Origin of the sequence: Paenibacillus sp. FSL H8-0317 (assembly GCF_045040685.1) — a bacterium.
Taxonomy (GTDB): domain Bacteria; phylum Bacillota; class Bacilli; order Paenibacillales; family Paenibacillaceae; genus Paenibacillus.
In genome coordinates this window covers 1,557,132-1,614,802 of record NZ_CP150294.1, presented here as the reverse complement: position 1 = coordinate 1,614,802, position 57,671 = coordinate 1,557,132, and the positions used below count along the sequence as shown (strand labels likewise).

Sequence of the window (57,671 nt, the reverse complement as noted above, 5' to 3'; positions counted from 1 at the left end):
GCACGAAGCTACTCCGTTATGTTCAGCTGCTGGATTCAGCCCTGCCCATCGGTGGTTTCTCCCATTCCTTCGGTCTGGAAGCTTACACGCATGATGGCACCGTGCAAAATACCGCGCAGCTTGAACAGTTTATTCGTAGCCAGCTTCACTCCAGTCTTGTACGACTAGATGGTCTTGCCATCAAAGGCGTCTATCAGGCGATAAAACAGCAAGATGCCGCTCTACTTGCCCTGTATGACAAACGTGTCCACGCCCAGCGCTCCCCTCGGGAACTCAGGGAAAGCGGCCACAAAATGGGAAAACGACTGCTCAAGCTGGCCCGTTCACTCTATCCATGGATGGACTTTTCCCTGATCGATGAGGCTATACGGGAACACGGCGCGTATTGTGGCATCACGACCATTCACGGTTATATCAACTATCAATTGGAGATTGAATTGGATGAAGCCGTTACCGGGCATCTGTATACCTCAGTGAACGCTTATGTGAACAGCGCACTTCGCCTGCTGCCCATCGGACAAACCGAAGCGCAGATGTTGATTCAGAAACTGCTTGATGATATCGAAGCGGAATGGGCGCTCATTCGGGAAAATGACCCGGAAGATATGCACAGCTTCGGAATCGCCCAGGAAATCTACGCCATGCGGCACGAGACCTTACCCGCGCGGTTGTTTATGTCTTAACTACAACTTTTATCTAACTTAGGAGGAATTGTTATGTGTGGAGGAGCTAATCATACGCATCATCCGGAGTGGGAACGTAAAGCATTTGATCGGAGTCGTCCGATGCGAATTGGAATTGGCGGACCGGTAGGTTCAGGTAAAACAGCCCTTGTGGAGAAGCTGTCCAAGGCACTGCGTACACGTTATAGCCTTGCTGTCATCACCAATGACATATATACCAAGGAAGATGCCGAAATCTTGCTGCGTCAGAATGCACTGGCACCAGAGCGCATTATCGGCGTAGAGACAGGCGGATGCCCTCACACGGCTATTCGTGAAGATGCCTCCATGAATTTCGAAGCAGTTGATGAGTTAATTGAACGTTTCCCGGATCTGCAACTGATCTTCATCGAGAGTGGCGGCGACAATCTCTCCGCTGCATTCAGTCCGGAACTCGCTGATGTGTTCATCTACATTATCGACGTTGCTCAAGGAGAGAAACTCCCTCGCAAAGGCGGTCCCGGCATCACGCGCTCAGACCTGCTGTTAATCAACAAAACCGACCTCGCCCCTTATGTTGGAGCAAGCCTGGAAGTTATGAAAAATGATACCGAACGGGTACGCGAAGGCCGCCCTTATGTCATGTCTAATCTAATGAGCGGTGAAGGTGTATCCGAGATTGTCCACTGGCTTGAACATCAATATATGGATGACGATGCTTCCGCTGCACATCTGCATTCACACAGCCATGAACATGGCACTCACTCGCATTAATTCATCTTCTGTCCCCACGGGAACAGAGCTAATTGGGAAAGAAAGTGCAGGTGCGCCCGTCACACGCCGCAGCGAGCTTCGGGCCACCTTTGCCTTTCAAGGCGACCGAACTGTCATGACCGATCGTTATTACAGCGCACCGCTCCGGTTTAGCCGATCCTTTCGACCTCCCGGAGGCGGAACCGAATTATGTGTGTACACGTCTGACGTCTCTCCAGGAGTCCTTAACGGGGATCACTATCATTCCGAGTGGGAATTAGGGGAAGGCACCCATGTCATGCTGAGCAGCACATCTGCTACCAGACTCCATCCCACACCTTCCATTCCTTCATCCGTTAATCATCACTTTCGGTTGGGAAAAGGGGCTACGCTGGAATACTTCCCTGAATGCGTCATTCCCTTCAAGGGAAGTTCTTCTTCGCTCGCTGTAACCTTTGAGCTGGAAGAACAGACAATCCTGGCCTATGCAGATATCTGGTCTGCCGGACGGATTCATCGGGGAGAAGCGTTCCAATTCGAGCGTTACCGCAGCTTGACGGAGATATGGCAAGGTGAGCAACTGGCTGTCTGGGATCGATTCGGACTCGAACCGGATACCGATGATCCCAGACACTCAGCGTCCCTCCTTCACTACACACATACCGCTGCGTTGTGGATGATTGCCCCGGGGCTTGGTACTGCGGAGTTGGAGCAAGTCAGATCTGCTCTGCCACCAGATGGACGAATGCTCGCAGGTGCAAGTTTGCTGGCAACCGGAGGCATCGGCGTTCGACTCCTTGGCATGGCAGCTTGGGAACTTCAGGAGCAGTGTCTTCAAATCTGGAATACACTCCGCCCCCATCTGCTGGGCAAAGAAACCCTCGTCTTTCGTAAATAAGGGCGTGAAGTAAGGATGGTTAACACAAAAACCTCTGAACTGTCTCCGAGTGTGTTCGGATTAGTCCAGAGGTTTTTGTACATTCAGTCTATGGGTGCTGCTCATATCACTTACGCTTCGTTTTCCTCAGAATCGTTCTCTGATTTATTCTCAGTTTTATAGCGATAGTCGCCTGCATCCTTGCTTTCCTTCGATTTGCGGTAACGGGTGAACTCAATATATTCGCTGATAAAAGACTGTTCCACAGTCGACAATTCACTTTCTTGGCAATTCAATTGCCGCAAAACGTCAAAAAAATAATCCTCCCGTTTTTCCCGAACCATCGCTTCCTTCGATGGACGTCCAATCATGAGCCAGTCGAGGCTCACATCAAAAAACGAAGCAATCTCAATTAATTTATTCGTACTCGGAATAGACTTGCCACGTTTCCAATCACCCAGATTGCCTGTGCTAATCTTCAGCTGTTGGCAGAAAGCCTTCTTGGTCATTCCTCGTTCGGCAATCAGGTGTTCAATTCGCTCATAGATCGACTGCATACAAGAACCGCCTTCCAACCGTAATAATCAACTCATCTGCTTGAATTATACCACATTATTCCTGAATGCTCAGCCTTTATATGCCTGGAACAGGATGAGGTATATCGTATAACACAAAGATAGACTCCCATGAATGATCATAGAAGTCTATCTTATATTGTTGCTGTGATGCGGTCGAGAGGACTCGAACCTCCACGGGTATACACCCACTACCCCCTCAAGATAGCGTGTCTGCCATTCCACCACGACCGCATATTCAATTGTGAAAATGGTGAGCCATGAAGGGCTCGAACCTTCGACACCCTGATTAAAAGTCAGGTGCTCTACCAACTGAGCTAATGGCTCTTGCTGTAAACTTCACCGGATGTGCCATGCTTCATTCTTGTCTATAAGAGCAATGACTTTGAGGATTACTCATCGAAAATGTAGATCTCATGAGGTGGTGAAGATATGACCCGTAGGGGATTCGAACCCCTGTTACCTCCGTGAAAGGGAGGTGTCTTAACCCCTTGACCAACGGGCCTTAATAACAAGTTGTCTTTCTTGGCGACAAGAATGAGTATACCACAGGACAATTTGAACTTGCAATACTTTTTTAAAATTTATTTTTCAAGCCTTTTTGTCCATTGCATACTGTTCTTCAGAGGCCCGTTAATCACCACCTCTCCTATTCATGCCAGTGTCATCACTGTGCAGGAAAAATGTAAATCATTCATTAAAACACTTACAAAAACTTACGTTCACTTATAATATTGCAAATCACATTAAAAATACTTATAATTAAAGTATCAGTATAAGTACGGTCATCCATACACTCGGAGGTGACATGTTTGTTTCAAGAAGAACGAATGCAGCTCATTGTTGAACATCTACGCAAACACAATCGCATCTCAGCCGATGATATTGTCGCCTTGTTTGATGTATCACGGGATACTGCACGCAGGGATCTGATTAAGCTTGAGGAACAGGATGCCATTATCCGAACCCGTGGCGGAGCGATTCTCCCCCCTCCTCCGCAAGAATTCAGATCCTACAAAGACCGTTTACTCGATGTATCTGAGGAAAAGAGGGCCATCGGCAAACTCGCTGCGGCCATTGTAAGGGAAGGCGAGATCATTATTCTGGACTCTTCCACGACTGTGCAGGCCTGTGCCGAGAACTTAAACGGCAAATCCTGTACCGTCATTACCAATTCGATTCATTCCGCTGATCTTCTCTCCAATCACACTGCTGTCCAGATTCGTTTGCTCGGAGGCAAAGTAGATAAAGAACAACGTTATGTCTACGGTACCTCTGTTATCGAGACCCTCTCCCACTATTATGTAGATAAAGCCTTTATCGGAATTGGTGGTATCACCATGGATGGCTTCAGTGCTTCCGAAGAGGAAGGGAAAATTAAACACCAAATGATGAAAGCTGCCAAGAAAGTTGTTGTTCTTGCAGATCAATCCAAGTTTGATAGACGTTATGGTTATCGTTTTGCCGACTGGTCATTGGTGGATGTATTGATTACGGATCAATGGCCAACCAAAGAATGGCTTGTTTTTCTAGCCGAACAACAGGTTGAGATTCTCATTCCTGAACCTACAGATGATAAGGAGTTGTAAATATATGAAATTATTTGCCACAGATTTAGATGGAACTTTGTTGAACATAGATAGCCAGATTAGCCCGGAGAATGCCGCAGCCATCCAAAAGGCCCAGCAATCCGGTATGAAAGTTACCATTGCAACAGGACGTGTCTATTCCGATGTTGTGACCATCAGCCGCGAAGGCGGAATCAAAACCCCGATTATCGGCTCCAATGGAGCGACAATTCATGATGCAGACGGTGAACGTTTATTCCATCTTCCGCTCGAGCGTGACACAGCAGCTTCCGTCATGCAGTGGCTGGAAGATCATGATGTCTATTATGAGGCTTCAACGCAACAAGGCATCTATGCCCCGCGTAGCAGTCATGAGACCTTGCTTGCCGAGATGGAACGTGTTCTTGGTTCGAACCCTGGTGAGGACATCGCACGCATGATTCGCTCCATCAAGAAACACTATGACAAAAAAGACTACCACCGCGTAGACAGCCACCTCGAAATTCCGGCAGAAGCCTACATCTATAATATTATGGCCTTCTCCATGAATCCGGACAAAGTAAAGACTGGTCGAGAATACTTCGCTTCCCGATCCGATGTCGCCATGGTTGTATCCTTTGAGCATAACTTCGAAATGCAGCACCCGGACGTATCCAAAGGTAATGCCCTCACCAAACTGGCGGCTCACCTGAACATCTCCATGGAGGATACCGTAGCGATTGGCGATAACTTCAACGATGTCTCCATGTTAAAAATGGCAGGACTCGGCATCGCCATGGGTAATGGCGAACCCGAGATCCAGGCATTAGCCAAAGCCATAACGTTGACCAATGTGGAGCACGGTGTAGCCCATGCTATCGAGTGCCTGCTTGAAGGTAAACCGGTGTCCCGTCCAGAAACGATTGTCGGAGAAGGTCAGTAATTGAACCCATACTGAATTAAGTACTGAACCTGCATGGTCGCCTGTTGATCCATGCAGGTTCTCTTCATTTTAACTCCGCAGATCGAACGTGAGGCACATCCTGTAACAAAATAATCAGTTGCTCGCCCCGGTATGAACCCGGTAGTTGCAACGTGAACTCAAGCACGGTCTCTTCCACGGAGTCTGTGCTTGTTTGCTGTTCTGTCTTAAATCCGATGACTGATATCTTCTCCTGCCCCAGCAGTGCCAAAACAGTCTTCAGGGCCTCCCCCTCATTTTGCAGATGGATGGTTAACGTCTCTGTTCGGGCGGATACCAACCAGCGTGTGGGTCTATGCAGTAACATCTGTGCCACGACAATAAGCAGTGTCACGCCTGCACCCGTCCAATACAGACCTGAACCCACAGCAAGTCCCATGCCTGCCGTAGCCCATATGCCAGCCGCTGTGGTCAATCCCCTGACCGTGTGACGCTGTGTGAAGATCATCCCAGCTCCAATGAACCCCACACCGCTAACGACTTGTGCAGCAATCCTTGACGGATCAAGAGACAGATTGGCCCAGCCAGCCTGATCCTGGAATCCGTATTTCGATACAATCATCATCAGGGCAGCACCGACGGCGACCACAAAATGAGTACGGATTCCCGCCTCTTTCATTCGATTCTTGCGCTCATATCCGATTAGCACACCACATATTCCAGCTATGAGTACACGCATCAAATATTCCACTTCCATGCACATCACCTCTTTCATTATGTATATGCTTACATGAGTCTATCTTTACTATTACCCAATCTTTCCCTGACTATATAAGTTGAACTAAAGATTATTCACACTGGCACTACGATGACAGAACAACCTTCCAATCGCTGTTATCCCCAGATTTTTTCGATTCCCTTTTCTCAAGGGAAAATCCGGTGATAAAGGCGAGCGCTTCGCTTTTTCAGTTTGTTTCTGTCCTCTCCGTTATCGTGTAAATGATTAATTCATCTTATATAATAAAAAGCCTCTACTCAGGTCAATTCTCTGCCCGGAAATTTCCCCCTTGTCTCTTGCCCAATCCGAAATAATGTCTGAAATTATATATCAGCGGATGCCATTCCTCTGGATTAATCTTGTTCGGTCCAGATATTAGTCTTGTGTGCGCGTGCACCTTCAACGCTTTCACTTCAACAATCGCCATGAACGGTGTATGTTCGGGAATACGTATGTGTTGTACAGCCGCTTCAATCTGGAGCGGACATTCAACTATTTTATCTGGAGCCACCTGAACCGAGCATTCAGATGTCAGCCCAGCTACGGTGAATTTATCTTGGCAATATTCATAGCCCATCTGCCTTTTCTCCTCAGGAACCGGTGTGACTCCCGTATAACGACCCAGTGCCTCAACCTGTTTCCACATGGTCGCATCCGGCAGATTAATTACACACTCCGGGTGTCGACTCAGATTTTCATAGGCTTTGCCCTGTATACCCAGACCAAGAACCAAACAATCCCCCAGCGCCCAAGACGAGGATAATGGTGACAGGTTAGTCGACCCATCCTCATTTAATGTGCTTAGCAGCAATACGGGCGTACCATAATATAAAATACTGGGATTAATCGTTTCATGTTGAATCACTGCTGGACTCGCGGACAACTGCTCTGTAGCAAAGTCCTGTTTCGTTATCTTTTTCATCCTGTACCTCTCCTGTTCCGATTCCAATGATTTATAAGCTCAATCTGACCCATATGGGACGATACAACTGGATTGTAATACAGTAATAGTTCAGATATGATCGAAGTATGAATGTATATCCAAATATTACTGTTATTGCGTCGTTAATCGCTGATCCAAGCCGCGCTATTTTTCTGTCATCCTTACTGGATGGCCGTGCGTTGCCCGCAGGAGAGCTTGCTCATATGGCAAGTGTCACTCCCCAGACGGCAAGCAGCCATCTAGCTAAACTTGTAGAGGGAGGATTACTCGAAGTTGAACAACAAGGACGCCATCGATACTACCGTCTTGCAAACAAAGAAATTGCTAATCTGATTGAAACGATGGCCAGTATTGCTCCGCCTGTACAGATCCGCTCTCTCAAACAATCCGATCAGCTTCAACAACTGAGTCATGCACGGACCTGTTATGGTCATCTGGCCGGGAAATTGGGAATCTCGCTCTGTGAAGCCTTAATACAGAAGGGGTATCTTTCAGAGCCCGAAGAGGCACACAGCAAGGATTATCAAGTTACAGAGAAAGGAATACAGTGGTTCACTACGTTTGGAATTAAACTTCAGATGAAGCCAGGATCACGCCGGGCCATCGCTCGCAAATGTCTGGATTGGAGCGAACGCCGTCATCATCTCTCAGGTATGCTTGGGGAACAACTCAGACATCGATTATCGGAACTGGACTGGATTCGTCAAAAAACAGGAAGTCGCTCTGTCGAAGTAACGGAAGCAGGCAAGAAAGGTTTATACGAGGTGTTGAGCATTTCACTTTAAGCAGAAGCGTATACAAGGGATAATCAAAGATCAGTAACGCAAAAAATCCCCTTCACACTGACCGTTAACCGGTCTAATGTGAAGAGGATTTTTTGTCAATCAGAACGGAGAGAGAGGGGTACTCTCACTTCGTTCGAGACTGCGAAGTATTGCTAACGAAGCTTATGCTCCGACGAACCTTTAGGGTTCTCATCCCTTTGCAGAGAAGTTTAATTCAGAACGGAGAGAGAGGGATTCGAACCCTCGCACCGCTTACGCAGTCTAACCCCTTAGCAGAGGGTCCCCTTATAGCCACTTGGGTATCTCTCCAAGAAATGGCTCCCCGAACAGGGCTCGAACCTGTGACAACTCGATTAACAGTCGAGTGCTCTACCAACTGAGCTATCAGGGAAAATTAACTTGAATAAGATTAATTTATCATGATTAATAATCCAAGTCAACATGCCTTTCATCACTTTACTTACGCGTAGTGAACAATGCACACATCAGATATTCTGAAGGCCCAGCTTTCCCGCGCAACGGCCACAACGGTAACGCTTCGGATCTATTTTCCGCTTGCGCAAATATTCCGTACCACAGCTCTTGCACACCAGCTTATAACGATAGGGCAGCGGCTTTCTGCCTTTACCGTCAGGAAGGGATTGGCAGTAACGCGAGCCGCCTACCTTCTGCAATAAAGCCTTGAATTCCGGGTCACGATGCTGATAGCCGCGCCCACGAATATGCAGATGATAGTGACACAGCTCATGTTTGATGATTTTCTCAACCTCATCTCGCCCATAGGCTTCGAGTTGATGCGGATTGATCTCAATCCGGTGACTTTTGAGCATATAACGCCCACCTGTTGTGGTCAGGCGACTGTTAAACAACGCTTCATGGGTGAACGGAACTCCGAAATGATCCAGTGATACCTGTTCAATCCATTGTTGCAATTCCTCATTTTCCATCGGTATCCTCTCCTTGCACCCCCTCGGAGCATTTGTTTTTCCGGTATAATACTTGAATTTTAACCGTTTCGTAGGCTACACTGTCAAGTAGAATGTATGAGGGGAGATTATTACTCGTTATGCCTACAATGCGCTATGTCATCCTGCAGCAGGAACAACAATTGCAGTTCGTGGAAATGCCGGCAGATTACGCCTATCAACTCAGTGCGCTCAACCTGCGCCTGCACAAGGAAATTGATAAACTCACTGCAGCAGATGTCCCTGTCCTGCCTTGGGCGATCGCCGAATGTGACAGCCTCGATCTCCTAAACGAAAATCTTACTATCATTGGCGGCCTTGATTATATCAATGCGCTTGAAGAATCTTTTGCAGCACTACGTGAAAGCCATTATCCTTTGATTTCTCTGCTTACCGAAATCCGGGCTCTCCAGGCCCAATTGGAACAGTGGTATGAAGAAGAGATGGAAGCTCTCTAATTCACCGCAGGTATCATTTTATAATGATGAGAACGAAAAGCACATCTCCCTGAATTGGGATTTGTGCTTTTGTGCTTTTTTTGAGTGAACAAGATTGATTTGCCGGTGGCCTCCACTTATCCCGCACAGTCCAGGCTATTGCCACATATGCTAACGTACAGATGAATTATGCAAGAGGAGGAGATACCCTTGCCTCAATGGCTTTGCAATCAACTGATGCGTGCATTTCACAAAAAGGACAGCCGGCAAATCAAGTTGCTGAACGAATGCTGGTTCTTTTATCGCAATAAACCAGCAAATGGCACACCACGCAGCGCGGAGAACGAACTTTAAGAGGTTGTTCATAAAAGTCTGCATTGGATTACGAAGGATGGCCCTTTGAACACGCACTTTAAGAAAATGCACATATTGCCCACCGTACTTACTAGAGGAATTAGAACGGATAACGGGACTATTACTGTCGACAACAAACAGCCTTCCTGGTTAGGGAAGGCTGTTCTCCAATCCTACTATTTAAGAAGACTGTTGCGCAGAAGCAGGCTTCTTCATCGTCAGGCCGACACGGCCTTTTTTGGTATCCACACTCATCACCCAGACCGTTACATTATCCCCGACAGATACAACATCCATCGGATGTTTAACATATCCGTTGCTGAGCTGTGAGATATGGACAAGCCCATCACTCTTGATCCCAATATCAACAAAGGCACCAAAATCAATAACGTTCCGAACCGTACCTTGCAACTCCATGCCTTCCACCAGATCCTCAATTTTCAATACATCTGTACGGAAGATTGGCAACGGCATTTCTTCACGCGGGTCACGCCCCGGACGCTGCAAGCTGTCCAGAATGTCACGCAATGTAGGCACACCTACGTCCAGTTTCACAGCCAATTGTTCTGGCTGTTGCTCTGACAGTAATACCGACAATTCCTTGCTTCCCAGCTTGTCCAGTGCAACCTGAAGCTCCTTGAACAGCTGATCCACCACCTTGTAGGACTCAGGGTGAATCGGTGTACGATCCAATGGATTCTCGCCCTCACCAATACGCATAAATCCTACGCACTGCTCATAGGTTTTGGCACCCAGACGTGGCACCTTCTGAAGCTGACGGCGGTTCGTGAACCGGCCATTCTCTTCACGGTACTTCACAATGTTTTTGGCAATCGTAGCGTTAACTCCAGCAACATATGACAGTAACGAAGGTGAAGCTGTATTCACGTCCACACCCACATGGTTAACTGCGGATTCGACGACAGCCTTCAGGCTTTCTTCCAGAACCTTCTGGGAGACGTCATGCTGATATTGACCCACGCCAATGGCTTTTGGATCAATCTTAACCAACTCCGCCAGCGGGTCTTGTACCCGGCGTGCAATGGAAGCTGCACTGCGCTCGGCAACATCCAGATCTGGGAACTCTTCCTGGGCCAGTTTGGATGCAGAATATACACTCGCGCCTGCTTCGTTAACAATCAGATACACAAGACTTTCATCACCGTTCTCCTGAATGATCTCGGCAACAAATTGCTCCGTTTCACGTGATCCGGTACCATTACCAATGACGATCAGTCCGATATCATATTGCTTGATCATGCGATGGAACACTTCCGCAGCTTCACGTTTCTTGTTGTGTGGTGGCGTTGGATAGGTCACAGCCACTTCCAGCAGCTTGCCCGTATCATCTACTACAGCCAGTTTACAACCGGTACGATAGGCCGGATCGACACCCAGCACACGTTTGCCATGAATCGGCGGTTGAAGCAACAGGTTACGCAGATTAGCCGAGAATACGGATATGGCCTGATTTTCACCTTTTTCCGTAAGTTCTCCACGAACTTCTCGCTCAATGGAAGGCGCAATCAGCCGCTTGTATGCATCTTCAATCACATCACGCAGGATATCCTGCACGGCAGAAGCACCACGAATGATCTGTCCCTGCATATGACGATGGGCAGGTTCTGCCTGTACGTCCAGGCCAACTTTCAGAATACTCTCACGTTCACCGCGATTAATTGCGAGAATACGGTGTGGAGGCATCTTTTTGGCTAATTCACGGTAATCATAATAATTCTCGTACACGGACTCCTCTTGAGCATCCTTCGCTTCTGAAGTCAGCATCCCATGATCCAAGGTGTACCGACGGATCCAGGCACGAATGGCAGCATCGTCTGCAATATTCTCCGCCAGAATGTCTTTGGCTCCCTGAAGCGCCGATTCTGCATCTTCTACACCCAGTTCAGCATTGATATATTTCGCAGCTTCCTGGAGTGCATCTCCTTGTTTCGGTTGACCCCAGATCCATACAGCAAGGGGTTCAAGACCTTTTTCCTTGGCCACACTGGCACGTGTTTTACGCTTCTGACGGTAAGGTCGATACAGATCTTCCACTTCCTGCAGCTTCACAGCCTGCGTAATGGATTGCTTCAGTTCTCCGGTCAGCTTGCCCTGTTCCTCTATAATACGGATGACTTCCAATTTGCGATCCTCAAGATTGCGCAGATAAACAATGCGTTCTTCAATCGATCGCAGCTGGTTCTCATCCAGCTCTCCAGTCATTTCTTTACGGTAGCGGGCGATAAATGGAATCGTATTGCCTTCGTCCAGAAGCTCCGACGTGGTACGGACCTGCTTCAAGGACAGTGACAGTTCCTTGGCTACCTGTTTGATGATTCGTTCATGGCGTTCTGCCTTTATTGTTTCTTCATTGGGTTCCAGAACCGTTTCCTGTTCAGACAAAATAAATCCCTCTTTCCTTCCTGAATCGTTCGTTACAATCATTTCAGGGCAGCTTTGCTGCTGTAATTACAGTATAGTTGAACCATTTGTTTCTTCCACTCTACCCTATATTATCACAGAATCACGTCCAGATTTCCATCAATCCGCAAGCATACAAGTTCTGACAGAATGATGTCATCCTCAAGCCTTCCCCAATACGTCAAAAAAAGACCGAAAAACGTCAACACGACGCTCCTCGGTCCTTCCTTAATTTAAAACTTTAAATACAATAGCAATCTAATAAGTGAAACTGCTCATTTACACGATAACGGAGAGGACAGAAAAAACCTGAAAAAGCGAAGCGTTCGCCTTTATCTCCGGATTTTCCCTTGAGAAAAGGGAATCGAAAAATCTGGGGATAACAGCGATTGGAAGGTTGTTCTGTCATCGTAGTATCCGTGTAAATAAAATGTAGTTCACTTATCTAGACGCGCTCGAACCGGAACAGTTCGCTCAGATAGTCTCCTGATGTGCTGCCTACCGAAATACCGCCATACATGAGGGCATCGCCGGTAAAGGTCTCCGATCCGCCTTTCAGACGGTAATCCGCATTAGGATCTAATCCCTTCAGCTTCAAGCGCTGAAGTGGCGCATTAGGCTCAGAGAGCACGCGGAAGTAGAATACCACGGCTTCGCTTCCGTCTGGTGCAATAAACATCCACGCTGTCTCATTGCCTTCAAACGGACTGCGTAAACGACGGAATGTTCCATATTGAACTGTTCCACGAATCTCTTTGTACAGCTCAACCTGGGCTTTCACGATATCATTCTCTTCCTCCGTGAATTTAGTCAGGTCCAGCTCGTACCCGAAGTTGCCCGACATCGCAACATGTCCCCGAATCTCAAGAGAAGTGATCCGGTTGACCTGATGATTCGGTACCGCTGAGATATGCGATCCCATCGAACTTACCGGGTACACAAGACTGGTACCGTATTGAATCCGCAATCGGGATATAGCATCGGTGTTATCACTTGTCCACGTCTGTGGCATGTAATACAGCATACCTGGATCGAAGCGGCCACCACCACCTGAACAACTCTCGAACAGAATGTTCGGGAACGCTGAAGTGATTCGTTCCATGACGTCATACAACCCGAGCATGTAACGATGCGCGGTCTCACGCTGTCTGTCTGCCGGAAGCAATGCGGAACCCACTTCCGTCATATTCCGGTTCATGTCCCATTTCACATAAGTGATTGGTGCAGAACCAAGTACGTCTGTTAACATGCGCACAATCTCATCACGTACATCCTGACGAGAGAAGTCGAGTACCAATTGTTGACGCCCTTCTGTCCGGCGACGATCAGGCACATGCAGACACCAGTCCGGGTGCGCACGATACAGCTCACTGTCTGGTGAGATCATCTCAGGCTCAAACCACAATCCAAACTGCATATCCAGACCTGTTACGCGGTTAGCCAGATCATCCAGTCCCTGTGGCAATTTGTTTTTATCTACAATCCAGTCGCCCAGCGAGGAGTTGTCACTGTCCCGATGTCCAAACCAGCCATCATCCAAGACAAACAGCTCAATACCCAGCTTCTGTCCGGCGCGAGCGATCTGCTCAATCTTGTCTGCATTGAATCCAAAGTAGGTTGCTTCCCAGTTATTGACCAGAACCGGACGTTCCGCATTACGGAACTTACCACGCGCAAGACGCTCCCGATACAATTCGTGGTAGGACTGTGACATGCCGTCCAAACCTGCAGCCGAGTACACCATAACCGTCTCAGGTGTCTGGAACGTTTCTTGCGGCTCCAGCTTCCAGCTGAACTCGAACGGATTGATTCCGAGTGACACACGGGTGGTGTGGAACTGATCCACTTCAGCCTGTGCGGTGAAGCTACCACTATAGACGAGACTGAATCCATAAACTTCACCTTGGTCTTCATCCGTGCCTGGTGTCATCAGTGCAATAAAAGGATTCTGCTGGTGACTGCTTGAACCGCGACGGCTCTCAATCCCTTGCAGGCCTGACGCAAGCGGTCTGCGAACAATATCACGTTCCCGTGTCCATGCACCTGACAACTGCAACAATTCATAATCAGCATGCGGGAAATCAACAGATGAACTGAGCGCACGCGCCACATTCACTGAGGTAGCGCTCTCATTAACGATACGCATGGAGCGTGTAATCGCATTAAATGCCGTAAAGGCTGTATAGGAAAGCTCGATTTTGATACCCGCAACGCGGTCTTCCAACTCAATAACCAGCGTCTCTGCTTCTTCATCGGATTCAACATACGTTGCTGGCAGTCCGGTAAGCGCTGCCTTTCCTTTGATCAATCGATGACCTGTATAGGTAAACTCCGAAACGGTTGAGCCATTCTCAAGTTCCAGTTGGATAGCCGGATTACGGAAATCACTCGTGCCATACACTGGCAATTCCACTGGCAACGTATCGAATGAGATCGTACGATCCTCTGGCACCGGGTTGGGGCTAAAGGACGCTCGTTCTGTCCGCACATGCAACCAGCTCAGATCGGTGTCGCGTAATTTTTTGCCATAATACAAATGCACCAAATATCCTGAGGGCAGTACCTGGAATACGTAACTGGCCTCGCGGGTCTGTAAATGAAACTGAAGTTTCTCTTGATTGATGTAAATGCTCATATGTCTCCTCCACCTCTATATATAGGTCTTTCGGGTAAACGGTTTCTCAGGTTTCATTATAGCGAAAAGATCGCCAATGTTCTACGCTTTCATCAAGCTTTAATCAAAAGAGCGCATAACAGCCCGAAGGATGTCATACGCTCTTTTGGTTACAGTCTGAATTCAGTGTGTTCCCTTACAGGAACATCCATTGCCAACGGACGGCAGGGCAGCGTGCAAGACGCTGGTTGCTGCCTTAAAAATCGATTAAACCAAGGCTGATCTGCAAGGCTTCGTTGACCAGTTTCATGGTCTCCTCGTCCAGATGGGTAATCTTGTCAGTCAACCTCTGTTTATCAATCGTCCGTATTTGTTCGAGCAAAATAACCGAGTCCCGGTCAAAGCCGTGTGCCGCCGCATCAATTTCCACATGCGTTGGCAGCTTTGCCTTCTGGATTTGGGCTGTGATAGCCGCCACAATACAAGTTGGACTGAACCGGTTGCCGATATCATTCTGGATCACCAGAACCGGCCTGACTCCACCTTGCTCGGAACCGACAACGGGAGAAAGATCCGCAAAAAAAACGTCACCACGTTTTACGATCAATGTCTACACCCCGCTAACTAAGCGGTCCAGAGTGCTGTCCGCATCTTCCTCCGCATGAAAGGCTTCGGATGCCATGGTCAGATTAATTTTTGCCATCTCCATGTACCCTCGCTGCATCGTTTCACGGATGTAACGTTTCTTACGCTCCGTTAAATACAGCTTCATAGCCTGCCTAATCAATTCGCTGCGGTTGGAATTCTCCAGCGCTACGATGCCATCCACTTCCTGCAAAAGATAATCAGGTAAACTGATCATGATCCGCTTGGTGTTCTGCAAGTTGGCCACCTTTCTTCCACCCCCACAAACCTTTCGCCATTGTGAACCAGTATTACGTTTTTCCAGAACTTTTATACAAAGGAATATATATGCCCCGAGTATATCAAGTATGCTGTACTCCATTATAAACACGGGGAACAATATTCGTACAGACCAAACATCTCAATTCAGGAATTAAATCCTTACTGTCATACATAATTCGAGATGCTCCGACAGTTTTCCTTCTGTTCTGAAAAAAAGTTTATTGGTAATAACGTCCAGTTTACCTATCAGGATGTCAAAAGTGGATTGATTCTGGCGACTACTGCTTCCCCGCGGGTATATACCCGTGGAATGCGGTGCGCCATCATGCAGATCACTTCATATGCAATCGTACCGAGTTGGGATGCCACCTCGTCTGCGGTTATTACGCCACCAGACTGATGACCGATAAGGACAACCTCTTCGCCGACTTGAATTTCTTCCGCCTCTTCCGCGAAAGATTGTAACGACACCATACACTGATCCATGCAGATCGTACCGACGACAGGGACGCGGCGGCCGCGTACAAGCACTTGTGCTTTACCTGTCAGCATTCTGGAGAATCCGTCTGCATATCCGATCGGCAGGGTCGCTATTCGTTCATACCCTTGCGTAAAATAACGGGTTCCGTAACTGATCCCCCAATGGGGTGGCAGTGTTTTGACCAGAACCGCTTTTGTCTTCAGCGTCAATACCGGGGACAACTTCACCACCTGATGATTCACCTCAGCCGAAGGATACAGTCCGTACAGGCTTATTCCCACACGTACCATATCATAGGACAATTCCGGTGTATCAATGGCAGCGGCGCTGTTCGCCGTATGTATAATCGGGATGGAACATCCCTGATCCCTGAGCGCATGAACCACGCTTTGGAACCGTCTATACTGCTCCAGTGTATAGGTTTTGTCTTCTTCATCTGCTCTGGCAAAATGGGTAAACATGCCTTCCAGCATCACCTGATTGAGCGAAGCTACTTCCTCAATGAAAGCCAATGCCTCATCGCCAGGCAACAGACCTAATCGGCCCATGCCGCTGTCGATTTTAATATGAACCTTCAGTTTGTTAGCGAATGTGCTCGCATCCAGATGTCGAATGGCGTCAAGCACTTCCTTGCTGTACAGTGTGACGGTCACATCATGTTGCCATGCAACAGCGATCCCTTCAGGCGGCGTATAACCCAATACCAGGATTGGAATCGTAATCCCATGTTGTCGCAGTTCCAGAGCTTCGTCAAGAAAAGCCACACTTAAGTAATCCACACCCACTCGTTCCAGTTCTCTAGCCGTCTCCACCGCTCCATGTCCATAGGCATTGGCCTTCACACAGGCGAGGAATTTCATGCCCTGAGGCAATGCCTCGCGGAAAGCTTCTACGTTAGTACACAAATGATCCAAATTGATCTCCGCTTGGGTCGGCCGATATTGTCCTTGCACGTTAAGTCACCTTCTCTAATCATCTTAATCCGGCTCACGTCAGACTCCATCGTAATGCTCCAGCATGTGACTGTCAAATGAACCGAAGTTTCGCATTCAAAAACAGATGTAAGGTGCGCCGTTTGAGGAACAAATGCGAACACAGAAGAAGACCGATAAGCGAGATTGGCAGGGCAAAATTCCATTTTCCACCCCGGCAAATTCTGCTTATATCGATTATTTACCCGGTTCCCTCTGCGTAGAAGCGCATTTTGCATTATTGGGTGTATCGAGTAAGAAAAACGGCGCCAGATGAATACCTGTCTTACATCAAAGCAAAGCACCGGAGAACAGGTCTCCGATGCTTCTTAGCATTCCTTATGTTTATGCTACTATTCGTTCACTTGTTCAAAAATCATTTGCCTGACTCTTCTTGCATCGATGTTGCAATACGTACCATTTCATTATCAGGCAGGTCGGCACTGGTGATTCGATATTCTATGCCATCTGTCGTCCATGTCAGTGTCTGCAGTGCATCTCCGCTGACCATGCCCAGTGTGAATCCCAGATCCAGTACACGGGATGGGGCAAGCGACACAGCTCGATCCTGTGGTCTGGCTTCGAATATCGTGTAATTATATGTTCCTTCATAACGAAGCATAACCGAATAGTCTCCCGCTTCTTCCAGAATCTGATCGTCCTTGAGCTGGACTCCTTCCGGCGCATACGTCGGCTGAATTACGCCAAAGCTGTCTGCACCTTCCGGCTCTGCAAGCGTTGGTTCTTCGCCTTCCTGACCAGTTGCAGCACCTTCTGTACCTTGCTGCTCTGTGTCACCACCTACACCGGTCTGTCCATCAGTGACAGCTCCGTCAGGTTCAGGCGCAGTCTGAGGATTGGCAGGTTCTTTGGTGCTGTCCTCACCTGTTTGCTCCGCAGGAGCCACACCAGAATCTGTTCCTGTTTGGCCGCCTTTTTCTGTAGCAGCAGTCATGTTACGTTGCATATCAAAGGCATCTTTTTCAAATTCAGTCCCGAATTTGAAGGAGTCGAATTTCACATCAACCACAACATTGGCATTGGAGTCGGATACTTCCACCTGTTTAGGTGCATAATCACTTTTGTTCAGCCAGATTTTCTGTCTGACAAGTGCGTGTGTATTATAATTGGCAGCTACATCAAAAACATAGCTTTCCTTCTCGTCCGCAAACTGACGGGTTGTATCCCCCGTAATGCTCCGAATCAATGTTTCATAGAGATATACCTGTCCCTGATTATCTGGCCAATTGCTCTGAAAACGGAAGCTTTTGTTCTGGCTGGGCGTCAGAACAAACACACCTTCATCGTTACGCAGTACAATCTGTGTTACATCCTTTTTGGCATTCGTTAACGCAATACGATAATAGGAAGGCTTCTGATGCCATACCTCGACCTTGTACTGCTGCGGCGTATCTCCGGTATGCAGCGTCATCACGCCTGCCCCCTGGTAACTTTCCATCTCTCCTACGACTTCGTTCAGATCTTTGACCACAGCTGCCGCATCCTTCTTCCCGCAGGCGGCAAGCAAGACCGATAAGACCAATACCATGGCAAGCATCCATGATATTCGGCGCATGACATCATCCCCTTTAGCACATGTTTTCACTTCAGGATTGTGCTTGCAGCAGAACCCCTACTTGATTAGTACATGTTATGAGGGACTTGTTCGATATATGCGGACTAGTTTGACAAGCAATCGGTGAAGTCCGTTAATACGGCATTGCTACGCAAAATCAGTCTCGGGGAGGATGTTAACTTTATCCAGAAAAGGCATGATAAATTGTAGAAAAACTATTCATTTCATTGACAGACCTTTGTCTTATTCTTGTTTGCGAAATCACATAATATTCTGAATATTGGGAGGCCAAAGGTATGGTGAAAACAAAACTTCGCACATCACTGGAAGGACTGGATGAATTCATCGACGAGCAGCTTCAACTATGGAATGGTGTCGGCACGGCGGTGGCTGTGATTCATAAGGATGAAGTCGTCTGGCAAAAAGGCTACGGTTATCGTGACCTGGAGTCCAAACTTGAAGTTACCTCGAATACACTTTTTGCTATAGGTTCAAGTACCAAAGCCTTTACCGCAGCAACCGCTGCTCTGCTTGTAGATCAGGGGATACTGGATTGGGATACCCCTGTGAAGTCGTATATGAAAGATTTCCGGATGTTCGATCCGGTAGCAACAGAACATATAACTATTCGCGACATGCTGTGTCATCGTTCGGGTCTTCCAAGGCATGAGTTGGTATGGTACAACTCTCCGCGTACAAGAGAAGAACTAGTTCGTACATTACAGTACCTGGAGCCAAATCAGGATTTCCGAAACAAATGGCAGTATCAGAACCTAATGTACATGACGGCAGGTTATCTGGTTGGACAGCTCAATGAAACTTCGTGGGAGCAGATGGTTCAGAAGTCCCTATTTAATCCGCTGGGTATGAACTCAAGTCTGTTCTCTGTTGAAAAAATGCAACTTCAACCTGACTATGCTTACCCTTATATGGAGAAGGATGGTAAGAATACGAGAATACCTTTCCGAGCCATTGATGCCATAGGACCTGCTGGTTCCATTAACAGTAATCTAGTCGATATGATTGCATGGCTTCAATTCCAGCTGCATCAAGGTCAATGGGAAGGATCATCACTCATATCTAAAGAACAGATGAAGATTATGCATAGTCCTCAGATGCCTAGTGATTCGCCATTCATAAGCCATGAACTGCCTGTGAGTACATATGGTCTGGGTTGGATGATTGAGCCTTATCGTGGTCATGCCATGATTCATCATGGTGGGGCTATTGATGGCTTTGCATCACAAGTCGCCTTTTTGCCAGAGGAGCAGATTGGAATCGTGGTTCTGAGCAATACCAACGGAAGTATAATTCCGTATACGGTTGCTTTTCATATCATGGACCGACTACTTGGATTGGAGCCCGTCAATTGGAGTTCCAAATTGAGCAAATTAATGGGGGAAGAACCGTCAGAACCAGAGACTAATCCGGAAAATTCTTCGGATTTAACTATTCATCCAGAAACTGATGTTAAGGAAAAAATTGAAGAACCTCACATTACACCTTGTGATCGTCCTTACACCGCTTATGCGGGTATTTACACGCATCCTGGTTATGGCGAGATGTCTATTAAGGAAACATCGGACGGGTTACAAGCAACCTTTAACGCCATCGAAATGCCCATGGAATACACCGGGAAAGATACGTTCTCCGTCGAATTTGTGTTATTCGGTCTGAAGATCACGTATACGTTTACCCTCAATGAATCTTCAGAAGTTGCTCAATCCATCTCCATTCCTTTGTTGCTTGAACCGGGTACAAAGCCTATTGAATTCACCAGGGTTTCGTAAATAATCTGAACTGGTGAACGCCCGATTCATTTCCGTTGTGGTAGTCGTCCCTACCTACCACAACGGAATATACACCGGATAACTCGTGTCCTCTTCCTCAGCACCAGGGCTTCTCTTCACCCACAATCTGCGCAGATCAGGCAGACCATACCCCGCAAGACGATAATCTCGCAACGAATCATGATGGGCGTGTTCTTCCTTGAAGCTGTATGTGGGCAGAAGCAACGCCTCCTGAATCAGTCGATCTTCTAGCCCAATCAATCTACTCAACCGCTCCGCAGGTTCCTGGATCATGACCACTCGTCCACATTCCTGTTCCAGTTCATGTCTCCAGTGATCATTCATCGCAATCAGGAATAACGTGTTCTGGAAGGTGTACATCGTCACGAGACTCAGCACGACATGATCATTGAAGACTTCTCCTGTATAGATCAGATCACAATCCCCGAACCCATCTTGATAGACTGCATGGACCGGATCTCCCGGCATAATGTTGATATGTAGGCCAATCTGTTTACTTCTCTCTGCAAACCAGACCATATCTGCCTCCATCTTCTCTCCTTCTTCCACCCACAGGCTTAAACTCTCCCCTTGGTAAGAGCTGCAACGCAATAATGCTGAGGCCCGCGCCAGTGAGGTCTCCACGGAAAGTTCAGGTACAGGTGTGACCGAACATTCTATTTGTTCCAATTGCTGTTTCCATGGCTCCCCTTGATCTGGATCCACCTTTAAAGGTTGCTGTACTCGTCCTCGAATCAGACTATAAGCAGCCTGCGTGTTCGTGCTTCCGAGCGCTTGCGACAGCTCATACGCATTCAATAGCTGTTGAACAGCCCGGCGAAAATTCACATCATGCTGCGGCCCTTCCTTTTGCATATTAAACGTCATGTACACTCCGCCCTGCATCTCATGCTGTACAGCACGAGGTTGTACATCCGGAAATAAATCATGTTTGATGATGGACTCCGCTCGTCCCGAGTGGGGGAGCTGCCACACTTCAACGCGATCCACATAAGCCCGTCCTCTGAAATAGGCAAGAAAAACCTCTAGCACGAGCAGCTTCGAATCATGACGAGTCAATCGATAAGGTCCTGTTCCAATTGGATGAAGCGGGTTCATCTCCACATCTCTAGGCAGGATAGATGCAGCCATACTGCTCATTAGATCCGGGAACATGAAGTTGGGCTTATTCAACACAAAACGTACAGTCAACTGGTCATACACTTCTATGCTCTCAATGGAACCAAACAGAGGCCTGCATGGGTTACTCTTGTCAGAGATGATGCGATCAAAGGTAAACTTGACGTCCTCTGCATCCAGTATCCTTCCATGATGAAAAGGTATGCCTTTGTGCAGATAAAAGGTCCATTCCCTTCCATCTACATGACTCTCCCATGCTATAGCCAGACTTGGCTCGCATACTTGGCGTTCAGCATGATAACAGACCAAACGATCAAAGACTTCTGCAATGATGAAAACTTCTCCCCACATCCCTGTCTGCGTTGGATCGAGAGTCTTAAAAGGTGTATTCTGCGGAATCCGCAATGTATCCACTCGTCCTCTGTCCCCTTTATTCGAACGCAGACCGAATTGATGCTGCATTTGCTGCATCAGATGTTCTCTCATCGTAATTGGCAAGGCGGCAGCCAGTTCATAGGCGTCCTCCATCCTGTTCCCATCCAGGAGATGGCCAAATCGTTCACGCGCCACTTCAAGCAACGGGACACAAAATACCAGCATCGATTTTTTGCCTCTTCCGCGTTGCGGGTTCCACCTGACCCATCCGTTCTCCTTGAATTTGTTCATAATGAGGTTCATGTTGCGCATGGTACAACATGATAGATCAGCGAGTTCACCTACCGTTGTATGTACTTCTTGTTCATCATGTACATGTGGAAAGTTTAATCGCAGTTGAATGTAATGTTCTGATATGTCCATATATGCCCTACCTTCTGCTAAAATACGAAATCCATCCGGATGCTTCTACAGTTTTTCTTCAGGTTTTCCTCCATTATACTCAGTAACATCAACATGACCAGTGGGAAGGAAGAAAAACGACTTATGAAATACGCCGATCTGCACCTGAACATCAGGATACGTATCATTACTGATTTTTTCACCGATCTGACCCAGAAGTCCATCATTCCATTCATGGCGATCTATCTGAGTGTTCAGATTGGCGCAGGTTTGGCGGGGTTATTGCTGACGGTCAATATTGTAGCTTCCATGATTGTGGGATTGTGGGCAGGATATTGGTCTGACCGGATTGGACGGAAGAAGTTAATGGTGATCGCACAAAGTCTCCAGGTCATGGCTCTACTCGGCTTGGCCATCGCCAATTCGCCGTGGATGGATTTAATCATTGTCACTTGTCTCATGTTTCTGCTCAGCAGTCTCAGTTCAGGGATTACCGTGCCGATTGCTAATGCCATGATTGTTGATGTAAGCAGTGAACATGAACGTCATTATGTATATGGATTGCAATATTGGACAACAAACGTTGCTGTAACTTTTGGTGCACTGATGGGCGGGCTATTTTTCGAATCATTTCGTTTCCTATTGTTCAGTCTGGTATGCCTTGAAAGCCTGGTTACCCTGTTTATTTTGATCTTTATGATTCGTGAAACAATGGATAAACGTGTACTTGGTTATGGCGATGCTCCCATCCAGAGGAACATACTGAAAACGTATTGGGCGGTCTTTCAGGACAAACGTTTCATGATATTTTTCACGGCTACTGTACTTGCAGTCTCCCTGGAATTTCAGTTGGATAAATACATTGCTGTTCGTCTAAAAAATGAATTCACCGCCCAACTGTTCGGCTCAGATATCTCAGGTCTGCATATGTTCAGCCTGATCATGGTCATTAACACCGTACTGGTCGCCTTGGTTGCCATTCCATTCTCCAGATGGATAGGTCGCTTCCAGTCCCGATCTATTATGACTGTCGGTATGCTCCTCTATACCGCAGGTTTCACCGTACTGGCTTTCAGCAACTGGGCCTGGTTACTCATCTCATCCGCTATATTGCTAACCATTGGAGAGTTGATGTACGCCCCTGTTCGTCAGGTCATGCTTGCGGGTATGATTCCAGATTCGGACCGTGCTGCCTATATGGCTGCTGACGGGATGAGTTACAACGCCGCTGCCCTCCTCGGCAGTCTCGGGTTAACCATTGGAGCCTTTCTGCCCTCCTATGCGATGGCTGGTCTGTATATCCTGATGGGGCTTGGAGCGCTCGTCTTTTTCCGAATGATACTTCGGAAGGCTGAGAAACAGAATCAACCTCTGCCGTGTGCAGATGCATCTTGATTTCACTTTTCTGGCAACTTTTCCGACAACAAAATAATCATCCAAGGGAGCCCAGAAGGCTCTCTTTTTCATGTCCATTATCAACGTTCAGAAGTAAATGATCTTTAACATTTTGTATATTATAGTTTACATTTAAGCAATTATCATGTACATTAGGTTCATGGAGGTGAGCAAGTGGAAGAATTACACAATCACGTTCGGGAGTTACGAGCCAGAGACCGGCTATCCCAAGCAGAACTGGCCAAACTCATTGGTGCATCCCGTCAAACCATTGCCCTGATTGAGCGTGGAGATTACTCTCCGTCGGTCGTTCTGGCACTAAAAATAGCACATGTATTTCGTGAACCTGTCGAAAAAATCTTTGAACTGAAAGGTGGAGATTAAAATGAAAAATTCATCATCCTCGTCCATCAAAAAGCGGTTGCGTCTTCCCTTGTATGCAGCAGGTGGCGCTGTAGTTGGTTTTCTTGGAGCTAGCGGAGTCAGTAAACTCCCTTCTGACTTGAACTGGACGCTGTCCGTGTACTATGACTATGATCTTTTATTCGCAATACTGGCGGCTCTTGTAGTAGTTATGACGGTGTGGAACATTTTCAGTCTCTCCCGCACGCCATCTGTCCCTCCCATGGAAGATGATGCTTATGGAGATTCCGATTCACTCATCTCTCCAGCAGAACGTTCCCTCGGAAAAGCGATGATTCTCAGCGGATTCAGCGTTATTCTTACGTTTACCTGGGCAGCACTTGCCTTATCCTTGTATGCATCCAACCGAACCATGCCGAATTCTCCAGAACTGTTCAACCTCTTGAATCTCGTTGCTTCATGTATCTCTATTATCATCGTCGTGGTCGTGCAAACTCTGACTGTGAAGCGATACAACCATTATTATCCTGAGCGTACTCTGGATCTGAACTCGCGCAACATGAAGAAGGATCATTTTGAGAAGCTGGATGAAGGCGAGAAATGGATTGTCTATCGCGCAGCCTATCGTTCTTTTCAGATGATGAATGTACTTCTTGGTGTTGGAATGGTCTCTATGGTTCTATATTCGATGCTCTTTACCTTTGCTCCATTCCCGATTGTAGTGATCTCTGTGATCTGGATTGCCAACATTGGAATCTATTATCGTGAAACCTATCGGGCGAGTAATCAGTAATACATGGGTAGGTAACTATTTTGTAAATATTTTCATAAAGGAGTGTTTGCATGCATTTATCCAAACGAAAGACCCGTTTCAGGTTCACCTCCCTAACAGGAGCTTTTATGGCTGTGGTCCTGTCTCTCAGTCTGTCGGTACCCGCAGTACAGGCGGAGACCGCGACTCCAGTAGCTGCTGAACAAGGAAAGACGAAAGCGCTGACAACCGAATCGGCTACAGCATTTCTGGATTCATTCTTCGATTCACCTGAGGCAAAGCCCCATTATGTTGGAGCCTCCGTTGTTGTTGTGAAGGATGGCAAAGTTCTGGCAGAAAAGGGATATGGCTTCTCTGATGTGGAGAGCAAAACAGCGATCGATCCGAAAAAAACTGCTTTCCGTGTAGCCTCTGTCTCCAAAACGTTTACATCAGCAGCTGTAATGCAGCTGGTGGAGCAAGGCAAGGTTGATCTGCAAGCTGATTTTCAGACCTATGTGAAAGGGCTCGAATTCGATAATCCTTTTGACAAACCTGTAACTGTGGAGAACCTGCTCACCCACACGACCGGATTCGAGATTCGTGATCCGCAGCAGGAAGACATCCATACTGATTTCGACAAGTACATAGCGATGGAGGATTACGCAAAGCAACATATGCCTCCTGTCGTTCGAGAGCCTGGTAGCGCCTACATGTACGATAATTTCTCGTTCTTGTTGCTTGGCATGATTGTTGAAAATGTAAGCGGTGAGCCCTTTGAATCCTACATGCAACAACATATCTTCAAACCGTTGGGAATGGATAACAGCAGTTTCATGCTGGACAAAAAGTTCCAAAAGCAGCTGGCTACTGGCTATGATGCGGCACACAACCCGCTTGATCTGTACACCATCGCTCCAACACCTATGCCTCAAGGCGGCATGTTGTCTACCGCAGAAGACATTGGGAAGTTCATGATCGCTTTCCTGAATGATGGCGTGAAGGACAACGAGCGGATTCTCAAGGAATCCACGGTGAAAAGCATGGAACAGTACCGTTCTTCCATTCACCCATTGTTGCCAAACACCACGTATGGATTCGAAGCTGCATTTCAGCTTCCCGGTGCAGGAAGTAGTCCAAAAGTTATTACAAAAGCAGGCGACCTGAACGGATTCAGCTCTTATCTCTTCTTTATTCCCGAGCAAAATACAGGCGTTTTCCTGACGTATAATCAAAATGGAGCACTTCGTAATCTGTTCTACCCGGCATTCATTCAAAGTTTCTTCCCGCAATATGCAGAGCCTGTACAGTTCAAGGAATACACGCCGCAATCCGCAGCTGAGCTGCAACGCTTCACCGGATTGTACGCGGATCTGCGAATTAGCACGATCGTCAGTTCCCTGAAAAATGCTGGCACAGAGCCAGGACAATTGAGCATTTCGGACGTTTTTCTGGGTCAACGCAACCTGATTCAAGTGGAAGATAATCTCTTCAAAGATGAATTGACCGGTCAATTCACAGCATTCAAGAAAAATGCTGATGGAACCATCTATATGAAAGAACCTTACCTCAACCCAATGGGTTATGAGAAAAAAGGACAAAAGCCTATGGGCTTCCGGGATGTTCGTGAGAACAGTCCTTATGCTGAAGCAATCTATGCCATACAATCTCTTGGATATTATGAGAATGATGCTAACAAGTCTTTCCAACCGAAATCAGCTGTGACACGAGCTGAATTTATTGAGAACACGCTTAAACTGAGTGGATTGAAGCCCAGCAAAACAACACCTCCTGCAGGCACTGATTGGGCCGACCATGCAGCAGCCGGATATATTCAACTTGGATATGAAATGGGTATGATTACTGGCAAGGACGAACAGCAGTTTAAGCCGGATCAAGTGATTATCCGACAGGAAGCCATGGTCATGATGTGGAGAATTCTGCAACTGCAATATCCTAGTGAACTGTTCACGGATGTCAAACTTGCGGGACACACGGACCCATGGGCTGTACCAGCCGTTCAGATGATGGCGAAGCTTGGTATCCATGGACCTGAGGTAAAAGTGCTGGAAGATGGATCCGTTGATTTCCTTTCCCGCAAACCTCTGATTCGTCAGGAAGAGGCTGCGATCATGTATGCGCTGCTTACCCAACCAACAGATCAAATCGTCGCTGAACTGATGGCTGCTCAGCAGCCGCAAGCGGAACCTGCTGAAGAAGCCGAAGCTGCAGAGGAGACATCTGAAACTGCACCGGTTCCAGTACCAGCGCCGGTCCCTTCTGCGACTTCAGCACAATAAAAATAAAACATCTTCATACCGATTAGATTGATTATGCTTATGATGCAAGAAAAAACAGGCTTGTTCAGAAGGGTACGATCCTTCTCGAACAAGCCTGTTTCGTTACTTTTCATAACTTATTATAGCGATCTGTTACTCAGTTATATCCGTCTCTATTCGATCAACGAAGATACATGGTGGTTCCCGTTGCGCTGATCAAACTTGGCTGCAGCGGTCTGAGCATACTCCGCAAAGTAATCGGCCAGCTTGAGCAGGTCGCCTGGGTCACCTTCATACGGGAAGGACGCTGGCAGACGCAATCGGTATTCTGGAGATTCTTCCACCCAGCGGCGAAGCAACGATGCTGCTCTGGCATAGAAAAACATTTTGGCGTAAGGATCTTCATGATCGGCAGCGAACACCAGTGTTTCCTCCAGCACATCAATGCCTTTTTCCGGATTCATACGTGTGAGATAATCCATCTGCTCCGCAAAACTCTGCACAAAATCGTTCTGGCCTTTAATCATGCGATATCCCTTGGTCTGATGTTTATCTGCTTCCGCAGTCCGTCCCAACCGATATAACGGCATCAAAATTTCAGACAAAGTCAGATGCGGAATCTCTGCACAGCTCATACGCCCTTTCAGGATAGGCTGTGCCACCTCCAACACCTTCTCATCGTCTCCTTTTAACAAGAAATAACGCATAATCTCATCCTGCTCACAGGCTTCGCAGTCACTCATGAAGTCACGATCCATCGTTCTGAATCGATCATAACTGCGTCCCGCTTCCTCCAGCTCCCCAAAATCCATAAAGATCCGGAACCGATAATACCAGTAGGAGCGTTCGCTGTAACCGTAGGACTTGAAACGCCGTCCGAAATCCTCCAACAGCTCCAGGATCTTCTCGCGTGATATTTCCGGGAAGTCGGGCATCTTGCCCAATATCCATTTGTACGACCACATTAACGTTTCTTCATCATATTCTTCGGGCTGTTGGTCGAACTTGCCCAGCTGCCAGGAAAAAGCAATCAGTGCTTTCATCGGATAACCGCAAAATGTTGCTGTCTCCACAATCTCCGATCTTGCTTCGTATGCCTCTTCCTCCATGCCGTTCACATCAGCAACTCTTGCTGCTTCCTCCAGCATACCGAGCTTCGCCGGACCATTGGGCAAGCCATAGGCCTCGTCCATCAGTTCTTCAAAATCCATCTCTGTCTTCATCAAGCATCCCCCTTACGGTCCGTATTTGCACGTAAACCCCAATCAATAAAACGAACAATGCCCTGATTTAACACTTCAAGCTCCTGCTTGCTCATGGCATAATGCCCCATCATCAGCGCATTGACGTATAACATTTCGATGGCAATCGGTGTCATCTGATCATCCGGTGATGTCAGTACCCGCTGAATGATTGGATTACTCACGTTCAAATACAAGGTTGAGTACCCTGCTGAACTCATGCCAGAAGACAATGAACCCAGAACAGACGAGAACAATTCCGTGCTCTCCTCGCTTGCTTTTTCAAGCGCACGAAGTGTTGAGGATTCCTGAGACAACGTGAACAACACCGGCAGATCCGATGGCTTAAACCCTTTCACCTCAGCTCGACAACGGAAGCGCTGTAAGGCAGAATCGGCCAGTCGCAACGCATCATAATACTGATTACGCTCAGCGGGTGGCACATCGGTGAAACTCATCGAGACCTGATCCGGCTGTAACCGCTCCGTGTGCACGTTTTGCACGGTCATCGGCAGTGTCGCCATCAAATCGCTGTCATAGATATAACCACCGTTAATTACCAGCATCGATTGTGCGGAAGCTACATGATGAATCTGACGGTACTCATCAACAGAGGACGTGAAATACAACGTCTCTCCTTCATCGATCAGCTCACCAAGTTCACGGTGACCCCTCGTACTCTCAAAAGGCAGCCAGCGATGAATCATCGCGTAGAATGCTTGATCCTGCACAGCCAGTGCCTTCATGGACAGAGCATGCAGGCGAATCAGCTTCTGCAGCCGTTCCGTCTGGCTCTCAGCCATGTCGGCCAGTCCCTTGCGAAGTGCGTCTCCGAGTTCGGAGCGAACTTCCTCCAGCTTCTCATTTTCATAAAAATGTTCCCGTGATGCCGTCGGTTGAAGCTCATCTGTCCAGATCAGGCATTTCACGAAGAAAGCCCACTCTGGCAAAATGTTCTCAGCCTTCTCCGAAATCAGCATTCGCTTCAGGTAAACCCGGTGAGAACGCTTGGCATTCAGATTAACCGCGTGTGGCAGTACAAAAGCAATACCTCCGGTACGGCCTGAAGCTGTCGTCAACGGAATGAAGTCTTGGAACTGCTCACCAAGCAGACGTTCACCAAATGCCAATACCTCTGATCTGCGTGAACGTGCGAGTGCAGGGTCCATCAGCCAGATCGGTGTCTCGCTATTCACCACATGTTGCACGCCGTCATGATACAGCGTGACCGGATACGGCAATAATGCTCCGTAATAGAACAGAGCTTCTTTCACATAATCCGGTTCAAAGTAGTGCGCCGCGTCCGGTGTGCAACGCAGATATACTTTGGTCCCCGGGGACAGCTGTGTGTCCAACTGTCGAATCGTATAGGTGCCATCCGGCTTGCCCCGCCACTCCATCGAAGGGCCGCCCTTCGCGGATTGCGTCAGCATGACAATTTCGTGACTCACCATGAAACAGGATAACAACCCAATCCCGAAACGTCCGATAAACGAAGTCTCTCCATCCAGCAGCGCTTGCTGCCCCCTCTTCGAGGATTGTCCAATCATCGCCAGGAATTCATGGATGTCCGCTTCAGTCAAGCCGATGCCGTTGTCCTCCACCATCATGGTCAATTGCTCACCTGTTCCCGTCAGTTCAACACGCACTTCACCCTGATACCCTGACTCCGCCTCCGTTCGTGCGGTAATCGCATCCGTCGCATTCTGCATCAGTTCTCGCAAGAACACTTTAGGACTGCTATATAGATGGTTGGATAAAATCTGGATCATCCCGCTCAGGTTCACTTGAAAACGATATTCATTGGATGCTGTCATGACTCACTCACCTTCCTCTACGTCCAAACACAATATGTACCCATACGATGTATTCATATGGATGTGTTAGACGAATTCATTATGTAATCGTTAGAAACAGACGTTCCCCGTGACAGGCACGCCAAAACATCACGTCAAGCCGGCCCTGGATAACCAAGACCGGCGTTATAAGCATATTTCACGCATTCATGAGACGTAAGGCCTTATCTTCCATTACCACGTTATGAATAGCAATGAAACGGATGTTCTACCCTAAAATAAGGATACATGTTACAAGGCAGAGTGAAAACAAACCTGAGACCCGATTTCAGGCAGACTTCAGGGTAAATGTGCATTCTACATTCGGGACTATTGAAGGAGGAAAATATCTTTTTTGTCGTCCATTTGAACGATATCAGCCTACCGCACGTATAATCTCCAAACTCAGATCGGACGGTGAATATGCATGATCGAAGTACGTAACATATCCAAGCAATTCAAGGTGCATCAAGCACTGCATGATGTCAGTTTCACAGTTAAACAAGGCAGTGTCACCGGGTTGATTGGACCCAACGGTTCGGGCAAAACCACACTGATCCGTATCATGAATGGGGTCTTGGGCGCTTCCGGTGGACAGGTAACCATTAACGGATTGGACGCCGCTTGTGAGGCGGAGAAAGTACTGGCCATGTGTGGCACTCTTACCGAACAAAGTGGATTATATGAAAATATGAGCGGGCGTGACAATCTGACTTTCTTCGCAGATGTTTTTGGCCTGAAGCATGCCAAGAAACAAATCGACGAGCTTGTAACTCTGTTTGAGTTGCAGGATTATCAGCATCGAAACGTCGGCACCTATAGCACAGGCATGAAGAAACGCTTGGGCCTTGCACGAGTACTCTTGCACCGTCCTTCCATCCTGTTTCTGGATGAGCCTACCAATGGCCTGGATCCGGATGGAATTCAGATGGTGCTGCGCATTATCCGTCAGTTAAATAAGGAAGAAAAGATGACAATCTTGGTCTCATCCCATGTGCTGTCCCAACTGTCAGCCGTCTGTGATCATTATATTTTCATGGAAAAGGGGCGCATCGTGGAGGAAGGCACGGAACAGGAGATTGTTAGCCGGTACCTGTCCACTCCGAAGCTCGAAGTAGAAGCCGAAATGCCCGATGGATGGCACACGGCAACCAACTTTACGCCTGAAATAATCTCCGCACATCAAGCAGTATTTCAGCTAACATCGCGTGAAGATATTCCATTACTGCTAAGGCAATTAACGGAGCACGGTCAAGTCTATCAGGCCCGCATCACGGGCAGTGATCTGGAAAGTATCTATTTTGCCATAAGGGAGGCACACCACCATGAATAACCGCCAAGCCATACGTGCACTGGTACGTAAAGATATCCGGTCCGTCACAGCCAGCGTTCAGCTCTGGTTGCCCATGTTGATCGTCCCACTGATTATCGGAATTATTATGCCCTCTGCCCTCCTGTGGGCGGCCTCCAGAATGGAACTTCGTTCACTGGGCAACATCAGCTTTCTGCTTGAATCATTGGATGCGTTAACCCAAAGTGGACAGATTCCTCAGCTTGCTTCCATGCCTACAGATAATCATCGTATTGTCTATTACTTGGCCATGTATATGTTCGCTCCCTTGTTTCTCATCATTCCGGTGATGGCCTCCAGCATTCTGACGGCCAATAGTTTCGCTGGTGAAAAGGAACGCAAGACGCTGGAAGGGTTGTTATTCACACCGATCAGTATGAGCACTCTTTTTAAAGGCAAAGTGCTAGCTGCCCTGATCCCTTCCATTCTATTATCCTGGGTTACTTTCCTGATCTACGGAATCATTGCCAATATTCTGATGTACCCCATGTTTGGAACGTTGATGTTTCCCAATCTGAACTGGATCATACTTGTGGTGTGGGTTGTTCCCGCTTGTAGTCTTATGGTCATTTTATTGAACGTCTTGATCTCGGCCAAGGTCCGTGGGTTCCAGGAAGCGTATCAGCTCGGCGGATTAATTGTCCTTCCCCTCATTGCCTTAGTCGCTGGTCAAGCCAGTGGCATGCTGCTGATTGGTCCTTGGATGTTACTCATGATTGGAGCAGTGCTTATGCTCACTAGTGTGGTTCTCCTTCGTTTCGTCACGCTATGGAATAGTCGTCAACAACTGGCGGAAAGTCAGATCTAAATGATGTGGAGTGTAGCGAAGAAATTCAACAGATTTACACTGTCGCTCCGCTATACAGATTGAGAAATAAATATACGCGGGTTATGATGTGGAGATATATGTTATGGGATGATTCTAGAGAGGAATGGAACAACTGTATGGAATCCAAACTACTTCAAAAATTAAAATATGCTTCACAATTGACGGCACAGGAGAAACATATTGTGAACCATATCCTGAACAATCCCGAAGTTGTATTTGATTCTACAGCCCATGAATTGGCTCAGCAGACCTATACAAGCTCATCCACCATTGTTCGCTTATGCAAAAAGCTGGGTACCAAGGGGTACCCAGACTTTCAGCTCAAGCTTGCCCTTGAATATCAACAGATGCCCTCCGCGTTGCAAACGCAGGATCATGCAATTGCAGAACAAGGGAACGTGCTGGCTGCCATCGACTCGGTTCCTTACCTGTACCAGCAGGCGCTGGAAGATACACGCCGGATGTTAAACGCTCCTGTTTTGTTACGAATCGCGAACTGGGTCAAAGAATCCGTACGCATTGATGTCTATGGCAGTGATATGAATTATTATCTGGCTCAACAGGCTTGTGCCAAATGGAATGAACTCGGCATATCTGCGATTGCTCACAATAGTCCCAACATGCATTATTTGAACACGATGAACCCCAATAACCTGACGCTGTCTTTTGTTATATCACACACAGGTGAGAACCAATCCATGATTGAAGCTGCCAAAGTGCTGAGCAACAAACAGATGAAAGTCATCGCAGTCACGGGCAACAACCATTCAACCCTGTCCAGACATTGTGATGAAACGTTACTGGCTTACGGATACAATGAACAATTAAGGTTATCCAAAATGTCTTCGATGGTCTCGGTACTCTATCTTTTCGACATGTTATACATGGGCAGCATTAGCGATACGTATTAACGATTAACGTTGGTCCGCTGCAAATACGATCCCGGCATCCTTACGCGCACTCATAAGTACACTCATCACAGACTGGCTGTGTTCGAGCAATTCGTAACACCTTTTGTAATCCCCATTTGCATGGATGTCCCTGAACGCTTCCCACTCATAGTACAGCCAATTGGATTGGCTCTGGGCATTATACGCCGCAGCAGGCTCGTTCCCGATCTGAAGCTTGATCTCCCGGCAACCGTTTGCTCCTCCCACAACCTGAAGATAACCTTTCTCACCCTGAATGAGCACAAAGTTCATACTGTTTGTGTCTTTGGCACCTACACATTCCGCAATAAACTCCGCATATTGGAGAACCACAACACCTGATGTATCAATGCCGTTTGCATGCTGGTTCGCGGTATACGATACGGCATTCGGACTGCCAAACAGATTCATGACCAGATGCAGATTATAAATATTGATATCCATCAGCGCTCCACCAGAGAATTGTGGATTGAATACGTTCGGCGTCTCCCCTGCAAGCAGATCATTGTATTTGCGCGAGTATTGACTGTAGTTACACTGGATGAGTCTGATCGGACCAAGCTTTGGTAGTTGCCCCTGTATGACTTTAATATTGGGCAGATGAATGTTGGAGATGGCTTCAAACAGCAACAGATTCTTTTCTTTTGCAAGTGCAATCAGCGTTTCTGCTTCCTGAAGCGTGGACGTGAACGGTTTTTCGCAGACGACATGTTTGCCATGTTGAAGTGCCTGATAGGCCTGTTCGTAATGCATGCTGTTTGGTGAAGCAATATATACGAGATCTACATTTGTATCTGAAAATAGGGATTCCAGGTCCGTATAGATGGTACTGACCCCATACTTACCCGCAAGCTCCTGTGCTGTCTCTCTCTTCCGGGAGTACATCGCTGTACACGTAACATCATCCAGTTCATTAATCGCAGATAAAATGGCATCCACAATGGACCCTGTACCAATCGTTGCTATATTCATCATATCTTTTCGCTCCTGTCGTTGGATTGTCAGTTGGCCTCTGCTCTGGTTGAGTGTAATGTTATCACGATCATGTCAGGCGGAGAACGCTTTGGGAGGGGAATGGCAGCATCATGCGCAATTCGATTTCAGGTTTGGACAGGTGTGAAATTCAATTTCATCCTCTTCTTTTTTTCATGTTTGAGATCTAACATATCTTCCATAGTTTACCGATATAACATAAGGAATTAACGACATACATATAGAAGAACGAAGGGGACGATGAACGAATGAAAACAAGGCATACATACTTACAACGCACCATCTGTACATTGCTGTTATTTACACTCATTGCAGCAGTGACATTGGGAGGTGGAACCTCAGCCCAGGCAGCTTCACTTAGCCAATCCACAGTGTATTATGAATCCGACGGCGTTTTGTACAAAGTATCCGCGGATGGCAGCAATACAACAGAAGTATTAATTGATTTTCAAGGTGTGGACTTGCACGCGGCAGGCTCTTATCTCTACTACACGCAGACTGCTTCTTCCACAACACTGCTTCGGGTTCCGAATGACGGGTCCAGCGATGCGGCAGAGACATTTGCTACGGATGTACTCAGCTATTATACGGATAACGGATTCATCTATTATCTGGATGCTACAGGTACCATTTATCGCGCGAATGGCAATAGTGACGCTTCAGCTGTCACCAAGATTGCTGACAAGGCTGATACCGACTTCCCATTCCTCCTGGTAACCAAAGGGCGTGCCTACTATAATGCGTTGGTTAATGGAAATACGTGGATTGTGTCCAAAACGTCCAACGGTTCTGGCGCTGTGCAGCGGATTGCCGCAGGTGCAGTAGAAGGACGTTATTTTACAAATCAATCCAAAAACGAACTGCAACTGATGGTAAATACAGACCCCTACGAGGATTTCTATTCTACCAATGCTGTTGTCATGTATAAGGTGAACTACAACACTGGCAAAGCAACTTCGGTTAATCCCAAAGCCAAACTGGATGTGAATGCTGTATATTCCGGTGGTTGGGGAAACAATCTTTACGTGTATAACAAAGGAATCGTTCTCGACAGCAATAAGGATTACAATTATGCCAAAGGCAAAGCGTTTGCGTTAACAACTTCAGCCAAAACACTTCAGCTTCATAACAAAAGCGTTCGTGAAGTAAGTGCCTTAGGTACAGACAAAGTTGTCCTTATCGATGCAGACAAAAAGGCTTATGCCAAAACGGTCTCGGGCAACAAAGTGACCAAGTCTGCCAACCTGAACCTGACAAATGTAACTTATGTGGCGAATCAGTTGACCAATGGTACATCTACGGCTGCATACATCTCTGGCAACAACGGACTCTATTCGGTTAATACAGCTCTCAAGGTAACGAAACTTACCGGGGACGAATGGGATGCATTCCATATCAGAGATGATGTTGCGGGCCTCTTCTACATCAATGCCAAAGATCAATATCGCTTGTATCACGTGCAAACGGGTGGAACAGGGAAAAAAGTAATGAGTGACGTTTTCCTCGACAATATTCTATTGGTGACACCGTACTAACATATATGTTGATTCAGGCGTATAGCCCATACAACGGACATGTCCGTAACAAAAAGGATTACCTTGCAGCCATCATGGCTCCTGGTAGTCCTTTTTTGGTTGTCGAAAACTATTTTTCAAAAACATCTTCCATATGAGAATGATAATTGTTATCATTAAGAAAATAAGACAAAAGGATGGTCCGTATGACTGAACAGTTTCCCTTCATTGCTGAAACCTCATCTCTACCGCTCCTCTCCTCCATGTGCCGTGTGCGTCGTGGGGAGAATTTCCGTGTGCAAGGCAAGACGGTGTCACGGCCCATGCTCTGTCTTATTTTGCAAGGAGACGGTGTTCTGGTCCTGAATGATACAGTCTATACGGCGCAAGCCGGTAGCTTATTCGTACTGAAGCCAGGAACAGCCATTGAGGCCGCTGCACGCTCGAATATGACCGAATGTATATTACTAAGCATGGATACGGTTTGTTTGCAGCAAGTGCGCGGTGAATGGAAAATGACCTCTTCACCCGCCTTCCCGCTGGATTGGCAGACAGGCAGGTTGCTGGTTCGTCATGAGCAGCAGGCTGTATTACGTTTGGAACAACTGTATGAAACCTATCGCGGTCTGCAACCGGATCACTTTATCAGCATACATAGCCAGCTGCATGAACTGTTGCAATTTCTCTCAGAGAACCGGCTGGAAGCCAATCATGAGAAAGTGGACCCTGCCTTGGAACGCAGTATTATGTATATGCGACGTTACATGAGTGAAGGAATCAGCATGGATCAGCTTGCCAAGATTGCTGGACTCACCCCCAGCTCTTATTCACGCAGTTTCAAGAAGGCCAAAGGCATGTCACCGACCGATTACCTGAATCGTTTACGTATAAACGAAGCAAAAAAACAGCTGACAGAGGAATCCTGTGTCCTCAAAGACGTCGCGGTATCTGTCGGGTATGGCAATGAATATTATTTTAGCCGCAAATTCAAACAAACCTTGGGGATCGCTCCCAGCGTATATATGAAAAGAGATCAACTTCGCGTAGCTACGGCATCCATTATGGGATTCCATGAGAACTTGGCCTCGCTTGGACTGCGCCCGGTAGCTGTGCTGGAAGATCAAAGTGTGTTTGACCGAGAATCGGATGAATATGAACAAGAACGCCGATTAACCAGACAATTAGACCAACTTCGGCAGGCGAAGCCAGACTTGATCATCGGTGACTTTTACCACAAGCCTTATTACGATCGCCTGAAAAGTATTGCACCTACCATCATCTTGGAGTCCACTGATGACTGGAAAGAGAACCATATTCGCATCGCCGAACTGGTCGGACGTGAGAAACAAGCGTTACTGAATTTCAAAGAATTTGCGTTTCGCAAGCTTGAAGCAAGCCTGAACCTGCAACCCTATTTCGGACAAAACAGGTTGGCTCTGATCGAGGTTACGAATCAGTTCATTCGCTTACAAGGGACTGGCGAGCATCCATTAAATCACTTGTTGTATGCTGAATTGGGACTTCAGCCCGCTGAGCTTGTATCTCCCGAAAGCTCCAGAAATGAGTATGTTGCGGATAGTATCCCGGTGCTGGACACGGATTACCTGTTGATCCATCGTGCTTCGCTTCAGCCTGCCAATGAAAAGCTGTTCCGACGCATGAAACAAACGGCTTCATGGAATCGATCCCCTGCTGTATTGTATGGTAACGTTCACGATATTTCGAACTGGCAACGGTTATGCTGGACCCCGGCTGGCCGGTTGCAGATTCTGAACGAACTGAAACAGATTGCTCAGCAATCTGTAGTCTTTCCTCAGGCAGGTCTGATCGGACATTAGATGTGAACATAGGTTGGTACGATGGGCAAGATTATCTTTTACATCGTGTTCCTTCATTATAAATCAGTAAGATATTGCACAGACCAAAGGGCCCTCTCCTAAACGGAAAGGGCCCTTTGCATGTAATTATGAATGTTCCTTAATCTCTTCCTTCGGAACCAGCTTGTATATCTCTTCATCTTCCATGGTATCAATCAACCGATCCAACCATTTGTAATATGCTTCCGCTTGCAAAACCTTGTGTTTGTCTTCCATCAGGATGTGGATAAGTTCAGCATCCGCCTCTTCATCCAGATCTTCGACTAATCGATTCAGTTCATCAATTGATTTGCGTAGAACCTGAAGGTTACTCTCCACGGCTTTTCTCCACTTAATTGCAAAATAATCCGTAAACGTCTGATGCCAGTCATATTCGACTTCATATAGGTCTTTTCTGGAGCCCTTGCTCCACACTTTATTTACCATTTTCAAATCCAGCAGTGTTCGTACACCTGTACTCATACTCGTTTTGCTCATTTCCATTTCCCGTCCCATATCGTCAAGGGTCATTGGTTTGTCTGCAAAAAATAGCAATCCATATAAGTGTCCCGTTGACAGCGTAACGCCGTAAAGATCCATATTACGTCCAATAGCTTCAATGACGCGTTTACGAATCTTCAGCACGGTTGCCTGCTGTTCCTCTTGTAAATGGTCCAAGCCCATGCTTGCAACCTCCATTCTGAACATTCCACAGTCTTTGGCGAAATCATTGCAACACTTTAAAAGTCCTGCTTACATGGGAAAGCTCTCGGCCGGACATCATATATGCCAGAGGGCTTTCATTCACCCAATGTATGAAAATGGGAACTTTACCAGGCTACAATTGCCTATGACTATCTTTTAACCAAAAAATTCAGCTTCAATTCAGCTCATTTTCTATTGTAGGAAAAGCAATGTCAAATGTAAAGCTGCCTTATTAGCCAGAATAAGGAGAATGACGGAGTATTTGGACGAAAAACTTTGTACAGTTTTTACTGTACAAACATTATGTACTGTTTATTCGGTTGATATACTGGTTAAGTATTGTTAGTATTAAACTCGTTACCCAGAAAGACGGGAAGCGAAGCAACAACTACCGGATTTCGTGGCTGGGCGCATAAGTGTATGGGCTTATGGATGCTGAAAGCCGTTCGAAGTGCACAACACATCAGAAGGGGTGAAAACATGACCATACTTGAAGTGAAAAACGTAAGTAAATTGTTTGGACCCCAAACCGAGCAAGGTCTGCAATTACTGGAGCAAGGTTGGGGTAAAGAAAAGTTGGCCAAAGAAAAACAGATAACGGTTGGTGTCAACCGGGTCAACATGGAAATTAAGGAAGGCGAGATTTTCGTTATTATGGGACTGTCCGGGAGTGGTAAATCCACACTGGTTCGGATGTTCAATCGTCTGATTGAACCAACATCCGGAGAAATTCTGGTCCATGGTAAGGATCTACGCAAGATGAACAAAGAACAATTGCGCGAAGTGCGCCGGAAAACGATTAGCATGGTCTTCCAGAAGTTTGCGTTATTCCCGCACCGTACCGTTCTTGATAATGTGGAGTATGGATTGGAAATACAAAAAGTAGATAAGGAAGTACGCCGGGAGAAGGCAAAAACCTCACTTGAGCTGGTTGGCCTTAAGGGCTGGGAAGACAAAATGCCAGATGAACTCAGTGGCGGGATGCAGCAACGTGTCGGCTTGGCGCGTGCACTTGCCAATGACCCGGAAGTACTACTGATGGATGAAGCCTTCAGTGCACTTGATCCATTGATTCGCCGTGATATGCAGGATGAGTTGATCGAGCTTCAGGATAAAATGAAAAAGACGATTATTTTCATTACCCATGACTTGGACGAAGCGCTGCGCATCGGCGATCGTATTGCCCTCATGAAAGACGGCGCAGTTGTGCAGATCGGTACACCGGAAGAAATCATGATTCAACCGGCCAACTCATATGTGGCCCGCTTCGTCGAAGACGTGGATCTGTCCAAGGTCCTTACAGCATCTCACGTAATGCGTCGCCCTGAAACAATCACACTTGACCGCGGACCTCGTGTTGCCCTCGAATTAATGCGCGAAAGTGGCGTTTCCAACCTGTTTGTCATTGACCGTTCGAAGAAGCTGCTTGGTGTCATTACAGCAGAAGACGCTTCTCGTGCGATGCGTGAAAACAAAGTATTAAAAGACATTCTGATCACGGACGGGCCTACTGTGTCGCCTGAGACCCTGATTCATGAATTGTTCGAAATTGTAAGTTCAGCCCATGTGCCTCTCGCTGTTGTTGGTGAGAATGGCCGTCTGCAAGGTGTTATCGTCCGCGGTGCCCTGCTGGGTGCACTTAGCGGTGAAGTTGCAGTAAAGGAGGAACTTGTGAATGATTCCCAAAATACCACTAGCGTCGTGGATTGAATCCATAGTTGACTGGATGAGCTCCTCGCTCTCCGGATTGTTTAATGTAATTTCCACCGTTATTCAAGCGGTTGTCGGATATTTCTCCGGGCTGTTCTTGCTGCCCCATCCACTCCTGTTCATTGCCATATTGGGTGTTCTTGCGTTCCTCGTAGGACGACTCCCACTGACACTATTTACGGTTATCGGGTTCTTGCTCGTAGATAACTTGGGATACTGGTCCCAATCGATGGACACACTCGGTCTGGTTATCACTTCAGGATTGGTTTCGATCCTGCTTGGTGTACCTGTCGGAATCTGGCTCGCATACAGTAAAACTGCGGCGCGTATCATTACACCGCTGCTTGACTTCATGCAGACGATGCCTGCATTTGTTTACTTGCTGCCTGCGGTTACATTCTTTAGTCTAGGTGTCGTTCCAGGTGTTATCGCGTCTGTTATATTTGCGATTCCGCCAACGATTCGTCTGACTCACCTGGGTATCAGACAGGTATCTGGCGAATTGGTTGAAGCAGCTGATGCATTCGGCTCAACTTCCATGCAAAAGTTGTTCAAAGTACAACTTCCACTCGCTTTGCCTACCGTGATGTCCGGTATTAATCAGACCATCATGCTGTCACTGTCCATGGTTGTTATTGCATCCATGATTGGTGCACAAGGTATTGGTGCGGAAGTCTATCGTGCCGTAACACAACTGCAAATCGGTAAAGGTTTCGAAGCCGGTCTGGCCGTTGTTGTACTCGCGATTGTTCTGGACCGTTTTACACAAAATGTGTTTATGCCAGGTCGCAAAAAGAACTCAAGCATTACATCAAAGCAAAAAGCATGGATCACTGCTGCGGCAACATTCCTTGTGCTTGTAGCTGGTTTCTCACAATACTTCGTTGGTGGCACAACTTCCGCTGGTGGCAACAATTCAGCAGCCAACGCTGTAGGTCAAGAAGTGAACTATCAGATTATCGGTATCGATCCAGGGGCTGGTATTATGAAGTCCGCTGCAAAAGCGATCGAAGACTATAAATTGACTGACTGGACTCTGATTGAAGGCTCTGGTGCAGCCATGACGGCCACACTGGACAAAGCGATCAAAAATGAAGATCCAATCATTATTACAGGTTGGACTCCGCACTGGATGTTCAACAAGTATGATCTGAAATATCTGGAAGACCCTGAGAAATCTTTCGGTGATGCTGAAGAAATTCATACCATCGCCCGTAAAGGTCTAAAAGAAGATCACCCTGTTGCGTTTGAATTCCTGTCCCGTTTCCAATGGACCTCGGATGAAATGGGTGAAATGATGACTGCTATCCAGGGTGGCACATCCGCAGAAGAAGCAGCTAAAGCTTATGCTGAGAAACATGCCGATCAGATTGCTGAGTGGACCAAAGGTCTGACTCCAGTGAACGGTGATGCATTCAAACTGAGCTATGTGGCCTGGGATTCTGAAATCGCAAGTACCAACTTGCTGAAATATGTGATGGAAAACGAATTGGGTTATAAAGTTAACGCTCTACAGGTCGAAGCCGGACCGATGTGGACGGGTGTTGCCTCGGGCGACGTAGATGCCTCTCCAGCAGCTTGGCTGCCATTGACACACGCTGACTACTGGGAACGTTACAAAGATCAGGTGGACGATCTGGGGGCCAATATGACAGGTGTACGTACAGGCCTCGTGGTTCCTAGTTACATGACCGAAGTCAATTCGATTGCAGATCTGGAGACAGGTGCCGCTTCTTCCACTCCATCGGCAAGTGCTAATGTGGGTGAAGAGGTTAATCACCAAATCGTTGGTATTGATCCAGGTGCAGGTCTGATGAAGGCCACTGCAAACGCCATTAAACATTATGATTTGTCTAACTGGAATCTGATTGAAGGCTCTGGAGCCGCGATGACTGCATCGCTGGACAAAGCTTATAAAAATGAAGAACCAATCATCGTTACGGGTTGGACTCCACACTGGATGTTCAATCAGTATGATCTGAAGTATCTGGACGACCCCGACTTGATTTTCGGCGATGCAGAGGAAGTTCACACGGTTGGACGTAAGGGAATCAAAGAAGATCATCCCGTTGCCTATGAGTTCTTCTCTCGCTTTAATTGGACTGCGGACCAAATGAGTGAAATCATGGTAGACATTCAAAAGGGCGTTTCGCCTGAAGAAGCTGCCAAGACTTATGCAGAAAAACATCCGGACCAAATTGAAGAGTGGACCAAGGGGTTAACCCCTGTTAAAGGTGACAATTTGCGTCTCGGTTATGTTGCATGGGACTCTGAAATTGCGAGTACCAACCTGATGAAGTATGTGCTGGAGACAGATCTCGGTTATACCGTCAAAGCACTACAAGTTGAAGCTGGACCCATGTGGGCAGGCTTGGCAGCAGGTGATATCGATGCTTCTCCAGCCGTATGGCTCCCGCTTACACATGGAGACTACTGGAAAACATATGGAGACAAGATCGAAGATATCGCTGTCAGTATGACTGGAGTCAAGCAAGGTCTGGTTGTTCCAACGTATATGGATATCAACTCTGTAGAAGACTTAAAAGATAATTAAACCAGATTGAGATGGATAAACCTGAATTTGGTAATAAGACCACCGAAATTTTTCGGTGGTCTTTTTGTTTTGACTATGATTTTTTCAGGCATGCTATTTGATTTGATATTCTATCCTGGTCATACCGCATACTGCTAATTTACGCTTTCACACGCTTTTTCCATTTGACTCTTCTCACATATCCTCTTACTTCGCCTTCGCTCATGAACATCGTATGTAGATGATACTTGGTGAGTTCGTTTATTTCCAATATCTATCCGATCAGTAACAGTAGTACACCAATGACAATCATGACAACACCGAGAATACCATATACCACTCTTGCGCCCTGTCTTCCAATAGTCTTCACAAAAATCCCTGCTCTGAAACTCTTCATAAACCAATCCCAATTGTTGATACCACCGAGCAAACTAAAAATTCCTGCCGCTATGGCAAATAGCGCGATTAAAACGGGTTGTTCTTGCATGTCGTCAACACTCCTTCAATATAATCCTGTCTACTATACCTTCACTTGGTGAAAATTAACAGGCATTAATTAGTAAAAAAAACAGCATGCAGATGGCAGTCTGCATGCTGTTTCTAGGGCGTTAAACATATTATATTCATTTGCCTATAGAGAATTAATTTTTACAATACCCGCTGATTTTCGCGAAATCTTTCTAAGCTATATCACGTCTGGAGAATGAATACACCCTGCAATTATTCGTAGATTTTTGCCGATTGTTAGCGCGTAAGAGGGTTTTTTACATTAATCGTCATCTCGACTTTAGGCCTATCCATGGTATATAAAATCGAACTTCTGACACATATTAATTAAATATCTTTTACTTCGACATACAATCCCTCAAACTTTTAAGCCATACTTTTGTTACTTGGCCTGTGATCTGACATAACCTGATAACGTTCATCATGTTATCGACGCGTTTGTTCAAGCAGGCTGTACATTAAGAAAAATCCGTCTTAGGTCTCAGAGGATACCATAAAATTACAACAGATGCGACGATCATTAATAAGCGCCGCATCTGTTTTTAATCCAAAGCGTCTACAGTTATTTCTTCACTGTACTATTATATTGCGCAATCTTGTCTGTAATTTGTTTAGCTGCTGCATCCAATGCTTCCTGTGGTGTACCTTGTCCATTCAGGACCGTTTCAATCGCTCCTTCGACAAGTTGTCTCGCTTCCGGGAATACACCCATTAATGCCCCGGATGTTGCTGTCGAATCCGCAGAAGCGTGCAATTGATCGACTGCTGTCTGGAATTGCGGGTACTTCGCCATATTATCCTTTAATACTTGCTCATTGTAGGCTGCTGTCGTAATAGGGAAGTATCCTGTCGCAACACTCCAGTTCGCTTGTACCTCTGGTGTAGCCAAGTACTTGATGAACTCCCAAGCCGCTTGCTGTTGTGCTTCCGATTTGTTGTTCATGATGTACAAGCTTGCTCCACCCACCACAACGCCGCCTTCTTTGGCATCCGCTGGACGAGGCAGGAAGCCTGTTCCCAGTTCAAATTTCCCACCTGAACCTTCTACGATTTTACGCAGACCAGCCGTGGAATCCAGGGTCATACCGATTTGCTGAGCGGTAAATGCTGCTGTTGTATCGTCTGTGCTACGTCCCAGATTGGAGAGGGTTTTCTCATCAATCATCCTTTTCCACCACGTTAATGTCTTCACTCCAGCTTCGGAGTTCAGCAGAGAATCTGTAGCTGCTTCGGTTCTTCCGTTTCCATTGTTTACATAATCTGCATTCTGGTTCGCAAAGAATTGTTCCATGAACCAGCCGTAGATCGCCATGGATGCACCTGGCTTACCGTCTTTCGCCAATGTTTTTGCCGCTTGCTCAAACTCTTCATACGTCTTTGGCGGGTTCTCCGGGTCCAGACCTGCAGCTTTGAACATATCCTTGTTGTAGTACAGGATCGGGTTCGATGTGTTAAACGGCATCGCGTTCAATTTGCCATCGATGGTGTAATATCTTATGATGTTTGGCTCCAGTTGGGACAGGTCAAACTGATCCTTGTCGATGAACTGTTGTACTGGCGTAATCATGCCCGAATCAATCATGAACTTGCTACCGATCTCGTAGACCTGGATAATGTCTGGACCGCTGTCTGAGCCCATCGATGCTTTGAGTTTGTTCAAGCTCTCATCGTACTTCCCTTGATAGATGGGTTTTACCTGAATGTCGGGGTGGCTAGCGTTAAAGTCGGAAGCGAGTTGGTTAATGGCTTTCTCCCCAGCGCCAGACATGGAATGCCACCACGTCAATTGTGTTGTTTCAGCTGCGGCCGCTTCTGCTGGTGCTCCACTTGCCGGACTGCTTGTTTCAGCTTTTGTTCCGCAAGCTGAAATGACCAACATGAGTGCAGCCAGCATTAATGCAAATGTACCTCTTTTTTTCAACCGAAATCTGTTCATAATCGCTCTCCTTTTATATGGCTCGCTTCAGAATAAATCTGGAGATTGACACGGCGTGGCCGTTACGGTTACGAATCGTTCTTCTGATTGCTGTTATCCCCGGATTTTTTTATATCCCCTTTTAGAGGGGAAAATCCGTGTATAAAGGCAAACGCTTTGCTTCTTCAGAATCGATTTCGTCCCCTCCACTACTACCGTGGTTTCTCTCTTAAGATCTTATTTCAAGACACGAGCCTTGTTTATTCGCTCCTGATAACCAAACCGTGGACCTTGTACGAAGATACAAGGTTTAATTCAAAACCTCTAAATCACAATCTTTAGATCAAAACCTTCAGAGCTTCCACTTCAATTTCAATTTAATAGTTGGAAACCTTACCCCTCTCACCCCTTCAGCGCGCCTGCGGCCATTCCGCGGACAAGCTGTTTCAACCCGAAGATCAATAACAGTAAGGATGGTAGAATGACCATGGCTGTTCCGGCAAATACCAGATTCCACGCTGTGGATTCCTGGAACTCCAGCATCGAGATTCCGATCTGTGCGGTTCTCATTTCCGGTGTGTTTGTCACCAGCAGCGGCCAGAGATACGAATTGTACATGCTTAAGAATGAATAGATTGCCAGTGTTCCAAGTGCCGGACGGGACAAAGGCAAGACGTGCGATATGAAATAGCGAATATGACCACAACCGTCGATCCTCGCTGCCTCGAACAATTCCTTGGGCAGTTGCATGAAGAACTGTCTTAGCAGGAATGTACCAAACGCCGTTGCCAGAAACGGCACGGTAAGCCCCTGGTAACTATCCAGCCAGCCCCAGCTGCGAACTGTCAGGTAGTTGGGGATCATCGTCACTTCCCACGGAATCATCATCGTTGCGACAAACATGCTGAAGATGACGTTTTTGCCTTTGAACTGCATTTTCGCAAAAGCATAGGCTGCCATACTCGCTGTAATCAATTGACCAAGCGTTGTCAGTCCTGCGACAAGAAAGGTATTGCCGATAAATCGGCCGATCGGAACAATATCAAATACTTCGCTAAAGTTGGACAGATCGATGGAATTTGGAATGATATGCGGCGGATAAGCACTCGCATCTTCCGGCGTCATGACGGCCATGAAAAAGGTGTACATCACCGGATACAGTACAAGTGCTGCACAGATCGTCAGTAATACATACAACAGCGTTTTGGTCCATGTCGCACTCATTGGTAATGCACTTTCCTTTCTACCCATTTGAACTGGATCAGGGTCAGCAGCATAATCACCACGAACAGGATCAGTGCCTGTGCACTACCTGTACCAAAGCGGAAATTAACAAAGGCTTCCTGATAGATGGAATAGACAAAAACATTTGTACTGTCCATCGGGCCACCCCGGGTTAGAATGTTGATCTGACCAAACGATTGAAAAGCACCAATGATCGATACGACCGTAACAAAGAATAACGTAGGTGACAGGAGCGGCATCGAGATTTTGCGAAAAGTAAGTACTGGACCTGCGCCGTCAATCTTGGCACTTTCATAGATCTCATCCGGGATGCCTGCCAGACCACTGGATAGAATAATGTAGTTGAACCCTAGATTCATCCAGATTGTCATGATGGAGATCGAGATTAACGCCCAATCCGGGCTGGTAAGCCAAGGAATTGGATCAATACCTACTTTGCCAAGCAGATAATTCAGCATGCCCAGGGTCGGATGGAATAGAAACTTCCAGATCACCGCTGACGAACCGACGGATAACACCACGGGCAGAGAAAATACAAATTGGAACACACGCATTCCCTTGAACCGGTTGTGAGTCAGTGCAGCCAGAATCAGAGCAGCCAACATGCCTGTGGGGACTGTAAACAGGACAAATAGTAATGTCACTTTCATCCCTTGCATAAACAGTCCTGATTGGAACACGTCCTTGAAATTATCCAGTCCTACATAAGCCGCAATCTGCCCCGTCGGATCTGTGGAATGCAGACTGAGATACACAGATTTAAACATCGGGTAAAACAGAAACACTGCAAACAAAAGCAGCGATGGTGCCAGGAAACCATAGGCCAGCATATTCTCCCGCATTCGCTGCACACGCAGCGAGGCTGTCCGGCGCTCACTCGTACCGGATACGCGCCGTTTGGCGGCGGGCAAGCTGATCCGGTTATCAAGCTCACTCATCGGATTTTCTTCCCCCTTGTTTCACGCATTCAGTGTGTGTGAGATGTTACATTAACTTCAGCACCACGTTATCTAGTGTAAGAGTCGAATGTCACAGCAAAATTCATTCTGAATCAACGTAACGTTAATCATGGACAAGGGACTTTACGCAAATGTGTATCCATTCGAAAGCGGTATCCAGACCGGATTTCATGACAAAAAACCGCAAGAACTCCCCTGTTTGGAGATGTCCCTGCAGTTTGATGTGTAAATAGAATATGAACGTTTGCCTATTAATGAACGTGACTCATTTTACAATAATCTGTAAATCTTCCAAACGAGGTGAAGCGATTAACCGTTCGAGTTAACGATTAAGATGATATGGCACCGTGGTGACAATCACGTCTTTGTAATTGATCAGATAGGCCCGGATCATGAAGCTGGTCTGGTTGTGCAGTACATTTTGCCACCAGTGCTTGGTGATGAATTGTGGAATTAGAATGGTGATATGATCGGTCTCGGCCGTTTTCCACTCTACGGTATCAATGAATTTCTTGAGCGGCCCCATAATGCTACGGTATCTGGATTTGATCACGACCAGACGAACGCCTGGATTCCACTCTTCCCACTTCTGCTCCATCTTGCGTATCGCCTCATCATCAAATCCAATGTACAGCGCGACCACGTGATCCGACATCGTCTGGGCGTAACTGATCGTATTCATGACGACCCGGGTAATGCCCGCAACAGGAATGACTATCGTATTGCCTTTCTTGGCTGGCTTATCTACCTGAATATCAATCCGCAGCTCATCGGCAATGTTGCAATAATGACGGTGAATACGCATGAACACATAAACAACGAGTGGCAAAAAGATAAAGATGACCCATGTCTGCGTGAATTTGGTGAAAATAAAGATCAGGGTAATCGATAATGTAGTCAGCATACCGATGGTATTGACCAGCAACTTCATCTGCCAGCCAGACGGCTTCACTTTGATCCAGCGAATCATCATACCGAGCTGTGACAGAGTAAATGGAATGAACACCCCTACCGCATAGAGCGGAATCAGGCTTTCCGTATTTCCTTTGAACCCGACCACCAGCAGCGCAGACATCACACTGAGGAAAATGATCCCGTTTGAGAAACCAAGGCGGTCTCCTCTGACCATAAATGCATGCGGCATGTATTTATCCTTTGCCATCATGAAGGATAACAGCGGAAAAGCCGAATAAGCTGTGTTGGCTGCCAGGAACAGGATCAGTGCCGTTACACCCTGGATGATAAAATACATCGTGCCCCTGCCAAACGTCGCTTCAGCAATCTGGGAAATGACCGTTGCTTTGGGATCAGGCTTCACTCCGTACCCATAAGCCAGTAAGGTGATGCCGATGAACATGGCTCCCAATATACAACCCATAAGTAGTAATGTACCCGCGGCATTTTTCTCGGCAGGCTGCTTGAAGTTCGGGATCGCGTTACTTACCGCTTCCACACCAGTCAAGGCCGAACAACCGGAGCTGAATGCTTTCAATAATAGAAACATACTCACATGGGATAGACTTGTTCCGAATTCAGGTGCAGCTGCTTCCATCCCCCCGGCAAGAAATTTGATTCCGCCCGAAATAATCAGAACCGCAATTGAAAAAATAAACAGATAGATCGGGATCGCCAGCACAGACGCTGACTCCGTTACTCCCCGCAAATTCATAATCGTTAGAAAAACTATCATAATGAGTGCAATCACAACACTGTAGTCATGCAGCATAGGAAAAGCCGACGTAATCGCATCCGTCCCTGCCGACGAACTTACCGCAACGGTCAGAATATAATCGACCAGCAGAGATCCTCCGGCAATCAGACTGGATGTTGTACCCAGGTTATCCTTGGCTACGATATAAGCGCCGCCCCCTGTTGGATAAGCAAATATCGTCTGGCGATATGAAAAAATTAAAATGACGAGTAATCCCAGCACGGCGATGGAAATCGGAACGGAGTACCACAGGGCGGCGAATCCGGCCGCAACGAGCACCAGCAAAATCTGTTCCGTACCGTAGGCAACGGACGATAGGGCATCCGAGGACAGGATGGCGAGTGCCTTCCATTTCCCCAATTTTTCTCCATCCAGTTCAGCCGATTTCATGGGCTTGCCTATTAAGATTCTCTTCATTTTGCCAAGCATGATCATAACTTCCTTCCGTCTCTCATCTGTGAAGCATTGTTATTATGCAAAATCGCAGAGCCATTGACAATACGTCATTTCACCCGAAATTCGCCAGCGCGTGATAATGCATTCTACGATTCAATAATCGATAACAAAGCCATTCTTGTTCAGCAATTTGAACTTTTTTGAACCAAAATGACGATTGTTCGCCAAAAAAAAGGAAATGGCCTTTGGTTCAATGAACCAAAGACCACTTCCTTGATTTATGCGTTGACTATATTGCAATAAAACATCCTTTAACTACCCAGAATGCCGGGACGAGGAGTAACACCAAACGCTTGTGCCAGTGTGGTCAGCTGCTCATCTGTAATTCTCTGCCGGATCTCGTGACCAGCAACCAGCATATACACTTGGGCTGCCTTCTCGATGGTTTCAATCAGACCAAAAGCCTCGTCAATCGTTGTGCCCGTTCCGAAGATGCCATGTTGCGGCCAGATCACCGCGTGGTATTCTTTCATTTTCTTAGCCGTTTCGCGCCCAATCTCATTCGATCCAGGGATCATCCAAGGAATAATGCCGATCCCATCCGGGAATACAACCACACACTCCGTGCACATCTGCCAGAGGGTCTTCGTGAATTTTGCCTCATCCAATTCGTGGATAAACGTCATCGCCAGCACATGAGTCGCATGATTGTGCATAACAACACGGTGGTTCGGGTCCAATTTCAGACGTTCAATATGGCTCATGAAATGCGTAGGTAATTCACTTGTTGGATTCGCCCCCGACTCCAATCCCCAGAGCACTTCCAGCTCCTGACCATCTTGCGATACACGCAGCAACCCCAGGTTGCTTTCGGGATCAGCGAGTACATTTTTGAAATATTTACCCGATGCTGTCACGATAAAATACTTGCCTGCCAGCTCTTGCACCGAAAATGCCGGTTTGATCTTGCGAATCACATGCTGGATATCGATATATTTGGCTACTTCCTCTTCCTCCAGCAGATAGCTGACATTACCACCATTGCGCTCATCCCAGCCATTTTTCCACATATGTTGAGTAATTTCAGCCATCTCACGGACAAATGGAATATGGAAACCTGCAGCCTGCGTTGTTTCATTGGTAAGGGTCACGTTCATGATCAATCTCTCCTTATATTGAAAATCAAATGGCTTGCCACGTACATAGTAAGTTCCTTATTTCACATTCATTATACCTTTGTTTATCTTTGATAGTCAATAATAAACACAGAAATATACTTTTATTTGTTTTTGTTTAGTTTTGTTTATTTGAAAATAAAACAAAAAAATACCCCACCGGCGCCCGGCGGGGTCAGTCACACATCTATTTAACACGAGAAGGGGTTTACAAGAGTTATCATACCTCTGCTACCTTAATAGAAGCTGAAAGCGAAATAAAAAAAGCATGAAACATATATCCTCTTTGGACAATAAAAAGGAGATAGACCTATGGCAGTCCTTTCTACAGGCCCGATTGAGAACAACATGGTATTCGGATCAAGACTCACCCAATCGCCTAACACGCAATCCCTGTCCTTCATTGGCCGGGGGTTTCTTATTTTCGCAGCATATACGATGGATGCATCTTCCCTGTCGGTTCATAGCGTTCATCACCTGTATACTCAAATCCCAGCTTGATCAAGATGTGACGTGACACTTCATTATCCGGATGATGCCCCGCAAACAGTGCCTTCACGTTCATTTTGTCAAAGGCATACGCAATCACCGCACGCGCTGCTTCCTGGGCATACCCTTTCCCCCAGTGATCCCGGGTTAGATGAAACCCCAATTCATAGATCTCCTCTTCAGGAGAATACGGACGCAGGCCACAGCAACCGACAAACACCTCCGACTCTTTCTCAAAAAGGGGCCAATATTGCACACCCGCTTCCTTCTGCCTTTGAATCTCCTGTGTCAATCGCGCTTCTACCTCATCCTCGCTCAGAAATCCCTTGCTGCTAATCCACTTGGCAACCTCATGATCGCCCCACAATGCAAACGCCAGCGCACGATCTCCTTCGTTCCAAGTCCCACATACCAACCGTTTGGTTTCAAATAAGATGGTCCTGTTCATCATCGACTAACCTCCTGTATGCCAACACCAGTCTGCGTGCCGCCTATACCTTAAATTAATCGAATGACCGCCAAAGTAAACAAGCCTGTATAAAGGCACTGTTAAAGTTTAAAGGTAATACGCATTTATTATTTACTCAACTTTCGCACTTAAAATAATGAGTCAACCCCCTTGTGGGCCTAAGAAGATTTAAACAGTACTGTTTCTAGTGACAAAAAAACACTTCTCTTGTTTGGTATCATGGAAGTGTGGATCAACCATAAAAAGAAAGGTGTGTAAATGGGCTGTTTTTTGTATACTACAAGAATGGATTTTTGGTTTACCCAGCTATATCAAGGTGATTTAAGCTGGGGAAGTTGAGTAACAATTTTATCAATATTCATTTCTTACTTTCAATTTACATCTTTTCTTAACTTCACCCCTTCTATCTTTTAATAAGGGGGTTCTAGGTTGGAACTAACGTCAATCTACAATTACTAACAGATCACAATTCATTTACTGTACCACAACCATAAGGTTGGCAAGTCTGAATTTTCGAAACAGTATTAATAAATCCAGTATAATCATGATATCTCCTGCTAATGCCTGTGGAGCGTAACTGAGATCTTCATAAATGGGTCTAACTTTTTTGATTGCATAATTCACTTCGCCGGTTTGCAGATTTTCATACTTTACTTGCTATCATCGACTTTTGTAATTTTCAACTCATCTTCTCCATTTGAATCGGTCGCAATATAGTAATTGTCATATTGAACTAATGTAGAACCATCTGTAAAAGTTACAGAATTACTGGTTGTGCTTTCAACTAATCTAAGAGGCTTTTATCCACTTGTGACACTGGCAAAGAAGATGGTAAATCTACCTGATCCTGAGCAAAAGCTGGTAGTGAGATAGATGTAGAGAGCAGAACTCCCGCAAAAAATGTTTTAGAAATTTTTTCTTTACTTCTATTTCTTCTTTTTCCTGAAGAAATCGAACTTGATCACATAATCAAAAAGAGACGTAATTACAATAGCTCCAATTGGAATCAATAAATAAATCCAAAACGGATTATTTGGAGCTTCACCAGGGGGGGGCATCAGTTAAAAAAACATAAAGAACAACACAATAAATTATGGCCACTACAATACCTGTTATGTTTCTATTTTTCATAGTTGTTTTCCACCTCTTGTTCATAGAAATTCAAAATATTATATTTCCCACCCAAATATACTATAACACACATTTGGAATAATTTACCTATTCTATCTATTACTTTATAATATCGATTGTAAAATACTAGATTCTGTGAAGCCAGATCTCCACTACATACGGCAACCTATGGCGGGTTATTTCTTTTATAATTTTAATTAGGAAGCGGCAAGTAATTTATTAACTTTTATTATCTCAAAATCCCCTTTTAAACCTATGTATATCCATTTTAAAAAAGAAGACCCCTGCCGACAAGATGTCCGACAGAGGCCATTCCATTCAAGTTCACACCAATTACAAATCTCCTACGGCGAATTGAATTGTTCCGGAAGCTGCGCCTCCAAGGTTAGCTAATAAGGCAAAAACCAGAACTCCACCTGCCGAAATGGTAAGACTGCTGTTTACAGGAACAACGTAAGTGACTACTGGTGCATTAACACGTGTGATCACGAGAGATACTGGAAAAGGTCCAAAGTTGTTCACTGTAGCGCTGGCATTGGTACCTCCAGCCAAGTTTTCATAGTAGGACTTGCCTACGCCGGCTGGAAGATTGTAAAACTGTTGTGGTAAAAGGATGGCCATTGAAATCACCTCCTTTTTGCTTTGATACGGTATTCTATGCTTGAAATCTATTAAAGCAACGGTGAATTACCAGCGTCATAATGTCCAATTTTGATAGACTTTATAGATTAATAGACGACTGTACGCAAAAAAGGCCCCACCGGACCATCCGGTAGAGCCAACTAAGCTTACTTTAAATATAACAAGTTTAATTACGCATACAGCATGAAAAAGTTCAGTTCATGGCCCTGCTGCTTGAGATAGTTATACAGCTGCGAACGGTGATGGAATACATGCGTTACCGTTTCAATCTGCCATTGAACCTGCAAGTGACCATGTTCCATATAAAAAGCTTTCGTTGAACGATTCAAAAAGTCATCTTCGCTCAATCCCGTGATATAGGCTTTGTAGGATTCGAAATTGCTCCATAACGTTGCTTCAAGCTTCTCGATATCCTCAATCCCCGACAGACTATTCTCCACCAGACCAACCTCAGCTTCACCTTTTTCCTGCATAATAGCAAGATCGGATGCGGTAATCTGGATAAAATGATGCACTAGCTCCACCAAAGAACGCATATTCTCCTGTGGACGATAAGACCACTCCTCCGAACGGATCAAGCGAATTAACGAAGCTCCCGTCCGTACGCCTGTTTCCAATTCATTTAACAAGTGATCCCGAATCTGCAATGTTCCATTCATATATGATGTCTCCCTTATCTTTTATTCTCACGACTTCAGTATAACCGAAGGTGCTACAGATCTATTGTACAAATCGGACAACATTCTGCCATACTCCCTGGCTGCTGTCAACGGAGTCTCTCCATAAAACTTGCGAAATTGCCGAATCAGATGGGCTTGGTCAAAAAATCCATGATTCTGGGCAAGCATTGCCCAGTCTGCCGTGTTCCCCTGATGAATATCACTCAGCACACGATGAAAACGAACCACCTCACTGAATCGCTTGGGGCTGATTCCGACCCATTCCGAGAACTTGCGATGCAACTGCCGTTCACTGATCACTTCACGCATCGCCAGCTCTTGGACACTCATACGTCCCCCATCTATAAAGATACGGTGCAGCACATTTTTCATCAGATCGTTCTCAGATGTACTTGCCTGCACCGACAGCGGACTCAAATACGCATTCATAACCTCTACTCGTTCTGCAAAACGATTCGTTTCGGCCATCCGTTCCTGAAGCTCATTCAGCTTCTCCGGCCAACATTCCTGAAGTGCAATTCGCTTATCCGTAAACCACTCCAGAGGCATGCCATGGAAGACATGCGCTCCACCCGGGAAGAACCGGACACCAAAGGTGTAGTCTCCAGCAGGGGAACCATCATCGGATGGCTCAGGCACAGCGAACGGCTGTGTATAATTGCCACAGTAAGCATAGGAGTGCTCTGAACAGACTGGGTCATATGTAATCAGCATGTCCGTGCAACCATCCGGCAATACCCGTGCAGGTACCGTTGTCATCGATCGCTCTGGACCTTCTCTCTTAGCAACATCCGCATATGTGTTCGGAAGAGATCCTGATTCCCAATAACAGGCCACATAAGCCATCAGACCGGCAGCAGGTATTTTCTCAACATAATAACTGTTAGGGTACGTTCCATTCATCTGAATAGGTTTAAACAACGGGTGCAAGCTGTGATCCACAATTCCATCCTCCGGTCACTAGAGTTGGTTACACATTATGTATTCATCTATCATACCACCAACCGAAGATATGAAGAAAAAAAGTGCCCTACCGGAGGACAATCCGATAGGGCCAGTCACACATCTATTTAACACGAGAAGGGGTTTACAGGACTTATCTTACCTTCCCAACCTTAATGGAAACTGAAATTAGGATGAATAACAGATCAAAATTCAAAATGAATACCAGCATTCAGACTTTCAATTCAGCCCGTGCAGTTTGCGAAAACGTTCTGGACTCATGCCTGTATGCCTTTTGAACATCGCACAGAAATAACTGGCATTCTCGTAACCCACCCGATCAGCAACTTCATATATTCGAAGCTCTCTCTCACTGAACATAAGTTGTTTGCTTCGATTGATCCGTTCCTGGTTCACGTAAAATACAGGTCTAGTATGGAGTGCCCTCTGAAAGAGCCTGCACAAATATTGGGGAGAGACCACAGCCACATCGGCCAGTTCCTTCAGGGAAAGTGAACGATCCAGATGCTCTGCGATATAACGCAGCACAGGCTTCAAACGCTCCAGTTCATCATTATAATTGGCTGATGCGATGAGTAGTGGCTTCAGATCCAGCAGAAGGGCATATAATTGTTTGGAGCATTCAACATCGTAATCTGCGTAATCCGTATCTCCTCCATTCTCTCCTCTAACCAGAAGTTGCTCCAGGCCACGCAGCAGCGTTGCTGTCCTGAGTCTGCATACGCGTGAGCCGGTTATCCCCGCATATGACAATAACTGGCTGGCCTCTCTCCCCTGAAACGAGACCCAAGCCAGCTCCCACCGATCACTGATGGGCATATATCGATGCGGGACATCAGGATACAGAAAGAAAACGTCACCTGGTCCAACGATATACTCGTCCTCTTGTATAATCAGTCTCCCCTGACCATGAATAATCTGGTGGATCTGATAATCCGGGAATCCCTCTGGACGCTCAGTTTCATATTGGTGTTCCCAGTAACCGACCGTGGTCATATAGATCGGCAGGCGAGCAGCTTCTTCTGTTTTACCAAAAAAAATCCGGGTATCCATCCAGTACACCACTTTCTCCATCGTTAGTTTCATATTGTGATACATATGGGCAATATTCTTTATTCTCTAAGTCATCATTCAATTCTATAATGACAATATTATAACATTTCAGAAGGAGTTGCTGTTATGCGAAAGAAACTGGTACACACCCCCCCGGCAAATGGATACCCGGAATGGAACAATAATCCCGAGACTTTTCAAGTAAACCGTCTACCCGCACATGCTTCTATGGTAGCGTTTCCATCTATAGCAGAAGCATTGTCCAATGATTCCAGCGCATCGCCATGGTACGAATCACTGAATGGTCAGTGGAAGTTTGCCTTTGCGGAGACACCGGAGCAACGGATTACATCCTTTTATGAGAACAACTATGATGCCAGTGAATGGGATGAGATCGCCGTTCCTTCCAACTGGCAGTTGCAAGGTTACGATTATCCCCAATATACAAATATGACGTATCCGTGGGTCGAGCGTGAGCCTGAACTGAAGCCACCATTTGCACCAACAACCTATAATCCTGTGGGTTCATATATCCGTACGTTTACTGTTCCTGCAGACTGGAAAGACCGGCCTGTCCTGCTGCACTTTGAGGGTGTTGAATCGGCCTTTTATGTATGGGTGAACGGGGAGCTGGTCGGTTATAGCGAAGACACGTTCACACCAGCAGAATTTGATATCACTCCGTATCTGACCGAAGGTGAGAACAAGCTCGCTGTAGAGGTATATCGCTGGTGTGATGCAAGCTGGCTGGAGAATCAGGATTTCTGGCGGTTAAGCGGAATCTTCCGTGGTGTATATTTGCATTCACCTTCACCAGTTCAGATCGCCGATTTCTTTGTTCGTACTGAACTGGATGACGCGTATCAGGATGCGGAGCTACTTCTGGACCTGAAGTTATTTAACCATAATGCCGCGCAGCCCCCTAGCGGATTGTCCGTTCAGGCGCAGCTCTATGATGCACAGCAGCAGACTGTACTGAAGCAACCCCTTACTGCGGCCGTTACTTTCCAGGGTGTGGATGAACTTTCATTCCAGTTGTCAGCAGAGGTTATCAATCCGCTTCTATGGAGCGCCGAGACCCCTCATCTATATACACTTGTGCTGTCCATTCAGAATGAATCGGGTGAAACACTGGAGGCTGTTCGCAGCCGGATCGGATTCCGCAAGTTTGAACTGAAGGACGGCCTGATGCAAATCAACGGTAAACGCATTGTGTTCAAAGGCGTCAATCGTCATGAATTTTCACCGGATACCGGTCGGGCTATTGGGCGGGAAGACATGATCCGTGACATCGAGCTGATGAAGTCCTATAACGTTAACGCGGTGCGTACATCCCATTATCCGAATCAGTCACTCTGGTACGAACTGTGTGATGAATACGGCCTCTATGTCATTGACGAAACGAATCTGGAAACCCACGGTACTTGGTACTATGGGCAAAAGGAAATGAATGAAAACAATATTCCCGCGAGTAAACCGGAATGGCGTAGTAATGTAATAGATCGCTGTAACTCGATGTTCCAGCGGGACAAAAACCATCCGTCTGTTATTATCTGGTCTCTGGGTAATGAATCCTTCGGCGGCGATAACTTCATCGCCATGTACGATTATCTGAAACAAGTCGATCCAACCCGTCTCGTTCATTATGAAGGCACCTTCCATTATCGCCCTTCTGATTCGGCAAGTGATATTGAATCGACAATGTATATCAGCCCACAAGATGTGGAGCAATACGCGCGCATGAAGGGTCCGAAGAAACCTTATATTATCTGCGAATA

At 46.5% G+C, this 57,671-nt stretch carries 47 protein-coding genes and 5 tRNA genes (2 of these 52 cut by a window edge); 21 read left to right on the top strand and 31 right to left on the bottom strand.

From position 1 onward, the window contains the following. The 3 genes in view from MHB43_RS07250 to MHB43_RS07240 are tightly spaced (at most 33 nt apart) and all read left to right on the top strand, a layout consistent with a single transcriptional unit that may run on beyond the window. Positions 1-683, top strand: partial view of an urease accessory protein UreF gene (locus MHB43_RS07250; RefSeq protein ID WP_249911497.1) — the 3' portion only. 13 nt of this gene lie to the left of the window's left edge; 683 of the gene's 696 nt are visible here — the last part of the coding sequence; the start codon falls outside the window, past its left edge; it ends in the stop codon at positions 681-683. Between the two features lie 33 nt (positions 684-716). Then, positions 717-1,436 carry an urease accessory protein UreG gene (gene ureG / locus MHB43_RS07245; RefSeq protein WP_017690021.1) on the top strand — a complete coding sequence of 240 codons (720 nt, stop codon included), beginning with the start codon at positions 717-719 and terminating at the stop codon, positions 1,434-1,436. Continuing rightward, a complete protein-coding gene (locus tag MHB43_RS07240; protein ID WP_405131619.1) occupies positions 1,342-2,313 on the top strand; it encodes an urease accessory protein UreD in 972 nt (323 codons plus the stop codon). Before ureG ends, MHB43_RS07240 begins: the two co-directional genes overlap by 95 nt. 110 nt (positions 2,314-2,423) lie before the next feature. Here the strand turns inward: MHB43_RS07240 and MHB43_RS07235 are convergent, their stop codons facing one another. The 4 genes from MHB43_RS07235 to MHB43_RS07220 all read right to left on the bottom strand — a co-directional run bounded on the left by MHB43_RS07235 (position 2,424) and on the right by MHB43_RS07220 (position 3,372). After that, entirely contained in the window at positions 2,424-2,849 is a 426-nt protein-coding gene (locus tag MHB43_RS07235; RefSeq protein WP_221819173.1) for a helix-turn-helix domain-containing protein, read from the bottom strand. Between the two features lie 169 nt (positions 2,850-3,018). Further along, positions 3,019-3,101: transfer RNA gene (locus MHB43_RS07230), tRNA-Leu, on the bottom strand. Between the two features lie 17 nt (positions 3,102-3,118). Further along, positions 3,119-3,194, bottom strand: a tRNA-Lys gene (locus tag MHB43_RS07225). 106 nt (positions 3,195-3,300) lie between these two features. Next, a tRNA-Glu gene (locus MHB43_RS07220) sits at positions 3,301-3,372 on the bottom strand. A gap of 307 nt (positions 3,373-3,679) precedes the next feature. On the opposite strand from MHB43_RS07220, the gene MHB43_RS07215 reads away from it, so the two are divergent. Both MHB43_RS07215 and MHB43_RS07210 read left to right on the top strand, forming a co-directional pair. Continuing rightward, positions 3,680-4,456 (top strand): DeoR/GlpR family DNA-binding transcription regulator, encoded by a 777-nt coding sequence (locus MHB43_RS07215; protein ID WP_047842021.1) that lies wholly within the window; start codon positions 3,680-3,682, stop codon positions 4,454-4,456. 4 nt (positions 4,457-4,460) lie between these two features. Next, positions 4,461-5,357: a Cof-type HAD-IIB family hydrolase gene (locus MHB43_RS07210; protein WP_339307310.1), complete on the top strand. Its 897-nt coding sequence runs from the start codon at positions 4,461-4,463 to the stop codon at positions 5,355-5,357. Positions 5,358-5,421: 64 nt separating this feature from the next. On the opposite strand, the gene MHB43_RS07205 is transcribed toward MHB43_RS07210, so the two are convergent. Both MHB43_RS07205 and MHB43_RS07200 read right to left on the bottom strand, forming a co-directional pair. Next, complete coding sequence (locus MHB43_RS07205) at positions 5,422-6,093, bottom strand: MgtC/SapB family protein (RefSeq protein WP_091033649.1); 672 nt, start codon at positions 6,091-6,093, stop codon at positions 5,422-5,424. A 283-nt stretch (positions 6,094-6,376) separates the two neighbouring features. Beyond that, positions 6,377-7,036 (bottom strand): flavin reductase family protein, encoded by a 660-nt coding sequence (locus MHB43_RS07200; protein ID WP_405131618.1) that lies wholly within the window; start codon positions 7,034-7,036, stop codon positions 6,377-6,379. Positions 7,037-7,143: 107 nt separating this feature from the next. Here MHB43_RS07200 and MHB43_RS07195 point away from each other — a divergent pair, with 107 nt between their 5' ends. Then, positions 7,144-7,842, top strand: coding sequence for an ArsR/SmtB family transcription factor (locus tag MHB43_RS07195; RefSeq protein ID WP_405131617.1), 699 nt, complete (start codon positions 7,144-7,146; stop codon positions 7,840-7,842). A gap of 220 nt (positions 7,843-8,062) precedes the next feature. Here MHB43_RS07195 and MHB43_RS07190 read toward each other — a convergent pair. From MHB43_RS07190 to MHB43_RS07180, 3 genes are all read right to left on the bottom strand, one after another. Beyond that, positions 8,063-8,151, bottom strand: a tRNA-Ser gene (locus MHB43_RS07190). Between the two features lie 6 nt (positions 8,152-8,157). Further along, positions 8,158-8,233, bottom strand: a tRNA-Asn gene (locus MHB43_RS07185). A gap of 94 nt (positions 8,234-8,327) precedes the next feature. After that, positions 8,328-8,789 carry a SprT family protein gene (locus MHB43_RS07180; protein ID WP_036669054.1) on the bottom strand — a complete coding sequence of 154 codons (462 nt, stop codon included), beginning with the start codon at positions 8,787-8,789 and terminating at the stop codon, positions 8,328-8,330. A gap of 119 nt (positions 8,790-8,908) precedes the next feature. On the opposite strand from MHB43_RS07180, the gene MHB43_RS07175 reads away from it, so the two are divergent. Both MHB43_RS07175 and cmpA read left to right on the top strand, forming a co-directional pair. After that, positions 8,909-9,265: a hypothetical protein gene (locus MHB43_RS07175; RefSeq protein WP_017690032.1), complete on the top strand. Its 357-nt coding sequence runs from the start codon at positions 8,909-8,911 to the stop codon at positions 9,263-9,265. Between the two features lie 189 nt (positions 9,266-9,454). Next, positions 9,455-9,598 (top strand): cortex morphogenetic protein CmpA, encoded by a 144-nt coding sequence (cmpA, locus tag MHB43_RS07170; protein ID WP_017690033.1) that lies wholly within the window; start codon positions 9,455-9,457, stop codon positions 9,596-9,598. Between the two features lie 180 nt (positions 9,599-9,778). On the opposite strand, the gene MHB43_RS07165 is transcribed toward cmpA, so the two are convergent. The 6 genes from MHB43_RS07165 to MHB43_RS07140 all read right to left on the bottom strand — a co-directional run bounded on the left by MHB43_RS07165 (position 9,779) and on the right by MHB43_RS07140 (position 18,567). Continuing rightward, positions 9,779-12,001, bottom strand: coding sequence for a Tex family protein (locus tag MHB43_RS07165; RefSeq protein WP_405131616.1), 2,223 nt, complete (start codon positions 11,999-12,001; stop codon positions 9,779-9,781). 463 nt (positions 12,002-12,464) lie between these two features. Beyond that, positions 12,465-14,654 (bottom strand): alpha-galactosidase, encoded by a 2,190-nt coding sequence (locus tag MHB43_RS07160; protein WP_405131615.1) that lies wholly within the window; start codon positions 14,652-14,654, stop codon positions 12,465-12,467. A 235-nt stretch (positions 14,655-14,889) separates the two neighbouring features. After that, positions 14,890-15,240 (bottom strand): type II toxin-antitoxin system PemK/MazF family toxin, encoded by a 351-nt coding sequence (locus MHB43_RS07155; RefSeq protein WP_024630714.1) that lies wholly within the window; start codon positions 15,238-15,240, stop codon positions 14,890-14,892. Positions 15,241-15,243: 3 nt separating this feature from the next. Then, the gene (locus tag MHB43_RS07150; RefSeq protein WP_017690037.1) at positions 15,244-15,525 is read right to left on the bottom strand and encodes a CopG family ribbon-helix-helix protein; all 282 of its coding nucleotides are present in this window, start codon (positions 15,523-15,525) and stop codon (positions 15,244-15,246) included. 260 nt (positions 15,526-15,785) lie between these two features. Next, positions 15,786-16,973, bottom strand: coding sequence for an alanine racemase (gene alr, locus MHB43_RS07145; protein WP_405131614.1), 1,188 nt, complete (start codon positions 16,971-16,973; stop codon positions 15,786-15,788). 394 nt (positions 16,974-17,367) lie between these two features. Then, positions 17,368-18,567, bottom strand: a complete 1,200-nt coding sequence (locus tag MHB43_RS07140; RefSeq protein ID WP_339307301.1) for a DUF4367 domain-containing protein — start codon at positions 18,565-18,567, stop codon at positions 17,368-17,370. A 296-nt stretch (positions 18,568-18,863) separates the two neighbouring features. On the opposite strand from MHB43_RS07140, the gene MHB43_RS07135 reads away from it, so the two are divergent. Beyond that, a complete protein-coding gene (locus tag MHB43_RS07135; protein WP_405131613.1) occupies positions 18,864-20,357 on the top strand; it encodes a serine hydrolase in 1,494 nt (497 codons plus the stop codon). Between the two features lie 54 nt (positions 20,358-20,411). Here MHB43_RS07135 and MHB43_RS07130 read toward each other — a convergent pair whose 3' ends face one another. After that, the gene (locus tag MHB43_RS07130; RefSeq protein ID WP_405131612.1) at positions 20,412-22,295 is read right to left on the bottom strand and encodes an ABC transporter substrate-binding protein; all 1,884 of its coding nucleotides are present in this window, start codon (positions 22,293-22,295) and stop codon (positions 20,412-20,414) included. 123 nt (positions 22,296-22,418) lie between these two features. Here MHB43_RS07130 and MHB43_RS07125 point away from each other — a divergent pair, with 123 nt between their 5' ends. The 4 genes from MHB43_RS07125 (at position 22,419) to MHB43_RS07110 (ending at position 27,083) form a co-directional block, all read left to right on the top strand. Then, entirely contained in the window at positions 22,419-23,669 is a 1,251-nt protein-coding gene (locus tag MHB43_RS07125) for an MFS transporter (protein WP_339182767.1), read from the top strand. Positions 23,670-23,843: 174 nt separating this feature from the next. After that, on the top strand, positions 23,844-24,053 hold the full coding sequence (locus tag MHB43_RS07120; protein WP_017690042.1) for a helix-turn-helix transcriptional regulator: 210 nt from the start codon (positions 23,844-23,846) through the stop codon (positions 24,051-24,053). Between the two features lies 1 nt (position 24,054). Next, the gene (locus MHB43_RS07115; RefSeq protein ID WP_221819165.1) at positions 24,055-24,825 is read left to right on the top strand and encodes a DUF3169 family protein; all 771 of its coding nucleotides are present in this window, start codon (positions 24,055-24,057) and stop codon (positions 24,823-24,825) included. A 50-nt stretch (positions 24,826-24,875) separates the two neighbouring features. Continuing rightward, positions 24,876-27,083 carry a serine hydrolase gene (locus MHB43_RS07110; RefSeq protein WP_221819164.1) on the top strand — a complete coding sequence of 736 codons (2,208 nt, stop codon included), beginning with the start codon at positions 24,876-24,878 and terminating at the stop codon, positions 27,081-27,083. A gap of 152 nt (positions 27,084-27,235) precedes the next feature. On the opposite strand, the gene MHB43_RS07105 is transcribed toward MHB43_RS07110, so the two are convergent. Both MHB43_RS07105 and MHB43_RS07100 read right to left on the bottom strand, forming a co-directional pair. Next, on the bottom strand, positions 27,236-28,285 hold the full coding sequence (locus tag MHB43_RS07105) for a hypothetical protein (RefSeq protein WP_339182761.1): 1,050 nt from the start codon (positions 28,283-28,285) through the stop codon (positions 27,236-27,238). Continuing rightward, positions 28,285-30,120: an HSP90 family protein gene (locus MHB43_RS07100; protein ID WP_405131611.1), complete on the bottom strand. Its 1,836-nt coding sequence runs from the start codon at positions 30,118-30,120 to the stop codon at positions 28,285-28,287. The genes MHB43_RS07105 and MHB43_RS07100 overlap by 1 nt, the downstream gene beginning before the upstream one ends. A gap of 445 nt (positions 30,121-30,565) precedes the next feature. On the opposite strand from MHB43_RS07100, the gene MHB43_RS07095 reads away from it, so the two are divergent. The 3 genes from MHB43_RS07095 to MHB43_RS07085 all read left to right on the top strand — a co-directional run bounded on the left by MHB43_RS07095 (position 30,566) and on the right by MHB43_RS07085 (position 33,229). Beyond that, complete coding sequence (locus tag MHB43_RS07095) at positions 30,566-31,471, top strand: ABC transporter ATP-binding protein (RefSeq protein WP_221819161.1); 906 nt, start codon at positions 30,566-30,568, stop codon at positions 31,469-31,471. Then, complete coding sequence (locus tag MHB43_RS07090) at positions 31,464-32,297, top strand: ABC transporter permease (RefSeq protein ID WP_221819160.1); 834 nt, start codon at positions 31,464-31,466, stop codon at positions 32,295-32,297. Before MHB43_RS07095 ends, MHB43_RS07090 begins: the two co-directional genes overlap by 8 nt. A 137-nt stretch (positions 32,298-32,434) precedes the next feature. After that, the gene (locus tag MHB43_RS07085) at positions 32,435-33,229 is read left to right on the top strand and encodes a MurR/RpiR family transcriptional regulator (RefSeq protein ID WP_339182756.1); all 795 of its coding nucleotides are present in this window, start codon (positions 32,435-32,437) and stop codon (positions 33,227-33,229) included. Positions 33,230-33,232: 3 nt separating this feature from the next. On the opposite strand, the gene MHB43_RS07080 is transcribed toward MHB43_RS07085, so the two are convergent. After that, entirely contained in the window at positions 33,233-34,219 is a 987-nt protein-coding gene (locus tag MHB43_RS07080) for a Gfo/Idh/MocA family protein (protein ID WP_221819337.1), read from the bottom strand. Between the two features lie 269 nt (positions 34,220-34,488). Here MHB43_RS07080 and MHB43_RS07075 point away from each other — a divergent pair, with 269 nt between their 5' ends. Further along, entirely contained in the window at positions 34,489-35,775 is a 1,287-nt protein-coding gene (locus MHB43_RS07075; RefSeq protein WP_221819158.1) for a DUF5050 domain-containing protein, read from the top strand. Between the two features lie 185 nt (positions 35,776-35,960). Beyond that, a complete protein-coding gene (locus tag MHB43_RS07070) occupies positions 35,961-37,592 on the top strand; it encodes a helix-turn-helix domain-containing protein (protein ID WP_339182754.1) in 1,632 nt (543 codons plus the stop codon). Positions 37,593-37,718: 126 nt separating this feature from the next. Here the strand turns inward: MHB43_RS07070 and MHB43_RS07065 are convergent, their stop codons facing one another. Beyond that, a complete protein-coding gene (locus tag MHB43_RS07065; protein WP_221819156.1) occupies positions 37,719-38,294 on the bottom strand; it encodes a GbsR/MarR family transcriptional regulator in 576 nt (191 codons plus the stop codon). Positions 38,295-38,795: 501 nt separating this feature from the next. Between MHB43_RS07065 and MHB43_RS07060 the strand changes: the two genes are divergently transcribed. Beyond that, positions 38,796-40,025, top strand: a complete 1,230-nt coding sequence (locus MHB43_RS07060) for a glycine betaine/L-proline ABC transporter ATP-binding protein (RefSeq protein WP_339182752.1) — start codon at positions 38,796-38,798, stop codon at positions 40,023-40,025. Then, complete coding sequence (locus MHB43_RS07055) at positions 39,991-42,579, top strand: glycine betaine ABC transporter substrate-binding protein (RefSeq protein ID WP_221819155.1); 2,589 nt, start codon at positions 39,991-39,993, stop codon at positions 42,577-42,579. Before MHB43_RS07060 ends, MHB43_RS07055 begins: the two co-directional genes overlap by 35 nt. 253 nt (positions 42,580-42,832) lie before the next feature. Here the strand turns inward: MHB43_RS07055 and MHB43_RS07050 are convergent, their stop codons facing one another. From MHB43_RS07050 to MHB43_RS07000, 11 genes are all read right to left on the bottom strand, one after another. Beyond that, positions 42,833-43,045 (bottom strand): immunity 17 family protein, encoded by a 213-nt coding sequence (locus tag MHB43_RS07050; RefSeq protein WP_076216916.1) that lies wholly within the window; start codon positions 43,043-43,045, stop codon positions 42,833-42,835. 582 nt (positions 43,046-43,627) lie between these two features. After that, positions 43,628-45,001, bottom strand: a complete 1,374-nt coding sequence (locus tag MHB43_RS07045) for an ABC transporter substrate-binding protein (protein ID WP_405131610.1) — start codon at positions 44,999-45,001, stop codon at positions 43,628-43,630. 381 nt (positions 45,002-45,382) lie between these two features. Next, on the bottom strand, positions 45,383-46,204 hold the full coding sequence (locus MHB43_RS07040) for a carbohydrate ABC transporter permease (protein ID WP_036669010.1): 822 nt from the start codon (positions 46,202-46,204) through the stop codon (positions 45,383-45,385). Further along, entirely contained in the window at positions 46,201-47,163 is a 963-nt protein-coding gene (locus MHB43_RS07035) for a sugar ABC transporter permease (RefSeq protein WP_339182746.1), read from the bottom strand. The genes MHB43_RS07040 and MHB43_RS07035 overlap by 4 nt, the downstream gene beginning before the upstream one ends. Before the next feature lie 343 nt (positions 47,164-47,506). Next, positions 47,507-49,324 (bottom strand): APC family permease, encoded by a 1,818-nt coding sequence (locus MHB43_RS07030; protein ID WP_405131609.1) that lies wholly within the window; start codon positions 49,322-49,324, stop codon positions 47,507-47,509. A 278-nt stretch (positions 49,325-49,602) separates the two neighbouring features. Beyond that, a complete protein-coding gene (gene rhaD / locus MHB43_RS07025) occupies positions 49,603-50,448 on the bottom strand; it encodes a rhamnulose-1-phosphate aldolase (protein ID WP_221819149.1) in 846 nt (281 codons plus the stop codon). A 436-nt stretch (positions 50,449-50,884) separates the two neighbouring features. Beyond that, positions 50,885-51,406, bottom strand: coding sequence for a GNAT family N-acetyltransferase (locus tag MHB43_RS07020; protein WP_221819148.1), 522 nt, complete (start codon positions 51,404-51,406; stop codon positions 50,885-50,887). A gap of 1,482 nt (positions 51,407-52,888) precedes the next feature. After that, the gene (locus MHB43_RS07015) at positions 52,889-53,176 is read right to left on the bottom strand and encodes a hypothetical protein (RefSeq protein ID WP_101314123.1); all 288 of its coding nucleotides are present in this window, start codon (positions 53,174-53,176) and stop codon (positions 52,889-52,891) included. Positions 53,177-53,367: 191 nt separating this feature from the next. Further along, a complete protein-coding gene (locus tag MHB43_RS07010) occupies positions 53,368-53,856 on the bottom strand; it encodes a DinB family protein (protein WP_221819146.1) in 489 nt (162 codons plus the stop codon). Between the two features lie 27 nt (positions 53,857-53,883). Continuing rightward, a complete protein-coding gene (locus MHB43_RS07005; RefSeq protein ID WP_221819145.1) occupies positions 53,884-54,819 on the bottom strand; it encodes a helix-turn-helix domain-containing protein in 936 nt (311 codons plus the stop codon). Positions 54,820-55,059: 240 nt separating this feature from the next. Next, a complete protein-coding gene (locus tag MHB43_RS07000; protein WP_405131608.1) occupies positions 55,060-55,938 on the bottom strand; it encodes an AraC family ligand binding domain-containing protein in 879 nt (292 codons plus the stop codon). An 81-nt stretch (positions 55,939-56,019) separates the two neighbouring features. Between MHB43_RS07000 and MHB43_RS06995 the strand changes: the two genes are divergently transcribed. Continuing rightward, positions 56,020-57,671, top strand: the 5' portion of a protein-coding gene (locus MHB43_RS06995) for a glycoside hydrolase family 2 TIM barrel-domain containing protein (RefSeq protein ID WP_339182739.1). It continues 1,468 nt past the right edge of the window; only the first 1,652 of its 3,120 coding nucleotides appear in the window; it begins with the start codon at positions 56,020-56,022; the stop codon falls past the right edge of the window.

Excerpts from the sequence above, each read along its gene's own strand:
- rhaD (WP_221819149.1), bottom strand. The coding sequence starts at position 50,448 with ATGAACGTGACCCTTACCAATGAAACAACGCAGGCTGCAGGTTTCCAT.
- MHB43_RS07085 (WP_339182756.1), top strand. The coding sequence starts at position 32,435 with ATGGAATCCAAACTACTTCAAAAATTAAAATATGCTTCACAATTGACG.
- MHB43_RS07065 (WP_221819156.1), bottom strand. The coding sequence starts at position 38,294 with ATGGGCTTGGACCATTTACAAGAGGAACAGCAGGCAACCGTGCTGAAG.
- MHB43_RS07095 (WP_221819161.1), top strand. The coding sequence starts at position 30,566 with ATGATCGAAGTACGTAACATATCCAAGCAATTCAAGGTGCATCAAGCA.
- MHB43_RS07125 (WP_339182767.1), top strand. The coding sequence starts at position 22,419 with ATGAAATACGCCGATCTGCACCTGAACATCAGGATACGTATCATTACT.
- MHB43_RS07020 (WP_221819148.1), bottom strand. The coding sequence starts at position 51,406 with ATGATGAACAGGACCATCTTATTTGAAACCAAACGGTTGGTATGTGGG.
- MHB43_RS07115 (WP_221819165.1), top strand. The coding sequence starts at position 24,055 with ATGAAAAATTCATCATCCTCGTCCATCAAAAAGCGGTTGCGTCTTCCC.
- MHB43_RS07010 (WP_221819146.1), bottom strand. The coding sequence starts at position 53,856 with ATGAATGGAACATTGCAGATTCGGGATCACTTGTTAAATGAATTGGAA.
- MHB43_RS07110 (WP_221819164.1), top strand. The coding sequence starts at position 24,876 with ATGCATTTATCCAAACGAAAGACCCGTTTCAGGTTCACCTCCCTAACA.
- MHB43_RS07055 (WP_221819155.1), top strand. The coding sequence starts at position 39,991 with ATGATTCCCAAAATACCACTAGCGTCGTGGATTGAATCCATAGTTGAC.
- MHB43_RS07040 (WP_036669010.1), bottom strand. The coding sequence starts at position 46,204 with ATGAGTGCGACATGGACCAAAACGCTGTTGTATGTATTACTGACGATC.
- MHB43_RS07045 (WP_405131610.1), bottom strand. The coding sequence starts at position 45,001 with ATGAACAGATTTCGGTTGAAAAAAAGAGGTACATTTGCATTAATGCTG.
- MHB43_RS07235 (WP_221819173.1), bottom strand. The coding sequence starts at position 2,849 with ATGCAGTCGATCTATGAGCGAATTGAACACCTGATTGCCGAACGAGGA.
- ureG (WP_017690021.1), top strand. The coding sequence starts at position 717 with ATGTGTGGAGGAGCTAATCATACGCATCATCCGGAGTGGGAACGTAAA.
- MHB43_RS07140 (WP_339307301.1), bottom strand. The coding sequence starts at position 18,567 with ATGCGCCGAATATCATGGATGCTTGCCATGGTATTGGTCTTATCGGTC.
- MHB43_RS07030 (WP_405131609.1), bottom strand. The coding sequence starts at position 49,324 with ATGCTTGGCAAAATGAAGAGAATCTTAATAGGCAAGCCCATGAAATCG.
- MHB43_RS07180 (WP_036669054.1), bottom strand. The coding sequence starts at position 8,789 with ATGGAAAATGAGGAATTGCAACAATGGATTGAACAGGTATCACTGGAT.
- MHB43_RS07195 (WP_405131617.1), top strand. The coding sequence starts at position 7,144 with ATGAATGTATATCCAAATATTACTGTTATTGCGTCGTTAATCGCTGAT.
- MHB43_RS07105 (WP_339182761.1), bottom strand. The coding sequence starts at position 28,285 with ATGAAGACAGAGATGGATTTTGAAGAACTGATGGACGAGGCCTATGGC.
- MHB43_RS07015 (WP_101314123.1), bottom strand. The coding sequence starts at position 53,176 with ATGGCCATCCTTTTACCACAACAGTTTTACAATCTTCCAGCCGGCGTA.
- MHB43_RS07135 (WP_405131613.1), top strand. The coding sequence starts at position 18,864 with ATGGTGAAAACAAAACTTCGCACATCACTGGAAGGACTGGATGAATTC.
- MHB43_RS07160 (WP_405131615.1), bottom strand. The coding sequence starts at position 14,654 with ATGAGCATTTACATCAATCAAGAGAAACTTCAGTTTCATTTACAGACC.
- MHB43_RS07100 (WP_405131611.1), bottom strand. The coding sequence starts at position 30,120 with ATGACAGCATCCAATGAATATCGTTTTCAAGTGAACCTGAGCGGGATG.
- MHB43_RS07075 (WP_221819158.1), top strand. The coding sequence starts at position 34,489 with ATGAAAACAAGGCATACATACTTACAACGCACCATCTGTACATTGCTG.
- MHB43_RS07070 (WP_339182754.1), top strand. The coding sequence starts at position 35,961 with ATGACTGAACAGTTTCCCTTCATTGCTGAAACCTCATCTCTACCGCTC.
- MHB43_RS07175 (WP_017690032.1), top strand. The coding sequence starts at position 8,909 with ATGCCTACAATGCGCTATGTCATCCTGCAGCAGGAACAACAATTGCAG.
- MHB43_RS07200 (WP_405131618.1), bottom strand. The coding sequence starts at position 7,036 with ATGAAAAAGATAACGAAACAGGACTTTGCTACAGAGCAGTTGTCCGCG.
- MHB43_RS07210 (WP_339307310.1), top strand. The coding sequence starts at position 4,461 with ATGAAATTATTTGCCACAGATTTAGATGGAACTTTGTTGAACATAGAT.
- MHB43_RS07205 (WP_091033649.1), bottom strand. The coding sequence starts at position 6,093 with ATGGAAGTGGAATATTTGATGCGTGTACTCATAGCTGGAATATGTGGT.
- MHB43_RS07130 (WP_405131612.1), bottom strand. The coding sequence starts at position 22,295 with ATGGACATATCAGAACATTACATTCAACTGCGATTAAACTTTCCACAT.
- MHB43_RS07035 (WP_339182746.1), bottom strand. The coding sequence starts at position 47,163 with ATGAGTGAGCTTGATAACCGGATCAGCTTGCCCGCCGCCAAACGGCGC.
- MHB43_RS07000 (WP_405131608.1), bottom strand. The coding sequence starts at position 55,938 with ATGTATCACAATATGAAACTAACGATGGAGAAAGTGGTGTACTGGATG.
- MHB43_RS07060 (WP_339182752.1), top strand. The coding sequence starts at position 38,796 with ATGACCATACTTGAAGTGAAAAACGTAAGTAAATTGTTTGGACCCCAA.
- MHB43_RS07050 (WP_076216916.1), bottom strand. The coding sequence starts at position 43,045 with ATGCAAGAACAACCCGTTTTAATCGCGCTATTTGCCATAGCGGCAGGA.
- MHB43_RS07090 (WP_221819160.1), top strand. The coding sequence starts at position 31,464 with ATGAATAACCGCCAAGCCATACGTGCACTGGTACGTAAAGATATCCGG.
- MHB43_RS07080 (WP_221819337.1), bottom strand. The coding sequence starts at position 34,219 with ATGAATATAGCAACGATTGGTACAGGGTCCATTGTGGATGCCATTTTA.